This window comes from Streptomyces populi (assembly GCF_002911015.1).
GTDB classification, from domain to species: domain Bacteria; phylum Actinomycetota; class Actinomycetes; order Streptomycetales; family Streptomycetaceae; genus Streptomyces; species Streptomyces populi.
In genome coordinates, this window is the sequence record NZ_KZ626882.1 from 1 (window position 1) to 57,321 (window position 57,321).

At 73.0% G+C, this 57,321-nt stretch carries 47 protein-coding genes and 1 pseudogene (1 of these 48 only partly in view); 21 read left to right on the forward strand and 27 right to left on the reverse strand.

What is annotated here, in order from left to right; genetic code table 11:
* The coding region (locus CW362_RS22065; protein WP_162684177.1) for a hypothetical protein at nt 1-547 on the forward strand (547 nt) is incomplete at its 5' end.
* Nucleotides 548-565: 18 nt separating this feature from the next.
* Here CW362_RS22065 and CW362_RS22070 read toward each other — a convergent pair.
* The 6 genes from CW362_RS22070 to CW362_RS22095 form a co-directional block, all read right to left on the reverse strand.
* Entirely contained in the window at nt 566-2,599 is a 2,034-nt protein-coding gene (locus tag CW362_RS22070; RefSeq protein WP_103551245.1) for a hypothetical protein, read from the reverse strand.
* A gap of 4 nt (nt 2,600-2,603) precedes the next feature.
* Nucleotides 2,604-3,740, reverse strand: a complete 1,137-nt coding sequence (locus tag CW362_RS22075; RefSeq protein WP_162684178.1) for an ATP-binding protein — start codon at nt 3,738-3,740, stop codon at nt 2,604-2,606.
* 8 nt (nt 3,741-3,748) lie between these two features.
* Nucleotides 3,749-4,804: a protein kinase family protein gene (locus CW362_RS22080; RefSeq protein WP_103551247.1), complete on the reverse strand. Its 1,056-nt coding sequence runs from the start codon at nt 4,802-4,804 to the stop codon at nt 3,749-3,751.
* A gap of 52 nt (nt 4,805-4,856) precedes the next feature.
* Nucleotides 4,857-7,340, reverse strand: coding sequence for a hypothetical protein (locus CW362_RS43405; protein WP_103551248.1), 2,484 nt, complete (start codon nt 7,338-7,340; stop codon nt 4,857-4,859).
* Nucleotides 7,337-10,546: a tubulin-like doman-containing protein gene (locus CW362_RS22090; protein ID WP_103551249.1), complete on the reverse strand. Its 3,210-nt coding sequence runs from the start codon at nt 10,544-10,546 to the stop codon at nt 7,337-7,339. Before CW362_RS22090 ends, CW362_RS43405 begins: the two co-directional genes overlap by 4 nt.
* 84 nt (nt 10,547-10,630) lie before the next feature.
* Nucleotides 10,631-12,931, reverse strand: coding sequence for a vWA domain-containing protein (locus CW362_RS22095; RefSeq protein ID WP_162684179.1), 2,301 nt, complete (start codon nt 12,929-12,931; stop codon nt 10,631-10,633).
* 431 nt (nt 12,932-13,362) lie between these two features.
* On the opposite strand from CW362_RS22095, the gene CW362_RS22100 reads away from it, so the two are divergent.
* Entirely contained in the window at nt 13,363-15,414 is a 2,052-nt protein-coding gene (locus tag CW362_RS22100) for a phosphocholine-specific phospholipase C (RefSeq protein WP_103551251.1), read from the forward strand.
* Between the two features lie 52 nt (nt 15,415-15,466).
* A complete protein-coding gene (locus CW362_RS22105) occupies nt 15,467-16,306 on the forward strand; it encodes an LURP-one-related family protein (protein ID WP_103551252.1) in 840 nt (279 codons plus the stop codon).
* A 193-nt stretch (nt 16,307-16,499) separates the two neighbouring features.
* Here the strand turns inward: CW362_RS22105 and CW362_RS22110 are convergent, their stop codons facing one another.
* Both CW362_RS22110 and CW362_RS22115 read right to left on the reverse strand, forming a co-directional pair.
* Nucleotides 16,500-17,459 (reverse strand): DMT family protein, encoded by a 960-nt coding sequence (locus CW362_RS22110; protein WP_103551253.1) that lies wholly within the window; start codon nt 17,457-17,459, stop codon nt 16,500-16,502.
* A complete protein-coding gene (locus CW362_RS22115; protein WP_103551254.1) occupies nt 17,456-18,346 on the reverse strand; it encodes a phosphatase PAP2 family protein in 891 nt (296 codons plus the stop codon). Before CW362_RS22115 ends, CW362_RS22110 begins: the two co-directional genes overlap by 4 nt.
* A gap of 263 nt (nt 18,347-18,609) precedes the next feature.
* Between CW362_RS22115 and CW362_RS22120 the strand changes: the two genes are divergently transcribed.
* Nucleotides 18,610-19,227 carry a TetR/AcrR family transcriptional regulator gene (locus CW362_RS22120; protein ID WP_103551255.1) on the forward strand — a complete coding sequence of 206 codons (618 nt, stop codon included), beginning with the start codon at nt 18,610-18,612 and terminating at the stop codon, nt 19,225-19,227.
* Nucleotides 19,228-19,401: 174 nt separating this feature from the next.
* Here CW362_RS22120 and CW362_RS22125 read toward each other — a convergent pair whose 3' ends face one another.
* On the reverse strand, nt 19,402-20,415 hold the full coding sequence (locus CW362_RS22125) for a DUF2510 domain-containing protein (RefSeq protein ID WP_103551256.1): 1,014 nt from the start codon (nt 20,413-20,415) through the stop codon (nt 19,402-19,404).
* Between the two features lie 673 nt (nt 20,416-21,088).
* Here CW362_RS22125 and CW362_RS22130 point away from each other — a divergent pair.
* A pseudogene (locus tag CW362_RS22130) lies at nt 21,089-23,755 on the forward strand (ATP-binding protein).
* 310 nt (nt 23,756-24,065) lie between these two features.
* On the opposite strand, the gene pcaDC reads toward CW362_RS22130, so the two are convergent.
* From pcaDC to CW362_RS22165, 7 genes are read right to left on the reverse strand one after another with little or no spacing between them, the layout of a single operon-like run.
* Nucleotides 24,066-25,217, reverse strand: coding sequence for a bifunctional 3-oxoadipate enol-lactonase/4-carboxymuconolactone decarboxylase PcaDC (pcaDC, locus tag CW362_RS22135; RefSeq protein WP_103551257.1), 1,152 nt, complete (start codon nt 25,215-25,217; stop codon nt 24,066-24,068).
* On the reverse strand, nt 25,214-26,563 hold the full coding sequence (gene pcaB / locus CW362_RS22140) for a 3-carboxy-cis,cis-muconate cycloisomerase (RefSeq protein ID WP_103551258.1): 1,350 nt from the start codon (nt 26,561-26,563) through the stop codon (nt 25,214-25,216). Before pcaB ends, pcaDC begins: the two co-directional genes overlap by 4 nt.
* A complete protein-coding gene (gene pcaG, locus CW362_RS22145; protein WP_103551259.1) occupies nt 26,560-27,129 on the reverse strand; it encodes a protocatechuate 3,4-dioxygenase subunit alpha in 570 nt (189 codons plus the stop codon). The genes pcaB and pcaG overlap by 4 nt, the downstream gene beginning before the upstream one ends.
* Nucleotides 27,126-27,896 carry a protocatechuate 3,4-dioxygenase subunit beta gene (gene pcaH / locus CW362_RS22150; RefSeq protein WP_103551260.1) on the reverse strand — a complete coding sequence of 257 codons (771 nt, stop codon included), beginning with the start codon at nt 27,894-27,896 and terminating at the stop codon, nt 27,126-27,128. The genes pcaG and pcaH overlap by 4 nt, the downstream gene beginning before the upstream one ends.
* A 9-nt stretch (nt 27,897-27,905) precedes the next feature.
* Nucleotides 27,906-29,108, reverse strand: coding sequence for a thiolase family protein (locus tag CW362_RS22155; RefSeq protein ID WP_103551261.1), 1,203 nt, complete (start codon nt 29,106-29,108; stop codon nt 27,906-27,908).
* Nucleotides 29,105-29,752 carry a 3-oxoacid CoA-transferase subunit B gene (locus CW362_RS22160; RefSeq protein WP_103551262.1) on the reverse strand — a complete coding sequence of 216 codons (648 nt, stop codon included), beginning with the start codon at nt 29,750-29,752 and terminating at the stop codon, nt 29,105-29,107. Before CW362_RS22160 ends, CW362_RS22155 begins: the two co-directional genes overlap by 4 nt.
* On the reverse strand, nt 29,752-30,534 hold the full coding sequence (locus tag CW362_RS22165; RefSeq protein ID WP_103551263.1) for a CoA transferase subunit A: 783 nt from the start codon (nt 30,532-30,534) through the stop codon (nt 29,752-29,754). Before CW362_RS22165 ends, CW362_RS22160 begins: the two co-directional genes overlap by 1 nt.
* Nucleotides 30,535-30,785: 251 nt before the next feature.
* Here CW362_RS22165 and CW362_RS22170 point away from each other — a divergent pair, with 251 nt between their 5' ends.
* Nucleotides 30,786-31,250: a MarR family winged helix-turn-helix transcriptional regulator gene (locus tag CW362_RS22170; RefSeq protein WP_103551264.1), complete on the forward strand. Its 465-nt coding sequence runs from the start codon at nt 30,786-30,788 to the stop codon at nt 31,248-31,250.
* 17 nt (nt 31,251-31,267) lie between these two features.
* Here the strand turns inward: CW362_RS22170 and CW362_RS22175 are convergent, their stop codons facing one another.
* The 3 genes from CW362_RS22175 to CW362_RS22185 all read right to left on the reverse strand — a co-directional run bounded on the left by CW362_RS22175 (nt 31,268) and on the right by CW362_RS22185 (nt 34,011).
* Nucleotides 31,268-32,257: a DUF3048 domain-containing protein gene (locus tag CW362_RS22175; RefSeq protein ID WP_420856875.1), complete on the reverse strand. Its 990-nt coding sequence runs from the start codon at nt 32,255-32,257 to the stop codon at nt 31,268-31,270.
* Nucleotides 32,258-32,462: 205 nt separating this feature from the next.
* A complete protein-coding gene (locus tag CW362_RS22180; RefSeq protein ID WP_103551266.1) occupies nt 32,463-33,533 on the reverse strand; it encodes an ATP-dependent DNA ligase in 1,071 nt (356 codons plus the stop codon).
* Nucleotides 33,534-33,696: 163 nt separating this feature from the next.
* Entirely contained in the window at nt 33,697-34,011 is a 315-nt protein-coding gene (locus CW362_RS22185) for a GNAT family N-acetyltransferase (protein ID WP_103551267.1), read from the reverse strand.
* A 160-nt stretch (nt 34,012-34,171) separates the two neighbouring features.
* Between CW362_RS22185 and CW362_RS22190 the strand changes: the two genes are divergently transcribed.
* The 3 genes from CW362_RS22190 (at nt 34,172) to CW362_RS22200 (ending at nt 37,208) form a co-directional block, all read left to right on the forward strand.
* Nucleotides 34,172-34,744, forward strand: a complete 573-nt coding sequence (locus CW362_RS22190) for a hypothetical protein (protein ID WP_103551268.1) — start codon at nt 34,172-34,174, stop codon at nt 34,742-34,744.
* A 140-nt stretch (nt 34,745-34,884) separates the two neighbouring features.
* Nucleotides 34,885-35,916 (forward strand): non-homologous end-joining DNA ligase, encoded by a 1,032-nt coding sequence (gene ligD / locus CW362_RS22195; RefSeq protein ID WP_103551269.1) that lies wholly within the window; start codon nt 34,885-34,887, stop codon nt 35,914-35,916.
* 254 nt (nt 35,917-36,170) lie between these two features.
* A complete protein-coding gene (locus tag CW362_RS22200) occupies nt 36,171-37,208 on the forward strand; it encodes a LacI family DNA-binding transcriptional regulator (RefSeq protein WP_103551270.1) in 1,038 nt (345 codons plus the stop codon).
* Nucleotides 37,209-37,398: 190 nt separating this feature from the next.
* On the opposite strand, the gene CW362_RS22205 is transcribed toward CW362_RS22200, so the two are convergent.
* On the reverse strand, nt 37,399-38,190 hold the full coding sequence (locus CW362_RS22205) for a VOC family protein (protein ID WP_103551271.1): 792 nt from the start codon (nt 38,188-38,190) through the stop codon (nt 37,399-37,401).
* Nucleotides 38,191-38,459: 269 nt separating this feature from the next.
* Here CW362_RS22205 and CW362_RS22210 point away from each other — a divergent pair, with 269 nt between their 5' ends.
* Entirely contained in the window at nt 38,460-38,705 is a 246-nt protein-coding gene (locus tag CW362_RS22210; RefSeq protein ID WP_206301018.1) for a WhiB family transcriptional regulator, read from the forward strand.
* A 169-nt stretch (nt 38,706-38,874) separates the two neighbouring features.
* Here CW362_RS22210 and CW362_RS22215 read toward each other — a convergent pair whose 3' ends face one another.
* From CW362_RS22215 to CW362_RS22225, 3 genes are all read right to left on the reverse strand, one after another.
* Nucleotides 38,875-39,852 (reverse strand): acyl-ACP desaturase, encoded by a 978-nt coding sequence (locus tag CW362_RS22215; RefSeq protein ID WP_103551272.1) that lies wholly within the window; start codon nt 39,850-39,852, stop codon nt 38,875-38,877.
* A gap of 210 nt (nt 39,853-40,062) precedes the next feature.
* Entirely contained in the window at nt 40,063-40,839 is a 777-nt protein-coding gene (gene ddaH, locus CW362_RS22220) for a dimethylargininase (protein ID WP_103551273.1), read from the reverse strand.
* A 144-nt stretch (nt 40,840-40,983) separates the two neighbouring features.
* A complete protein-coding gene (locus tag CW362_RS22225; protein WP_103551274.1) occupies nt 40,984-42,618 on the reverse strand; it encodes an ABC-F family ATP-binding cassette domain-containing protein in 1,635 nt (544 codons plus the stop codon).
* 302 nt (nt 42,619-42,920) lie between these two features.
* On the opposite strand from CW362_RS22225, the gene CW362_RS22230 reads away from it, so the two are divergent.
* On the forward strand, nt 42,921-43,607 hold the full coding sequence (locus tag CW362_RS22230; RefSeq protein WP_103551275.1) for a GOLPH3/VPS74 family protein: 687 nt from the start codon (nt 42,921-42,923) through the stop codon (nt 43,605-43,607).
* A 216-nt stretch (nt 43,608-43,823) separates the two neighbouring features.
* On the forward strand, nt 43,824-44,660 hold the full coding sequence (locus CW362_RS22235; RefSeq protein ID WP_103551276.1) for an isocitrate lyase/PEP mutase family protein: 837 nt from the start codon (nt 43,824-43,826) through the stop codon (nt 44,658-44,660).
* A 16-nt stretch (nt 44,661-44,676) separates the two neighbouring features.
* Here the strand turns inward: CW362_RS22235 and ssgD are convergent, their stop codons facing one another.
* On the reverse strand, nt 44,677-45,093 hold the full coding sequence (gene ssgD, locus CW362_RS22240) for a spore wall synthesis regulator SsgD (RefSeq protein ID WP_103551277.1): 417 nt from the start codon (nt 45,091-45,093) through the stop codon (nt 44,677-44,679).
* Nucleotides 45,094-45,391: 298 nt separating this feature from the next.
* Between ssgD and CW362_RS22245 the strand changes: the two genes are divergently transcribed.
* Nucleotides 45,392-46,498, forward strand: coding sequence for a WD40/YVTN/BNR-like repeat-containing protein (locus CW362_RS22245; protein WP_162684180.1), 1,107 nt, complete (start codon nt 45,392-45,394; stop codon nt 46,496-46,498).
* A 106-nt stretch (nt 46,499-46,604) separates the two neighbouring features.
* On the opposite strand, the gene CW362_RS22250 is transcribed toward CW362_RS22245, so the two are convergent.
* Nucleotides 46,605-46,901 (reverse strand): YciI family protein, encoded by a 297-nt coding sequence (locus tag CW362_RS22250; protein ID WP_103551279.1) that lies wholly within the window; start codon nt 46,899-46,901, stop codon nt 46,605-46,607.
* A 201-nt stretch (nt 46,902-47,102) separates the two neighbouring features.
* Between CW362_RS22250 and CW362_RS22255 the strand changes: the two genes are divergently transcribed.
* Entirely contained in the window at nt 47,103-47,792 is a 690-nt protein-coding gene (locus CW362_RS22255) for an endonuclease V (RefSeq protein ID WP_103551280.1), read from the forward strand.
* Between the two features lie 87 nt (nt 47,793-47,879).
* Nucleotides 47,880-48,026, forward strand: coding sequence for a morphogenic membrane protein MmpA (mmpA, locus tag CW362_RS22260; RefSeq protein WP_240657971.1), 147 nt, complete (start codon nt 47,880-47,882; stop codon nt 48,024-48,026).
* Between the two features lie 110 nt (nt 48,027-48,136).
* On the opposite strand, the gene CW362_RS22265 is transcribed toward mmpA, so the two are convergent.
* Complete coding sequence (locus CW362_RS22265; RefSeq protein ID WP_103551282.1) at nt 48,137-49,309, reverse strand: saccharopine dehydrogenase family protein; 1,173 nt, start codon at nt 49,307-49,309, stop codon at nt 48,137-48,139.
* A 503-nt stretch (nt 49,310-49,812) separates the two neighbouring features.
* Between CW362_RS22265 and CW362_RS22270 the strand changes: the two genes are divergently transcribed.
* The 4 genes from CW362_RS22270 to CW362_RS22285 all read left to right on the forward strand — a co-directional run bounded on the left by CW362_RS22270 (nt 49,813) and on the right by CW362_RS22285 (nt 55,666).
* Entirely contained in the window at nt 49,813-50,949 is a 1,137-nt protein-coding gene (locus tag CW362_RS22270) for a CaiB/BaiF CoA transferase family protein (RefSeq protein WP_103551283.1), read from the forward strand.
* A gap of 118 nt (nt 50,950-51,067) precedes the next feature.
* The gene (locus CW362_RS22275; protein WP_103551284.1) at nt 51,068-52,210 is read left to right on the forward strand and encodes an acyl-CoA dehydrogenase family protein; all 1,143 of its coding nucleotides are present in this window, start codon (nt 51,068-51,070) and stop codon (nt 52,208-52,210) included.
* 22 nt (nt 52,211-52,232) lie between these two features.
* On the forward strand, nt 52,233-53,447 hold the full coding sequence (locus CW362_RS22280) for an acetyl-CoA C-acetyltransferase (protein WP_103551285.1): 1,215 nt from the start codon (nt 52,233-52,235) through the stop codon (nt 53,445-53,447).
* Between the two features lie 38 nt (nt 53,448-53,485).
* Entirely contained in the window at nt 53,486-55,666 is a 2,181-nt protein-coding gene (locus CW362_RS22285; RefSeq protein WP_103551286.1) for a 3-hydroxyacyl-CoA dehydrogenase NAD-binding domain-containing protein, read from the forward strand.
* Nucleotides 55,667-55,817: 151 nt separating this feature from the next.
* Here CW362_RS22285 and CW362_RS22290 read toward each other — a convergent pair whose 3' ends face one another.
* Entirely contained in the window at nt 55,818-56,516 is a 699-nt protein-coding gene (locus CW362_RS22290) for a MerR family transcriptional regulator (RefSeq protein WP_103551287.1), read from the reverse strand.
* 151 nt (nt 56,517-56,667) lie between these two features.
* Here CW362_RS22290 and CW362_RS22295 point away from each other — a divergent pair, with 151 nt between their 5' ends.
* Both CW362_RS22295 and CW362_RS22300 read left to right on the forward strand, forming a co-directional pair.
* On the forward strand, nt 56,668-57,147 hold the full coding sequence (locus CW362_RS22295) for a macro domain-containing protein (RefSeq protein WP_103551288.1): 480 nt from the start codon (nt 56,668-56,670) through the stop codon (nt 57,145-57,147).
* 115 nt (nt 57,148-57,262) lie between these two features.
* A protein-coding gene (locus CW362_RS22300; RefSeq protein WP_103551289.1) for an adenosine kinase crosses the window boundary here: on the forward strand, nt 57,263-57,321 show its beginning. The gene runs 862 nt beyond the window's last position; the window shows 59 of its 921 coding nt (coding positions 1-59); its start codon is at nt 57,263-57,265; its stop codon lies beyond the right edge, outside the window.

A 57,321-nucleotide genomic window follows, 5' to 3' on the forward strand; every position in this document is an offset into this window, starting at 1 on the left:
TCCCGGGGGACCGATCGTCTTCCCGGCGACCGAGCAGTTTCTGCTGTCCCCCGACGGCTCCGGTGTGGCCGGGGAACAGGCCGTCGACGTCGTCCTGCTGCACGGTGAGATGCGGTCCTACGGCCAGGGCGCCGCGCTCCGCCTGCCCGGCAGCGCGCGGTCGATCCTGCCCGAGGACGTGGACCACGCCGTGCGCCGTCTGTGCGAACGACGCCGGCAGCCACCGCCGCTGCTCGTGCTGGACGCGCTGCCGCAGGAGACCGGGGAGAGCGGTGAACCGCAGTTGCGCGACCTGTTCGCCTTCCAGCTGTACCTGCTCGGCTACGTTCCGACGGTGTTGGTGTGCGGGCCCGTGTCCGCCGGCCCGGACGGCAGCCGACGGGGTGCGCTGAGCCAGGCGGTCGGTTTCGGCCGGACCGCGCATCAGATCGCCGAGCGGCTTCAGCGGTTCGCCCCGAGCCGGGGGCAGGACGGCACGGCCGTGCCCCGGGTCCGGTTGCTGTCGCACGTCCCCGTGGAGGAGATGTTCGGGCTCGGGCTGCTCTGACGGGAGCCGACGGGCCCGTCAGAGCAGCCCGAGCCCCAGCACCAGGAGGAAGAGCAGGGCGGTTCCCGCCGACAGCAGCACGACCACGCCGAAGAGGGCCTTGCCGAGCCGCAGGAGGTCCTCGGCCAGCCCGGCGCGGACGTCGGCTCCGCCCGACGCCTCGTCCGCCGGGCCGTCGGCCCGGGCGGGGCGGGGTGCCCGCGGCCGCCAGATGCGGTTTCCGCCCTTGCCGTGCGTCGACGCCGGCCGGCCGGGCCGCGGAGGGATCCGGCCGGGTGTCCGCCGGGAGGCCGCCGGTTTCCCGCCGAGCGCGTCGAGGAGCGCGCCCTTGCCCAGGGCGATGAAGAACGCGTGGTGGACGGCGAGGTCGCCGTGTCGGTGCTCGGCGTACATCCGCTCCACCACCGACCGGAGCGGTTCCCTGAAGCCGGCGGACGCCTCCTGACGCAGAAAAGCGGCCCAGGCGAGGGCTGCGGGCTGCCGGGACAGTGCTTGCCGGACCAGCAGCTCGTAGAAGAAGGCGAAATGCTTCGTCTCCGTCTGCCGTCCGCGGCCCGTCCGGCCCCGCTGTTTCGGCAGTCCGAGCCGGCAGCCGATGGCGGTCACGGCGGCGGCGTCCGCCTCCTCGTCGGTCCATCCGTCCGTGCGGAGGCGCACCTCGCTCACCAGGCGTCGCCGTTCCTCGTGGCCGTGTGCCGTGAAGACCCGCTGGACCAGAGCGTTCACCGGAGCGAGCCTGGTCTCACGGTCGGCGACCGACAGCGATCCCGCGACCGGTGGGTGGGTGAATCCCCGGGTCAGCGGAGGCGTCGGCGGTGCGGGGAGGAAAAGGGAGTCGCCCGGTCGCCCGGCCTCCGCGCCGCCCGCGGCCGACGACGCGTTCCCGCCGGACGTCCGGTCCGGCACGGGGTGTTCGTGCGGTTCGGCTCCGGTGCCCGTCGGCTCCGGCCCCCGGCCGTCCTGCCGCGCCGTCGCCGTGCCGTCCGGCCCCGGCGGTGGCCCGGCGAACGATGCCGCCGTGCCGATGCCCTGCCCCGGGAACGGCTCGCCGTGCGCCACCGGGTCCAGCTCGTCGTCCAGGGCCCGGTTCGCGTCCCTGGCGATGTCCTTCGCCCCCGGCTCCGTCACGGCGGTTCCGCGGGGCAGCGCTTTGTGCGGAGTCATGTCCGACGCCACGGCCAGTGTGGTCCACAGCGTCTGGACACGCCGGACGGGATCCATCCCGTGCCAGTCCTGCCGGCTCTTCAGGAGGTCGAGCCCTTCCCGGCCGTACTTCTGGTAACGGACGACCAGCGCCTCAGCCATGCCCCGCACCGTCGAGTCGGGCGTACGCTGCCCGCCCAGCCGCAGCCTGCCGTAGTCGGGGCTGCCCTCGTGCGGCCAGTTCCGCAGGACGATGACGCGATAGGAGCGGGACTCCGCGGACTCGAGTGTGGAGAAGAACCAGGGGTCGGGAAGCAGGGGGGTGAGAAGGTCGACCAGCCCGAGCAGCACGGCCCGCGGCCGGTCGCCGACCTGGGCCGTGGTCAGGGACAGCCGCCGGGACGGCTCGGCCAGCAGCGCGGCCGTCATGTCGCACAGGACGCCGGTGTGGTCGGCGGAGCGCACGACGTCCCGGAGCCGTTCGGCGCCCTGGCGCGCCTTGTGCGCCAGGAGGAAGCCGTCCACGCGGTCGAGCCGTTCGTTCAGCCCGACCCGGGTGACCTCGTCGCCCAGCGGCCAGTCGTCGTGGTCGAGGCCGAGGGCGAGTTCGGCGCCGAACTGCCCCGCGGGGGCGATCAGCGCCTGGCTGAACAGGTTGCCGCGCTGGAGGTCGTCGAGCACGACGACCCTCCGCACGACGAGTTCCTGCCCGGACGGCAACCGCTCGTAGGCGATCGAGTCGGCGGGGGAACCCGCCGGGCGCAGAACCGGGCCGGCGTCGTTGAAGAGGGCGACCGCCCGGTCCACGGAGAAGGAGGAGGCGACGGGACCGAAACCCATGTTGTTCGACGGGTTGTCCGGATCGTAGGCACAGACCAACTGGTCGACGTCGTCGTTCGGGACGATCACCTTCTCATACCCCCCTGAGCTGGGAGGCGGGATGCTCCGAGGGCTCCAGCAGACCCCACATCTGGAAGACCGACAGCAGCGGTCCCAGGACGCGCCGGGGCCGGATGCCGCCGGCGAAGGCGGTGGCGGGAGAACCGGCCCCGCCGCTCGACGAGCTCGTGACGGCCGGTGACATGCCGGTGGCCGACACGAAGTGCAGCGTGCAGCGCCGGCACTCGGTGAACGGACGCAGCCACGGGGTGGCCTGATGATGTGCCAGGAAGGCGTACACGTCCTGGCTCTCCTCGAAGACCAGCTTGGGGTCGGGAGCGCTCACCGGACGCGCCTCCTCCCGCAGCCAGTGGTCGATCGGCGGCTCGAAGCGCAGCACGTCGCACTTGTTCAGGACGATGGCGGTCGGCACGTCGCACAGGCCCTCCCGGCGCGGCAGCCGGTCCAGCACGGTGGTGAAGGTCGGGTCGGCGATGCCGGTGTTCTGCGGCCGGATCCCGGCGGCCTCCCGCGCCAGGGTGAGCTGCCGCAGCCGCAGGGCCCGGAGCGCGTCGACGACGAAGATGAGCGCGTCGACCCCCAGCAGGAACTCGGTCACGTTTCCCGGCAGGTGCAGCGATTCCCCGGCGATGTCGAAGAAGGCCACCGGGCGGGTCCGCCCGCCGACGGTGACCAGCAGCGCGTCGGTGAACTCCACGAACTCCGTCGGCGTGGTGGCCGGCAGGACCCGTCCGGCCTCCAGTTCGTTGACCGCGCGGGCCAGGAAGGCGTGGTGCTGCGAGCTGTTCACCGAACGGCAGCGGATGCCCAGCGAGTCCAGACCGCCCCGGCCGATCTCGGCCATCATGGCCGCCAGCAGGTGCGTCTTGCCGGTTCCCGACTGCCCGACGAAGGCCACCGTGAAGGGCTTGCCGTGCAGCAGGTACGGAACGGGCAGGAAGTGCGGCTGGGCGCTGCCGTTCGGGCACTTCAGGAAGGCGCGGTTCAACTGGTCCTCACGGCGGAGGTCGTTGGGCTCGGAGGCCGGATCCCACGCCGTGAGTTCATTGGTGCGGGGATCCGGCAGGAAGAGCCGGCTCCCGTCGAACCTCAGATCCTGGAGGCAACTGGGGCAACGCGTGAAGTCCGCGGTGCGTTCGCCGAGGGTCACCTGATCCACTATCCGCCATCTCCCGCTCTGCGCCCGCCCGTGCCCCAGCGCCCCGGACCGGGCCGCTGCTTCTTCCGCCCCCACCCCGACCCGAACGTCTCGGGCTGCTCCGGTCCGGAGTCCGTCCGCGACACCGTGGCCGGTGCCGGCGTGACGGGTTCCTCGTCCCGGGGGACGGCCGGCCACGCCGAAGGCCCTTTGACGGCCAAGAGCTGCGCGAACCGGCTCCGGCCCTCGAGCAGGGGGTCCGAGGGCCGTCCCAGGTCGTCCCACGGGTCCGTGGCCGCCACCCGGCGCAGCATCGTCCTGGCACTCGGCCGGTCCTGGGCGCGCTCCGCGAAGACGTCCTTGAGCAGGTCGTCCCGCGCGGGTCCGGCCAGCGGCGGGATGCGGCTGCCGGTCGGCTCGCGGGAATGGGCCACGAAGTAGACCAGCTGACCGGCGCTCCAGATGTCGTCGCGGGGGTCGGTGGTACCGGTTCCGGCGCGCTGCTCGGGCGACGCCCAGGGCAGCGAGCCGATGCGCTGCCTGGGACGGCCCGCGCGGTCGGCGGTGCCGAGGTCGGTGAGCTGTACCCGGTTGCCGTCCCAGCGAACCGTCGCCGGGTTGATCGACCGGTGGACGAGCCCCGCCCACTCCAGCAGCCGCAGCGCGCGGAACAGGCTGCTCTCGAACTTCTTCTGCTCCATCGACAGGACCAGCCCCCGGGCGATGTCCGCGGTGGTCTGCGCGGCACGCGGGGGATCGAGCAGCAGGAAGGGCTCGTCGACGTCGATGGCGTACCCGGCCAGCCTCGTGAACTCGGCCGGATAGGCCACCTCCTGGAAGGCCCGGATCAGGGTGAGACCCGCACGGATCTCGGCCTCCAGCGCGTCCACGCTCTCGGCACGGGCGGCCTGCGTCGGCAGCAGCCGCTTCTGAAGGAAGGGCCTGCCGTCCTCCAGACGGACGGCACGGGTACGAAAGCCGGATCCGGGCTGATGGGGTTCGTCCACCTCGTAGTGGAGCACCCTGACCCGTTCGGGCATGCCGGAGGAATCGACGAAGGACAGGGTCTCGTTCATCCCGCCACACTCCGGGGGTCGCTCGGGTCCAAAACGCTCGGCGCCATGCCCGCTAGCCGGTCTCGCCGGGCGCGTGCGCCGCCGGAGGGGCGGCCGGCGTCTGCCGTGACGTCCCGCTCGTGTCGGCCTCCTCGGGCCATACGGTCCGTACGGCGCCGGTCGACAGCGGTACGAGCCGCAGCAGCCCCGCGAACCGGCCCGATGCCGTCCAGACGATGTCGGGGAGCGCCGCGGGGTCGGGCGAACGGTCCACGGTCCAGCCGTCCCCCGGCACGGCGCCCGCGGGACGCGGCCGGTCACCGGGCACCTTTCCGGAACCGGAGACGTCGGCCAGGGCCTTCCAGAACGCGCCCTGCATGGCATGGGGCACGAAGCCGAACCCCTGGGACGAGCCCGGGGCGCGGTCGAGCACGCGCAGCTGATCGGGCGAGCACAGTTGGAGGGCGTCGTCCCTGCCGTCACGTCGCAGGACGTCGACGATCCGGCGGAGGTCCACCCCGACCAGGGTGGCCGGGTCCGGGCGTCCGGCCGACGCCGAGGCGAAAGGGGGCGTCGGCGTGGTGCCGACCTGCGCCAGATGCTGCTGGAAGACGCGCATCAGTTCGTCCGTGCGCGCCGCCACGGGAAGCCCGGCCGCACTGGACGGGTCTCTGAGCACCACCTCCCAGTACGGGGCGAGGACCTCCGCGACCAGGTCGGCCATGTCCCCCGCGAGCGTGGTCTGTAGGGCCAGGCCGGCCTGGCCGACGTACTCCACCGCCTGGGTACGGCCGCCCCGGCCGCCCGCCGGACTGGTACCGCCGGTGCGCGGTGGCCCGTCCTCCCAGGCCGGACGCGCCCGTCTGCCCAGCTGCCCGGCGAATTCCGTCAGGGTGGTGCACACGGCCTGCACCAGATGCGCGAGTGCCCTGGCCTGGTCCGACGCGCCGGCGCGGGCGTCGGCGAGCAGCCAGTGGCGCAGCACGCCCCGGTCGAGCACCTCGCCGAGCCGCTCACCGGCCTCGGCGGCCTCCGCCAGCCCGCTGTCGGTCCGCCACCGGCCCAGCGCCGCCGCCCACAGGGCCCCCGCGGCCAGTGCCGTCGCGAGCAGCGCCAGGACCAGCAGGGGCACGTCGGCCCACGCGGGGACGCCGGCCGAGCGCAGTGCCAGTCCCGCGGCACTGCCCGTCAGCCAGATTCCGGCCAGCGCGCCCGCGGTGACGCGGGGAACCGCGGCGGGCGAACCGGCCGTACGGACGGCTCCGGCCGCCAGCAGCGCCAGGACCAGCAGGGCTCCCCAGATCCCCAGCGGGCCGGCCGCCGCCGCGAGCGCGGCGACGGCCGACCACGCCCCGGCTCGCACGATCCGGACGCCGAGGGACGGCGGAGGAGGATCGACGAGGGTGTCGAGCAGCGTGTCGGGACAGACGCGACGCAGCCGGTCGAGTTGCGCCGCGCTGCCCGCGGGGACCGACCGTTCGGCGAAGTCCCGCAGCCAGGAGACGATCTCGGGCAGGGGGCGGCGCCGCCGCAACCGGGTGGTGACCCGCTCGCGCAGCTCCGCGCCGATCTCCTCCGGACGGGTGCCCTGCACGTGCGGAAGCCGGATGCCCATGTGCGTGAGGTGGTCCCGGCCGTCCGCGTCGAGTCCGGCCCGCCCGTCCGCCCACTCGAAGGTCTGCTCGATGACGTCGCGGTAGTCGGCCAGGGCGTGGCCGGCTTCTCGCACCGACTCTCCCAGGGCGGCCAGGTGGGCCGGCGGCGCCAGCAGTCCCCGCCAGCCCGTCATGCGGGTCAGCCGGTCGTCGGCCTCGGCCAGCCGCTCCACGCACCGCCAGTGCGCCTGCCGCAGCAGGCTGTCCTCCGGGAGGCAGTCCTCCAGCGCGAGGTCGTCGGGAGCGGCGTAGCCGGCCAGGACGTCGAGGACACCGCCGGGGGCGGACCCCGTCCGCAGGTCGTCCGGCAGCGACACGCATTCGTTCACGGCCTGCAACTCGGTGCGGATGAGGTCCTCGTCGGGCACCTCGTGCACCAGGAGCCGCAGCGCGGGGCTGGCCACCGCCGACGGCAGCTCGCCCAGGGTGGACACGGTCTCGTCGAACACCTCGGCGACCTTGAGGAGGTCGATCAGCGGCTCGAGACCGGTGATGTCGTCCGCGGCGATGTCGGCGTCCGTCAGGGACAGCGACCGGCCCTGCCCCGGCCGCCAGCCGATGCCGCGGACGTCGCCCACCCACAGGGTCGCCGCCATGGGGGGCCGCAGCTGCGACGGCAGGTCGAGCACCCGGCCGTCGGGGCCGGGCAGCTGCCCCACCGCTAGGCACAGCAGGGTGGACACCAGGGCGTTCGAGCACAGCCGCTCGTAGGCGGCGTGGTGCTGCAGGAGCGATCCGACGGTGTCGATGACGAGGACGCGGGAGACGTCCGCCGACCGTACGTGCGCGTCGCGCATCGCCTCGCGGAAGCGTTCGTCCAACGAGTCCGGATCCATCACGTCGTCCAGCTCGTGGCGCAGATCGATGCAGACGACGAGCCGGTCGTCGGCGGGGCCGTTCATGGCCGCTCTCCCCGGGGGTCTTTGGTCAGGTCGGTGCCGGCCGTGAACCGCAGGTCGGCCACCGGCGGCGCGTACGGTGCCGGAACGGCGCGCAGCGACTGGTCGAGTTTGCGCAAGGTCCAGTTCGACATCCTGTGGGCCCGTGGGAAGGGCATGTCCAGGGCACCGGGCAGGGTCTCGTTCCAGAACACGGCCAGGTCCTCGTACCCGGCCGGCCGCTGCCCCTCGGCCCGGCCGGAGAGCCGCTCCAGGAGCTCCTGCTGCTGGGGGAGCACCTTGTCCACCAGCGTCCGGAACAGTCCGTGCGGGGCCACGGGCGAGTTCTCCAGGCCGAACGGCACCGTCCCCATGAGCTGCTCGCAGAAGGCGTTCCGGATGCCGCCGCCGTCCTCGGCGAGGGTCCACGCCTCGTACGCCCGGAGCAGGTTGCCCCAGCTGGACAGGGCGCCGCCGGGCGGATCCAGCGGGCAGACCATGGCCGCCGAGTCCCGGTCCTGGAGCCCGATGCGGATCCGGCGCGGACTGGTGACGTCCCCGAAGACCTGGATCTGGTCGTTCCACATGGCGCACAGCAGGCGGTGCAGGATGTGCCGCCGGTCCGCTTCCGTGCCCATCAGGAAGTCGTAGGCGTACCCGAGCCGCTGACGCCACCGCAGGTGGTCGCCGGGCTGCTCCGCGGCCAGCGCCTCGGACCACAGGGTGAGTGTCTCGCGTACCTCGGGCACCTCCGTGAGGCTCATCGCGCTGCGGAAGAGCACGACGGTGATGGACTCCGTGGAGACCGGCCGGAACTCGATCTCGCGTTCGCTGTCGCGTGGCAGGCGCATCTCACGTTCCAGGAACTTGCGGACCGCGGCGTCCGTGGACGTCGCCGGGTAGACGATGAGGACCTTCAGCCGGCCGCTGCCCTCGGGGGAGAACCCCACCGGCAGCAGTGAGGCCAGTTTGTGGCGGCACTGCTCCACCGCCTCGTCGCCGACCCGCCCGCCGCCCCCCGCCGCGGCCTCCGCCAGCAGGGTGCCCAGCCGGGGCAGCAGCGGTCGTTCCTCGTGGTCCCCCGGCTCCACGAAGAGCCGCTTGACGCGGTGCTGGAGGATGTCCTTGACCACCTGCACGGCGCGCCGGGCGTCGGTGCGGACCTCGGCGAAGGCGTTCCTCCACTGCTCCGGGCCGACCAGCCGGCCGAGCAGGTCCCGTTCGTCGTCGGTCTCCCGCAGCCCTTCCGCCAGCAGCAGGCGGTGCACCACGGCGTCGTAGAAGGAAGCGAGATCGACCTGCGGCGGCAGCAGGTACGAGACGCCCGTGCGGGGCCGGTACAGGTGCCGGGTGCGCTGCCGGAAGGAGGCGTGCTCCTCGTCGGCCTGGTCACGGAAGCCCTCGACGAGGGCGACGAGTTCGGACTTCACCCCGGCCAGGGCGCGGTCCCAGCGACTCGCCTGGTCGGCCCAGTGCCGGTGCCAGGTCCGCCGCGACTCCCACTGGTACCAGTCGTCCTGCTGCTGGAGGAGGGCCACGACCTCCGGATCGGTCCACTTGGCCTTCATCAGGCCCGGCATCCGGTCGCGGACACCCCCCGGGGACGGCGGACCGGCCGTGAGACCGGGCGGGCGTTCCGGCTCCCGGCGCCGGTTCTCCAGCATGCCCACGAAACCCGTGCGTTCGAGCCGGTCCCGGGCCCCCGGGTCGCCGAACACCACGCGGTGCACTTCCGTGACGTCGCAGCGGCCCAGCAACTGGCGTACGCCGCGGACCGGGTCGAAGCCCGCGGCCAGTTCGGCCACCTGCTGACGGAGATGGCGGTCGAGGTCGCCGAGAGCGTCCTCCATCGCCGCGCGGCGCGTGGCCAGCGCGTCCTGGATCGCGCGCGCTCCGGTGGCGGGACGCGGTTCGTTGAAGGGGAGGGAGGCCCGGTTCCACACCGGCTCGATGTTGGAGGCGGAGAAGAGCTCGCGGACGATCTCGCGGCGGACGCCGTCCGACGGCCGGGGGGCGGCCTCCTGCCGGCGCAGCGCGGCGGCCAGCAGCCGTGCCGCCACCAGTTCCGCCAGTTCGTCGACCGGGACGGTCATGGAGGCCACCAGGCTGGTGGACACCCCACGGTGGCCGATGCCGGTGGGCGCGGTGGCGGCCCGTTCCACGTTCGTGTTGATGAACGAGTCGGCGAACGACTGGTACAGGTGGTCGCTGTCGTGGGTGCGCCCGTCGTCGTCGCCCAGTTCGGTGCCCAGCAGCGACATGACCAGGGACACCACGCTGCGGTGCAGATCCTCGCGCTCGATGCCCGAGGTGCGGCTGAAGAGGAACGCGGTCTGCGCGGTGGACGGCCGCAGATGCACGGAGAGTCCGCCGGGGTACTCCAGCCGCTGCCGGTCCTGGACGCCCACGTCGTCCAGACTGTCGTCGGCGTCGGGCGCGTTCTGCTCGTCGACCAGCCGGAACAGATCGACGAGGGCCCGGCCCGCGTTGAGGCGCGCGGCCCGGCCGCCGCCCCGGCCGTCGTCGAAGGCGGAGGGCATCAGCACCAGGGGGTAGATCTTCACCCGGTGGTGGGCTTCCTCGAAGGCCTGGCCGATGAGGTGGAGGTAGTCGTAGAAGAGTCCCGACCCGGTGCCGCCCGCCACCGAGAACGCCACGAACACGTCGCAGGTGTCGGACAGACTGCCCCCGAGCGACGTCAGGTCTCCCCCGGACTTGCTGATGAGCGAGATCGCCTCGCGTATCGGGCCCATCGCCGCGCCGAGGCCGCTGCGGAACGTCTCGAACAGCGCGGCCCGTCCCACGGTCGGGAGCTGGCCGGCGCCCCGGATCAGCGGGGCGATCCGCGGCTCCCCGGGCCGTGGCGGCAGCCAGCCGCACAACGGTCCCGGCAGGTTGGTACGCAGACTGCGGGCCACCTCGGGATAGGAGTCGAACCGGGGCAGCAGCCCGAAGGTGGCGCGAGAGGTCCGGCTGTACGCCGCCTTCAGCGATCCCTCCGCCCTGGTGTGCGGCAGCCGGTTCAGCTCGGCCTCGTTGAGGTCCGCGTACACGAACTGCAGACAGTCCGGCAACTGGTACGGCAGCAGCTGGCGTCCCCGCAGCACCGGATGGAGGGCGGTGCCGTCCGGCCCGCACAGCGCCTCCCTCAGCCGGTTCTCCAGCTCCGCGCCGATCAGGCACCCGGTGCCCCCGAGGCCGACGAAGAGCATCGGCTGATAGATCTTCACTGGGATTCACCTCGTGAGGAGAGGGGGGCCGCGGGGGTCTTGCCGGTCCGGGGACCGGTGGTGGGCGGGGAGGCACGGACGGCGTCAGAAGTCGTCGTCATAGGGCCGCCGCGCGGTGAGGGTCGGCCGGGAAGCCTTCGGAGCGCCGTCCCGGGCCTGCCGCAGCCGGTCCGCGGAACCGGAACGCCGGTCCTGGACGCGGCCCGCCGTCCGGGCCGCGCCACGCGAACGGGCCGCGGGACGATGGTCGGCGAAGCCGAGGAGCAGCCCGTCGGCGACGGGCGACCGTCCGCCGCGCGGGAGCGGGACCCGCGTTCCGTCCGCGAGCCGGATCGCGAGCCCGCCGTCCGCGGAGCGGCGTACCCGGGACCGTCCCGCGGAGCTGTCCAGCAGCAGCCGGTGCGAGCCCCCTGCCACCGGCCGCAGCGTGAAGCCGAACTCGGCGCCCGCGCGCGCGGGCGCCCGCAAGCGGCTCAACTCGGCGTCGTCCCGGTAGAGGATCAGCTGGATGTCCGAGGTGTCGCGTGCTCTGCGCCGGTCCTGCCGACGCAGGGCCAGCACCGTCAGCAGAGCCAGGACCAGCGCGGATCCCGCCCCCACGGACGTCGCGTTGCGTTCCAGGAACGTGGCGGGCGGCACCACTTCGACGGTCACGAAACTCTGCGCGACCAGCCGGCCGGACGCCTGGTCGCGCAGCTCCAGCCGCCCCGGCACGGCACCCGGCCGCGCGTTCTCGCCGAAGGCCAGACCCAGGGGGACCCGAGTGACCGCTCCGGGCCGGACGGTCAGCGCCTGGGGACGGACCGTCAGGTCCTTGTCGGCGGTGCCGTCCACCCAGGCCAGCCGAAGACGGTGCGCGGCCGAGTCGGAGTTGCGCAGCTCGAGGCGTCCGGTGGCGGTGCCGCCCGGGTTGACCTCGTGGTCGTCGAGGACGATCGCGGCCGTGAGCCGGGGGGCGGCGGCCACCGCCTCGGTCACGTAGGGGCGCTGGTCGCCGGCGATGCCCTCGCCGGCCATCACGCCGACGAAGGTGAGCGCGCCGGTGGCGGTCTTCGGCACGGTGATCCGTGCCGAGAACTCGCCGTCGTGGGCCCGGTTGTCGGGTCCCCGGCCGTCGTCCGCGAGGGCGACGGTGCGGGTCGCGAAGCCCCGGCCCGTCAGCCGCACCGCCACGTGGATGCCGGCCAGCTGGTCCTCCTCGGTGAGGACGACGCCTTTCCTGGTCTGGAGCGTGACCCGTGCGGTCACCCGTTGCCCGGGCTGTGGTGTCGGCGGGTCGACGAGGATGTACGAGCGCAGGAGTCCCTGCCAGATCGCGGTGGCGGTGATCCGCTGGGCGGCCGCCCCGTCCAGCACCTGTACGTGCACGCGCCAGGTGCCCGGGTAGGGGTTGCGGATGCGCAGGGCCTCCACCGGGCCGGACTGGCCGACCCGTTCGAACGACGAGCCGTACGCGCTGCCGTGCGGCGGCACCTTCCGTCCGCGCGGGTCGTAGTACGTGACGGCGACCGCGTCCGCGTCCGGTTTGACGACCTCGAGGGAGCCGTCGGTGGCGACGGACGGGATCGTCACCTTCAGGTCGGCGCCGGACGTGACGTTCTCGACCGTCCGGCTCGGTGTCGTACGGGCACAGCGAGCGCCCGCGAACGCGGCGAGCAGCACACTCGCGACGTCCGAGGAGTCCGAGGTGACCCGTGCCGTGGGACGGGCGGACGGAATGTCGGCGCACCGGCTCCGGTAGCCGCCCGCGGCCAGTTCGGCCAGTTGGGATCTGTCGACGCCCGATCCGAAGCCGAGGGGCCAGATCTGCACCTTCTGCGCACGGGCCTGGGCGACCTTGTCGGCGAGCGCCCTGCGTCCGTTGACGTTGCGCGAGGAGGCGTTGCCGCCGTACGCCGGGCTGGCGCTGACGTCGAGTCGTCCGTCGGTGAGCAGGAAGACGACCTTGGGAGTGCCGTCGGCGCCTCCGGCCAGAACGGACAGGGCCTGTGCCAGAGCGGCCGGGAAGTCCGTGCCGTTCCCCTCGCGTTCGCTGCGGCGGTGCAGTTTCGCCGTGCACGAACTCAGCTGCTCGCGGCCCACCGTGTCCAGCCGGGTCAGGGGACAGACCGTGTCCACCGGTGTCTGGCCCCGGCCGGTCACGCTGCCGAAGCCCAGCACGGCCGCCCGGGAGTCGTCGGACACCTCTCCCAGTGCCAGGAGCGAGGCCGCGGCACGCTCCGCCGCGACGTCGGAGTCGGACAGACTCCCCGACTCGTCGACCAGTACCACGAAGTCCACCGGTGCCGGTGCGAGGCCCGCCGGATCACCGGCGGCCGAGGACGGCGACTGCAACAACGCCAGAACGACGGCGCACACGGTGGCGACGGCGTGCAACCGGAGCACGGTCCGGAAGAGCTTCGGGCGCGGTGAGGCCCGTAACGCCGGATCCGGTGTTCTCGGCGGACCGCCGGAGGCGCCCGTCCGCATCGGTCCACCCCCCTGGCACCCCGCGACATCCCGTAGGCGGTAGTTGTAGCACCGCCCCGAGTCCTCCCATACGTCACTGATCGAAGGAGGCGAAGTGTGACGTCTTCCCGTCGAAAATGACCTGTCCGGATCGGTGGAATCGCTGTACGAGATCCGTATCGGCGGGTGGGGATCCCGGGCCCGTGACCCCCGAAGCCCCCTTCCGGCCCGTTCCCCTCGCGTACCGCCGACTTTCACGCGAGCGACAGGGGACCCTTTCCTGATGTTCGGTGCGCTTGGAAAACTCCCTCGCGCATGTTCCGTCAACCTCCGGCCGAAGGGCCCGTCAGGACAAGGGGTCACCGCTCATGTCTCAAGTGAATCGGCGCAGGTTCTTCCAACTCGCGGGTGGGACAGCGGCGTTCACCGCGCTGTCCGGCAGCGTCCAGCGCGCGGCGGCGCTGCCCGCGCACCGCCGTTCGGGCACGATCGAGGACGTCGAGCACATCGTCGTCCTGATGCAGGAGAACCGTTCGTTCGACCACTACTTCGGCTCGATGAGAGGCGTCCGGGGTTTCGGCGACCCGCGTCCGGCCACCACGACGGGCACCAGGCCGGTCTGGTACCAGTCGGACGGCACCAAGGACGTGCTCCCCTTCCACCCGGAGGCGGACGACCTCGGTCTCGCGTTCCTCGAGGACCTCCCGCACGGCTGGAACGACGGGCACGCCGCGTTCGACAAGGGCAGGTACGGCAAGTGGGTGCCCGCCAAGTCGGCCACGACGATGGCCTATCTGACGCGTGAGGACATCCCGTTCCACTACGCGCTGGCCGACGCCTTCACCGTCTGCGACGCGTACCACTGCTCGTTCATCGGCTCCACGGACCCCAACCGCTACTACATGTGGACGGGGTACACGGGCAACGACGGCAAGGGCGGCGGCCCGGTCCTCGGCAACGACGAGGCCGGGTACGGCTGGACGACGTACCCGGAGCGGCTGGAGGCGGCCGGCGTCTCCTGGAAGGTGTACCAGGACGTCGGTGACGGGCTGGACGCGAACGGCTCCTGGGGCTGGATCCCCGACGCCTACCGGGGCAACTACGGCGACAACTCGCTGCTGTACTTCAACCAGTACCGCGACGCCCGGCCGGGCGATCCGCTGTACGACAAGGCCCGTACCGGCACCGACGCGCGCAGGGGCGAGGGCTTCTTCGACCGGCTCCGGGCCGACGTGCGGGGCGGCACGCTGCCGCAGATCTCCTGGATCGCCGCCCCCGAGGCGTTCTCCGAACACCCCAACTGGCCCGCCAACTACGGCGCCTGGTACATCTCGCAGGTGCTGGACGCGCTCACGTCCGACCCCGAGGTGTGGAGCAGGACGGCGCTGTTCATCACGTACGACGAGAACGACGGCTTCTTCGACCACCTGGTGCCGCCCTTCCCGCCGCAGTCCGCGGCGCAGGGCAGGTCCACGGTCGACGTCGGCCCGGACCTGTTCGCGGGCGACGCGAGTCATGCCGCGGGACCGTACGGGCTGGGCCAGCGGGTGCCGATGCTCGTCGTCTCGCCCTGGAGCAAGGGCGGTTACGTCTGCTCCGAGACGCTCGACCACACCTCGATCCTCCGGTTCATGGAAGCCCGGTTCGGGGTGCGCGAGCCCAACATCTCGCCCTGGCGGCGCGCCGTCTGCGGTGATCTCACGGCCGCCTTCGACTTCGCCCGCAAGGACGCCGGGCCGGTCGCGCTGCCCGCCACCGACGGCTACCGGCCGCCGGACGGCGACCGCCACCCCGACTACGTGCCGACCCCGCCCGCGAACCCGGCCCTGCCCCGGCAGGAGCGCGGCTCGCGCCCGACCCGCCCGCTCAAGTACGCCCCGCACGTGGACGGTTCGGCGGACACCGCGGCCGGGACGTTCACGCTGACCTTCGGCTCCGGCCCCGAGGCCGGCGCGGCCTTCCTCGTCACCTCCGGCAACCGCACGGACGGCCCCTGGACGTACACCACCGAAGCGGGTGCAACCGTCTCGGACACCTGGAACTCGGCCTTTTCGGGCGGCTCGTACGACCTGACGGTGCACGGCCCGAACGGCTTCCTGCGCACCTTCAGGGGTGGGGGCCCCGTCGCGGGACCCGAGGTCACCGCCCGTCACACCGGCTGCGACCTGGAGCTCACCCTCGTCAACAAGGGTGCCGCCGCGGCGACGCTCACGCTCACGAACGGCTACGGCGGACGATCCCGGGTCTTCCGGGTCAAGGCGGGCGCGACCGTGAAACACACGGTGGACCTGCGGGCGAGCGCCCGCTGGTACGACCTGAGCGTCGTCTGCGACGGCCGGGCGGGCTTCTTGCGGCGATTCGCCGGACATGTCGAGAACGGCCGGCCCGGCGTCAGCGACCCTGCTCTCGTCACCGTCTGACGGGTCCCCGATCGGCCGTTGATTTCCGGCCACGTCACGGTAGGGTGCCCCGGTGACCACACATTCGAACACTCCTGCGGGCTGGTATCCGGACCCGAACGGAAAGCCTCAGACCCAGCGTTACTGGGACGGCTCGCAGTGGACCGACCAGGAGGCTCCGGCCGCACAGCAGGTGCCGCACCAGGGCGCGCCGCCGCAGCAGGCGTTCCCCCAGCAGGCCGGCGCGCCCGACCCGCGCGTCCAGCAGCAGGTGCAGCAGCAGGCGGGAGTGGCCCCGAGCGGTGTCGGCGGCGGCACGCTGTTCACCGAGCCGGTCCTGGTGGTGAACCAGAAGGCCAAGCTGATCGAGCTGACCAACGAGTACAAGGTCATGGACCAGCAGGGCAACCCGGTCGGCTCGGTCGTCGAGGTCGGACAGGGCGTGTTCAGGAAGATCCTGCGCTTCGTCTCCAGCCTGGACCAGTTCCTGACGCACCGGCTGGAGATCCGTGACGCGCACGGTGCGCCGCAGCTGCTGCTCACGCGCCCCGCGAAGATATTCAAGTCGCGGGTGGTCGTGACGCGTCCGGACGGTTCGCCCGTCGGCGAGATCGTGCAGCAGAACATGATCGGCAAGATCAACTTCGCGATCAACGTCGACGGCCAGAAGGTCGGTGCGATCAAGGCGGAGAACTGGCGCGCCTGGAACTTCGCGATCGTCGACCAGGCGGACAACGAGGTGGCCCGGATCACGAAGACCTGGGAAGGCCTCGCCAAGACGCTGTTCACGACCGCGGACAACTACGTCCTTCAGATCCACTTCCAGCTCCCCGAGCCGCTGTTGAGCCTCGTCGTCGCGACGGCGCTGACCGTCGACACGGCGCTCAAGCAGGACTCCCGCGGGCTGGGCTGACCGGCCACGGTCGTGAGGAAGGGCGGTCGCGGATCTCTCCGCGGCCGCCCTTCCCGTCGTTCGTCCTCGCCCGTCCCGTGCGCGGCCCCGCCCGCCGACGGAGGCGGACCGCCCGCTCCGGTGCCGAAGCGGACCGTCCGCTCCGGCGGTGGCGTGAACCGTCCGCTCCGGAGGTGACGGGCGGTCGCGTCTCCTACAGCGAGGTCAGATGGCCCGAGCCGGACTGACGGGGCACCATCGAGGGTTCGTACGCCGCCGGTCCGGACTCCAGCGCCAGCACCGCGGCGACCGGGTGGTCGTCGTCCGCCGGGCCGTCCGGGGGAGCGGCCGGCCCGGGTGCCGAACGGGACAGCGTCGTCACGCCCCACGCGGCGGTCGACGCTCCCGCGAGCGCGAGCAGCAGGCCCGCCGCGCCGCCCTGGAGGTGCTCGTCGAGCAGGGACAGCCCGATCGCCGCCGCGGCCAGCGGGTTGGCGAGCGTCACGACGGCCAGCGGGGCGCCGAGTCCGCCCTGATAGGCGGTCTGCGACAGCAGCAGTCCGCCCGCGGAGAAGACCGCCACGAGCAGGGCCACCACGACGACCTGCGCGCTGAGCGGCGAGTCCGAGCGGTCCGTCGCGGCCACCGTCACGGTCTGGGTGAGGGCCGAGGCCACGCCCGAGGCGAACCCGGAGGCCGTCGCGTGCCGCAGTCCCGGCCGGGCCCCGCGCGCCAGTACGCCGATGACCGCGGCGGTCGTTCCCGCGACGGCGAGCGCCTGCGGCAGGCTCAGCGCCTCGTCCGGCGCGGACCCGGACGCCGTGACGAGCAGCGCGGCCAGACCGGTCAGGGTGAGCGCCGTGCCGCGCCACTCGGCCGCGCCGACCCGCCGTCCGGCGACCCGTGCGCCCAGCGGGACGGCGGCCACGAGCGTGAGCGCCCCGAGCGGCTGGACCAGGGTGAGCGTTCCGTACCTGAGGGCCGCCACGTGCAGCAGCGCGGCCGAGGCGTTCAGCGTCACCGACCACCACCAGGCCCCCTGGGCCAGCAGGCGCAGCGTGCCGGTGTCCGGGCCGGCCGACCGGGCGGCGAGCCGTTCCTGCGCGACGGCCGCGGAGGCGTAGGCGACGGAGGAGAAGAGGGACAGGACGACGGCGACGAGCGTCGGGTTCACCGTCCCGCTCCCACGAGTCCGGGCAGATCCCGTCCGGACGTCCCGGCGGACTCGCGGCCCCGGCGCCGTCCCGGGACCTTCTCCGTCCGGTGCGGCGGATGGACCACGGCGAGGGCGACGCAGAGCAGCCCGGTCGCGACGATCGCGTCGAGCCAGTAGTGGTTCGCGGTGCCGACGATCACCAGCAGGGTGAGCAGGGGATGCAGCAGCCACAGCGCGCGCAGGCGGGACCGGGTGGCGGCGATCAGGCCGATCGCGACCATCAGGGCCCAGCCGAAGTGCAGTGACGGCATCGCCGCGAACTGGTTCGCCAGGGCGTCGGCCGCCGGGTGCGCGCCGTACACCGTGGGCCCGTACACCCGCCCGGTGTCGACGAGCCCGGTCTCGGCGAGCAGTCGCGGCGGTGCGAGCGGGAACGCGAAGTGCCCGGCCAGGGCGGCGGCGGTGACCAGGACGAGGACCCCCCGGGCCCACACGTAGTGCGTGGGGCGCCGCAGGTACAGCCAGCCCAGGAAGGCGGCGGTGGCCGGGAAGTGGACGGCCGCGTAATAGGTGTTCGCGAGGTGTACGAGCGTGTCGCTGTGCAGCAGCGCGGCCTGCACGGCGCCCTCGTCCGGCAGGTGCAGGGATCGCTCCCAGCCCCGGACGAGGTGGGCGTCGGCGAAGGCGTCGTCGGTACTGCCGGCGGCCGCCAGGCGTCCGGCCTTGTAGACGACGAAGAGTCCGGCGACGAGCAGCAGCTCCCGCAGCAGCGGCGGGCGCGCGACGGTGCCGTCCGGGTGTGGGTGCGGCCGTGAGCGCGCGGCCGCGGGTACGGCCGCGTCGGGCGGCTCCGGTTCTGACGCGGTCCCGGATGCGGGACCCGCGGGCTCGGTTCGGGAATCCATCCCCGGCCCCCTTGCTGACGGTCTGGTGTCGTGAGGTACGTGGTGAGCCCGGGACAGGATCCGCCCGGCTCCCCGCGGGGGAGGAGCGGGTCCTGTCCGAGACTCATCGATACGGCAGTGTACCGATACGGTCGTGTACCGATACGTAGGTGTACCGATACGCTTGTGTATCGATACGGTTGCGTACCGGTACCCTCGCGTATCGATTACACTGAGCGCAAGACCGCACCGGCGCCGGCCGGAATCGAGCGAGGAGAAGCGCCATGACGTCGCAGGCCGCGGACGGACCGGAGACGGTCGTCGCCTCGCGCCGCTCCAAGATCACGCCCGAGCGTGAGCAGGAGTTCTACGACGCCGTGCTCGAACAGATCCGGGAATGCGGCTACGAGGCGCTCACCATGGAGGGCGTCGCCGCCAGCACGCGGTGCAGCAAGTCCACGCTCTACCGGCAGTGGAAGACGAAGCCCCAGTTCGTGGCCGCCGCGCTGCGCAACAACCGCTGTCCGCGGTTCACGGGGATCGACACCGGCTCGCTCGCCGGGGACCTGCGCGCGGCGGCCAGGGCCGCGGGTGAATGGTCGGCCCGGGACAGCACGCAGTTGCTACAGGGCCTCGGCAACGCCGTGATGCAGGACAAGGAGCTCCAGCAGGCGCTCCGCGACGCGCTCGTCGAACCCGAGGTCGCCGAGCTGCGGCAGATGATCGGCCGTGGTGTCGAGCGCGGCGAGGTCGACGCCGGTCATCCCGCGCTGGAGTTCATCCCGGCCCAGATGCTCGGTGTCCTGAGGGTGCGCCCCCTGTTGGACGGCCAGTACGCGGACGCGGCGTACCTCACACGGTTCGTGGAGGCCGTCGTGCTGCCGACGCTCGGCCTCACCTGAGTCTCAGGCCGCCGTCCGTGGGATGACCGGACGCCGGCCTGTACCGCGCCGCACCGTGGGGACGGGGGCGGCGCGCACCCCCCGGCCGGGTGGGGTTCTCCTTGAGCGGAGGGGAGTTCCACCCGGCCGGTCCATTTCCGGCCCGGGGCCGGGCGGGGGCGCGAGACGGGCGTTCTAGACGTTCTGCCCGTTGCCGCCCGCTCCGGGCGCCGCCTTGATGCCCTTGGTGATGGTGTCGATGACCGACTGCCGGGGGGCCTCGGAGCTGATGTCGACGCCGAACCGGACGACGACCAGCGAGGCGGGGTCCGCGGGGGAGGGGAAGACGAGCGATTCGACGTAACCGTCGTCGCCCTTGCTCGTCACGACCTTCCAGCGCACCAGGTAGCCCTTCTCGCCGGCCACCGTGACCGCCTTCGAGGCGAGCTCCGTGTGCGAGGTGATCGAGCCGTAGCCCTTGCCGTACGACTCGGTGGCGTTCTTGGAGATGTCCTCCTTGGCCGCCGCCTCCGCCGTCGTGGACTTCAGCTTCTGCGCCTTCGCGGGGGCCGAGTAGGCGCCGCCGCGCTGGCAGTCCTGCGAGGTGTCGCCGGGGCACTTGTAGGTGTCCTTCGTGGACACGGAGGCCGTGCCCGCGCCGTTCCGGCCGGTCCAGCCGTCCGGCACCGGGATGCTGATGCCGTTGTAGACGTCCGTGGCGTAGCCCGGGTCGGTCTCCGGTTGCTCCGACCCGCCGGGGGCCGGGGTCTGCCCGCCGGAACCGCCGGAACCGTCCGAGCCGCCCGGACCGCCGGGCGCTCCGTTCGGGCCGCCCTCCTGGCCGCCGGGTCCCCCCGGACCGCCCCGGCCGTCCGGCCCGGCGGAGTCCTGGGAGGCCGCGCTGCCGCCGCGGCCGTCATCGCTGGTCAGCGCGTAGACACCGCCGCCGATGCCCGCGAGGACGGCGACCGCCGCCGCGACCGCTATGCCCGTGCGCAGCCCGCGCCGCGGGCTGCTCGGGGCGTACGCCGGATAGGGGCCGGCCCCCGACGGGTATGCCGGGTGTGCCGGGGGACCCCATGCGGCCGCCGACCCGACGGGGCGGACCTGGTCCGTCCATGCCTTACCGTCCCACCAGCGCTCGGTGGTGGGAGCGTCACTTGTCTGCCCGGGGTCGGGGTACCAGCCGGGGGGAGTCACCTGCGTCATGGGCCCACCGTATGAGTCCCGGGTGAAAGGCTGATGAGAGGGTTCCCCCGGAGCGCGCCGGGAGGTGCTCGCACCCCTCCTCGAATCTGACGCGTGCATGTCGGTGGGTGGGGGTCGTCCAGGGCCGGGCCGTGATCGGGACCGCCTCCCGTCCGGTGCCTCCGTCCGGCCGGACGGCCGAGGGGCCCACCGGACGGATGAAGAACGCCAGTGCCAAGAGTGCGTACGCCTCGCGCGCCGCCCGGACCGGTCCGCGCCCCTCGCGGGTGAGGAGGGGCGGACGGGGGGCGGCCGTCGCGGACGGCGGGCCCGAAGGGCTCGACGGGACGTCCGTGACGTCCTCGGGCGGGGCTCCGTGGGAGCGCGGGAAAGGAGGGCGTGCAGGTCACGGTCGTGCGCGGGGGCGCCCGTGCCGGTTCTTCCCGGGAGGGCGCGCGGGTCGGCCGACCCGCGGTCCGGCGCGGCGGGCGAAGGAGGAAAATTACCTTCATTTTCCCGGTAGTTGACTGTCCGTCACTTCCCTTCGGCGCCACCGGGTGTTCGGCGGTACCGCCGTCGCGGGACCGCCTTCACCCGTCCCGGCAACTGGTGCCGGGTCCCGCCACCGTCGCGGCTTCCAGGAGGCTAGGCTCGTTGCAGTTACGTCGTTCGGGCGACCTGGGGAGGTAACGGGATGACGGAGGTACGGCCCGGAGCGGTCGCCTCGGCTTCCCTGTGGGAGCGCGACGAGGAGGTCGCCGCTCTCGAAGAGGCGATCACCGCGCTGCGCGCGGACTCCGCGACTTCGGGCACCCTGCTGGTGCTCAGCGGAGAGGCGGGGCTCGGCAAGACCGCCCTCCTGGCCGAGGCGCGCAGGATCGCGGAGAGCAACGGCTGTGCCGTGTGGTCGGCGCGCGGCGGCGAGACCGTCACGTCCGTCCCCTTCAACGTCGTACGGCAGTTGCTCCAGCCGGCCCTCCTCTCGCTGCTCCCGGAGGAGGCGCGCGAATACCTGGGCGACTGGTACGACATCGCCGGGCCCGCCCTCGGCATCGCCGAACCGGTTGACCGGCAGCCCGATCCGCAGGGTGTCTGCGACGGTCTGGTCGCCGCGGTGCGTCGGCTCGCGAAGCGGGAGTGGCCTCTCGTGCTGCTCATCGACGACGCGCACTGGGCCGACCAGGAGACCCTGCGCTGACTCGCCGCGTTCGCCGAGCGCCTGGACGACCTGTCCGTCCTCGTCGTGATGGCCCGCAGGCCCGGCGGGGTCGGCGGCGAGAGCGCCCGGCTGCTCGACGCGGTGGCCGCCGCGGGCCGTCCGGTCGCCACCCTGACCGCGCTGACCCCGGCCGCCACCGAGGGGCTCACCCGCGCCACGCTCGGCGAACACGCCGACGCGCCGTTCTGCCGCGAGGTGTGGGCGGTCACCGGCGGCAACCCGTACGAGACCGTCGAACTGCTCGCCAAGGTCCAGGACAGCGAACTGGACCCGGTCGAGGGCTCGGCCGCCGAACTGCGCGACCTGAACCGCTCCGCCCGCGGCCGCGGACTCGTCGCCCGCCTCGAAGGCCTCGGCATCGACGCCACCCGGTTCGCCTGGGCGGCCGCCATCCTCGGCACCGGCATCTCCCTCGACCTCGCCGCCCAACTCGCCGGAATGCCGGACGACGAGGCCTCCCGCTGCGCCGAACTGCTGGGCGCCGCCCGCATCCTGACCGCCGTCGGACCCACGAACGGCCGACACCAGGACGGCGAGCTGGAGTTCGTGCACCCCCTGATCGCCACGGCGGTCTACCGCTCCATCCCGGATGCCCTGCGCACGGCGATGCACGGTCAGGCGGCCTGGGCGGTCACCGAGTCCGGCCGCGGCGCGGCCGCGGCCTCCCGCCATCTCCTCGAAGTACATCCGGACGACGACCCCGAACTCGTCGAGCAGATGCGCGAGGCCGCCCGCGAGCACCTCGCCGTCGGCGCCCCGGACGCGGCCCGGCGCTGCCTGGAACGCGCCCTGAAGGAGCCACCCCTTCCCGAGGTGCACGCGCGGGTCCTCTACGAACTGGGTTGCGCCACGCTCCTGACCGCACCGGCCACGACCATCGGCCACCTGCGGGCCGCGCTCGAGAGGCCCGGACTCGAGGACACCGAGCGGGTCGACGCCGTCTTCCGGCTCTCCCAGGCGCTGCTGCACAACAACCAGCTGGACGAGGCCGTCCGCACGGTCGACGCCGAGGCCGAGCGGCTGGAGCCCGGACCCGCCCGGATGCGGCTCCAGGCCGTGCACTACATGTGGGAGGGCATCCACGCGGGCGAGGAGCGCGCCGGACACTCCACCGGTCTCGCCGAACTCGTCACGACCTGCACGGGGCGCGACAACTCCGAGCGCGCGCTCCTCATACTGCGCGGCTTCGACGCGATGACCCGCGGCGAGAACGCCGAGGAGGTCGTCGAACTCTGCGACCGCGCCCTGGTCAACGGCCGCCTCGCACCCGGGCTCGCCTGGACCGACACCGAGTGGGGCGTCGAACTCCTGCTGATGCTGGGCAGCGCGTACGCCTACACGGACCGGCTGGACCGGGCCGAGAGCCTGTTCAGCGAGGCACTGCACGCCTATGTGAAGGCGGGCTGGAGCGGCGGTCACCTCTCCCTGGCCAACGCCTACCTCGGACTCGCCCACCGCAGGCGGGGCCGCCTCGCCGACGCCGAGCACTACCAGCGCGAATCGCTGCGGCTCGCGGAGCGGGTCGGCCGCGGGCTGCCCCTGTACTGGTCGGCGACCTGCGGGCTCATCGACACCCTGCTGGCCCGCGGGCACGTCCAGGAGGCGGCGGAGATCGCCGAGCGCTACGGCTTCGCGCCTCCCTACCCCGCCACGATCGTCCTTCCCGACACCCGCTCGGTGCGCGGCCGCCTGCTGCTCGCCACCGGCCGCGCCAAGGAGGGCGTCAACGAACTGGAGGCGGCGGAGAAGGCCGCGGCGGCCCGCGGCCACCACAACACGGTGCTCGCGCCCTGGGCCGTCGACCTCGCGCGGGCGCTCGCCAACGAGGACCCGGCACGCGCCGCCTCCCTGGCCGTCGACGCCCGCCGACAGGCCGAGCGGTTCGGCACCGACACGGCCATCGGCGAGGCCCTGCGGTGCGCCGCCGCCCTCGAGACCGGACAGCGCGCGGTCCGGCTGGCGGCCCAGGCGGTCACCTATCTGGAAGCCTCTCCCTGCCAGTACGAACACGCGGCGGCCCGCGTCGAGTACGGCATCGCGTCCCGCTCGGTGACGGAACTGAACAAGGGCCTCACCCTGGCGCGCACCTGCGGCGCGGACGGTCTGGCGACGAAGGCGGAGGCGGCGCTGGCGGGCCTGTAGCGAGAGGCAGGCGGCCCGCCTCCGCGGTGATCCGCCGGCCGGCGCCGGTCCACACCTGCGGGCGTCCGGTCCCGGGCCGCACCCTGGGCGGACCGGGCCGGGCCACGGCTGTCGGCGTGCGCGTGGCCGGGGCGGCTCCGGGGGAGCGGCCGGGCCCCACCCGCGGGCGGATCCGGGACGGACCGGCCTCGGGTGCGCCCGGGGCGGTCGGCGCCGTCACGGCCGGGCCGCCCGAGGCGTCGGAACGCGCCCCGTGCCGCCCTCGTCCGACGGCGGACCGCCCACGGGTGGGGAGCCCCTTCGCCGAGGGTCAGTCCGGTGCGCGGGACGGGGAGCCGTCGCCGTCCGCGGTCTCCTCCGCCAGTACCCGCTGCGCCACCGCGAACGCCGAATTGGCGGCCGGTACACCGCAGTAGACCGCGGTCTGCAGCAGCACCGCGCCGATCTCCTCCGGAGTGAGCCCGCCCCGCCGGGCCGCCCGGACGTGCATCGCCAGCTCGTCGTGGTGACCGTGCGCCACCAGCGCGGTCAGCGTGATCATGCTGCGCTCGCGACGGGTCAGGGTCGTGTCGGTCCAGATCTCGCCCCAGGCGTAGCGCGAGATGAAGTCCTGGAACCGGGCCGTGAACGGGCTCTGGCGCGCCTGCGCACGGTCCACGTGCGCGTCACCGAGAACCTGACGGCGTACCTCCATGCCGCGCCGGGCGTCCCCCGAGAGGTGCGCCCGCAGGGCCGTCAGCACGGCCTCCGGGCACTGCGCGGGCGCCAGGTGCGAGGCGTCCGGGATCTCCACGAGCGTCGCGCCCCGCACCGCGTCCGCGATCTCCCGCAGATGCGCGGGCGGTGTCGCGGGGTCCTCGCGCCCGGCGATCAGCAGCGTCGGGACGGTGATCGACGCCAGCCGGTCCCGGATGTCGAACGAGGCCAGGGCGTCGCAACAGGCGGCGTACGCCCCGGGGTCGGCGTCGCGGTGGTCCTCGACCAGCTCCGGCACGGTGAAACCGGCGGTGAACCAGCGGGCGTCGGCGGTCGCGACGACGGGTCCGAGGCCCTCGCGGCGCACCAGTTCGGCCCGTTCCTCCCACGGCTTCGCCCCGTTGAAGTGGGCCGAGGAGCAGATGACGGCGAGGGAGGAGAGCCGCTCGGGGTGGTGGACCGCCAGGTGCAGGCCCACCGCTCCGCCCAGCGACACACCCGCGTAGGCGAAACGCCCGATGCCGAGGGAGTCGGCCAGCTCCAGCACGAGCGCGGCCAGGTCGGCGACCGTCGCCCCGGGGCCGATCGCCCCGGCCGGTGAGCCGCCGTGTCCGGGGAGGTTCCAGCGCACCACCCGGTGGCTCGCGGACAGTTCGGGGGCGATCTTGTCCCACAGGGCGTACGACGTCCCGAGCGAGGGGCCGAGGAGCAGCGGGGGAGCGGTGGGGGATCCCTCGGCACGGTGGGTGAGCAGGTTCGCGGTCAACGTCGCTCCAGAGCACGGTCGGTGAGGACTCCGGCGGAGCCCGTGTAGCGGGTCGGGTCGGTGAGGTCCGCGAGGTCGACGCCCGGGAGGTCCTGGAGAGCGGGTTCCTCGCCGAGCACCTCCGCGAGGGGGCGGCGCTCACCGGCGGCCCGTTCGGCGGCCCGCGTCAGCAGCTCCTTGGCGCGGGTCCGGCCGAGGACCGGGGCGAGTTCGGCGGCCAGCCGTTCGGAGACGATCAACCCATGGGTGTGGCCCAGGTGTTCGCGCATCGCGTCGGCGTCGACCCGCAGCCCCTCGGTCAGTTCGGCCGTGTCGCGGGCCGCCCCGCCGACCAGCCGCAGCAGATCGCGCAGGGGTTCCCACTCGGCGTGCCAGGCCCCGGCCGGCCGTTCGTCCTCGGCCGCCACGGCGCCGTACAGCGTCGCCGCGAGCAGGGGGGCGCGCCGGGCGGCGGAGGCCACGAGGGTGGCCTTGACCGGGTTCGCCTTGTGCGGCATCGCGGACGACCCACCGCCGGAGCCCTCCGCCAGTTCGGCGATCTCCGTGCGCGAGAGGGTGAGCACGTCGACGGCGGTCTTGCCGAGCGCACCGGCGGTGAACGCCAGTGCCCCGGCCAGGTCGGCGACCGGGGTGCGCAGGGTGTGCCAGGGCAACACGGGCTCGGCGAGGCCCAGTTCGCCGGCGTACGCGGCGACCAGCGCCCGGGTGTCGTCCGCGCCGAAGGCGGTGAAGGCGGCCAAGGTGCCCGCCGCCCCGCCGAGTTGGGCGGGCAGGGAGGCCCGGACGGCGCGCAGCCGGTCCCGGGCGTCGAGCACCAGCGACCGCCATCCCGCCGCCTTCAGTCCGAAGGTCGTCGGCACGGCGTGCTGGGTGAGGGTACGGCCGGGCAGGACGGTGTCCCGGTGCTCCGCCGCGAGCCGGGCGAGGCGGGCGCCCGTCCGCTCCAGGTCGGCCAGGACGAGGTCCAGGGTGCGGGCCGCGACGAGCATGGCGGCCGAGTCCAGGATGTCCTGGCTGGTGGCGCCCCGGTGGACGTACGGGCCGAACTCGGCGGGGACGGCCGCCGTCAGGTCCGTGACCAGGGGGATCACCGGGTTCCCGCCGCCGCGGGCGCGGAGCGCGATCGAGGCGAGGTCGAAGTCCGCGGTCTCGGCGGCGCGGGTCACCGCCGCCGCGGCCTCGGCCGGTGCCAGCCCCAGGGACGCCTGGGCCCGGGTCAGCGCGGCCTCCGCGTCGAGCAGGGCCCGCAGATACGCGCTGTCGCTCGTCGCGGCCGACGCCGGGGAGCCCGCCCGGCCGGGGGCGAGCAGACCGGTGTCGGCCGCGAGGGGGTCGGCAGGTGTCACGGGAACTCCAGGAAGACCGTCTCGCCTTCGCCCTGGAGGCGGATGTCGAAACGGTACGTCCGCGGGGCGCCCGCGGACGCGATCAGCGTGGCGCGCCGCTCGTCGGGCAGCGCGTCGAGCAGCGGGTCCGTGCCGTCGGCCAGATAGGCGCGGGTGAACAGATGGTGCGTCAGCCCGCGGGCGAACACGCACACGGCGATGTACGGCACCCCGGCGTTCCCCGGCGGCAGGGTGCGCAGCGCGTACCGTCCGTCGGCGTCGGTGGCGACCCGGCCGAAGCCGGTGAAGTCGACCCCGTTGCGGCCGAGGAAGCCGCCCGTGGACGGGTCGCGGCGCAGGGAGCCCGGAGCGCCGCTCAGGGAGCCGTCGGGCGCGGCCTGCCAGAAGTCGAGCAGGGCGTCGGGGACCGGCGCGCCCGCCCCGTCGAGCACGTGGCCGTGCAGGGTGATGGTGTCGGGGTGGCCCGGGGGCGCGATCTCGCCGCCGCCGGGGAAGGGCAGCGCGTGGCCGTAGAAGGGACCGATGGTGTGGGCGGGGGTGGGGAGCGGTCGTTCGGTGGTGCTCATCGGCCTTCCTCGATCCAGGTGGCGGAGGGACCGTCGAGGACGATGTCCCACGCGTAGCCCAGGGAGAACTCGGGCCGTGACAGGTCGTGGTCGTAGGCGGCGACCAGCCGGGCGCGGGCCGCCTCGTCGGTCACCGACCGCAGGATCGGGTCGTGGGGGAAGAGCGGGTCGCCGGGGAAGTACATCTGGGTCACCAGCCGCTGGGTGAACGCGGTGCCGAAGACCGAGAAGTGGATGTGCGCGGGCCGCCAGGCGTTGGTGTGATTGCCCCAGGGGTACGGTCCCGGCTTCACCGTGGTGAACGCGTACCGTCCCTGATCGTCCGTCAGGGTCCGTCCCACGCCGGTGAAGTTGGGGTCGAGCGGGGCGGGGTGCTGCTCGCGCAGATGGGCGTACCGTCCCGCGGCGTTGGCCTGCCAGATCTCGATGAGCTGGCCGCGCACCGGGCGGCCGGCACGGTCGAGCAGCCGGCCCGAGACGGTGATCCGCTCGCCGATCGGCTCGCCCCGGTGTTGCAGGGTGAGGTCGTTGTCGATCTCGGTGATGTCGGTGACCCCGAAGACCGGGCCCGACAGCTCGACCGTCTCCGGGTCGCCACCGCTCACGGCGACCAGCGGCAGCTTCGGGTGGCGCAGCCGTGAACTGCGGTACGGGGGGTAGTCGCGCGCGGGGTGGTGCCGTACGGGCGCGCCGCCGGCCACCGCCTTGTCGTACGCGTCCTGGTGGTCCTTGATCTCGGCGTCGATCTCCGCCTGGGTGAGAGCCATGTCGGGTTCCTAGCGTTCGAGGACGAGGGCGAGGCCCTGGCCCACGCCGATGCAGAGGGTGGCGACACCGATTCCGCCGCCCCTGCGGGCGAGTTGGTGGGCGACGGTTCCGGCGAGCCGGGCTCCCGAGGCGCCGAGGGGGTGGCCGAGGGCGATGGCGCCGCCCTGCGGGTTGAGGACCGCGGGGTCGAGGTCGGGCCATTCGGCGAGGCAGCCGAGGACCTGGGCGGCGAAGGCCTCGTTCAGCTCCAGGACCGACAGGTCGTCGAATCCCTTGCCCGCCTTGGCCAGGGCGCGGTTGACGGCCTCGACGGGGGCGAGTCCGAAGTACTGCGGATCGATCGCGGAGACGCCGGTCGCGGACACCCGGGCCAGCGGTTCGCGTCCGGTGGCCCGTAGCCCCTCGGCGTCGGACAGCAGCAGGGCCGCCGCGCCGTCGTTCAGGGGTGAGGCGTTGCCCGCGGTCACCGTGCCCCCTTCCGCCCGGAAGGACGGCTCGAGCCGGGCCATGGCGTCGAGGGAGGCGTCGGCGCGGACGCATTCGTCGGCGCCGAACTCGACCGGTGGGCCCTTGCGCGCGGGCAGGGACAGCGGGGCGATCTCGGCGTCGAAGAGGCCCTCGGACCGGGCCCGGGCCGCCTTCTGGTGGCTGGCCAGGGCGAACTCGTCCTGCCGTTCGCGGGTGATCCCGTGCTTGTCGGCGACGAGTTCGGCCGACTCGCCGAGCGGGACGGTCCACTGCGGGTCCATCCGCGGGTTGACCATGCGCCAGCCGAGCGTCGTGGAGTACAGCTCGGTGTGTCCGGCGGGGAACGCTCGCTCGCTCTTGGGCAGGACGTACGGCGCGCGGGTCATCGACTCGACGCCGCCGGCCAGCGCGATCGAGGCGTCGCCGAGCGCGATCGCGCGGGCCGCCTGGATCACGGCTTCGAGCCCGGAGGCGCACAGGCGGTTGACGGTCACGCCCGGCACGGAGGTGGGCAGCCCGGCCAGGAGAGCGGCCATCCGGCCCACGTTCCGGTTCTCCTCGCCCGCGCCGTTGGCGTTGCCGAAGTACACGTCGTCGATCCGGGCGGGGTCCAGGTCCGGGGTCCGGGCGAGGAGTTCGCGGACGGCGTGGGCCGCCAGGTCGTCCGGGCGGACGGCGGCCAGCGAGCCGCCGTACCTGCCGACGGGCGTCCGGACGGCGTCGACGACGTAGACGTCCTTCATGATCCGATCCCCTCCGGGACGACGATGTCGGCGGCGGTCCTCGCCGCGATCTCCGCGGCGGTGACGCCCGGCGCGGTCTCCACCAGCACGAGCCCGGCGTCGGTGACGTCGAGGACGCCCAGGTCGGTGATGATCCGGTCCACACAGGCCTTCCCGGTGAGCGGCAGCTCGCACGCGCGCAGGATCTTGGGCGAGCCGTCCTTGGCGGTGTGCGTCATGACGACGATGACCGTCCGGGCCCCGTGGACGAGGTCCATCGCGCCGCCGATACCGGTGATCATCTTGCCGGGGACGGCCCAGTTGGCGAGGTCGCCGCCGGCCGACACCTGCATCGCGCCCAGCACCGCGACGTCGATGTGCCCGCCGCGGATCATCCCGAACGACAGCGCGGAGTCGAAGTACGAGGCGCCCGGCAGGACCGTGACGGTCTCCTTGCCCGCGTTGATCAGGTCGGGGTCGACCTGGTCCTCGGCCGGGTAGGGACCGGTGCCCAGGATGCCGTTCTCCGACTCCAGGATCACCTCGACCCCCGGGGGGAGGTGGTTGGGGATCAGCGTCGGCAGGCCGATGCCGAGGTTCACGTACTGGCCGTCCGTCAGTTCCCGCGCGGCGCGGGCGGCCATCTCTTCCCTGCTCCAGGCCATCAGTGGTTCACCGTTCCGTCCGCCGCGGACGCCGAGACCGTCCGCTTCTCGATCATCTTGGCGTCCGCCTGTTCGCGGGTCAGGGCCACGACGCGCTGCACGAAGATGCCCGGCAGGTGCACCGCGTCCGGATCGATGCCGCCCGGCTCCACGAGCTCCTCGACCTCGGCGATCGTCACCCGGCCGGCCATCGCGGCGAGCGGGTTGAAGTTCCGGGAGGACTTGTTGAAGACGAGGTTGCCGTGCCGGTCGCCCTTCGCGGCCCGTACCAGCGCGAAGTCGGTGCGGATGCCGTGCTCCAGCACGTACGGGACGCCGTCGAACTCGCGCACCTCCTTCGGCGGGGAGGCCAGGGTGACGCCGCCGCGGCCGTCGTACCGCCACGGCAGCCCGCCCTCGGCGACCTGCGTGCCGACCCCCGCGGGCGTGTAGAAGGCGGGGATCCCGGCACCGCCCGCGCGCAGCCGCTCGGCCAGCGTGCCCTGCGGGATCATCTCGACCTCCAGCTCCCCGGCCAGGTACTGCCGGGCGAACTCCTTGTTGCCGCCGATGTACGAGCCGGTGACGCGGGCGACGCGTCCGGCGGCGAGCAGGGTCGCGAGCCCGGAGTCCATGGCCCCACAGTTGTTGGAGACGATCCCGAGCCCCCGGACGCCACGCTCGTGGAGGGCCTCGATCAGCACGTTCGGCACGCCGCTGAGGCCGAATCCGCCGACCGCCAGTGTCGCGCCGTCCGGCACATCGGCCACCGCCCCAAGTGCCGTGGCGACCACCTTGTCCATCCGTGAAGCCCCATCTCTCCCGAGTGTCCGGCACCTCGGAAATCAATCAGTGCACTGATTGATTTCCGAGGTGCCGGACACGCTGCCAGCCGGAGTTCGGTCCGTCAAGGCTCCAGATGGGCGAGCTGATGCGGTTGTCCAGCTAGGTCGGAGGGGGTGAGACGGCCGACGGGGCGTGAAGGTATTGTTCAGTGCACCAACGAATTCGGACCCATCGGCGCGCACGCGCGTACCGGACCCGAGGAGCGCACATGGCCGCGGTGGACCTCTCCACCCACCCCGGGCACCTGGCCCGGAGACTCCAGCAGGCGCACCACCTGCTGTGGAACACGATGGTCTCCGAGGAGATCACCTCGCCCCAGTTCGCGGTCCTGAACGCGCTCGTCGCCGAGCCCGGCCTCGACCAGCGCACGGTGGGGGAACGGGTGGGGCTCGACCGGTCCACGATCGCCGAGGTCATCAGCCGCCTCGGGCGCCGCGCGCTCCTCGACAAGGTGCGCGATCCGCAGGACGGGCGGCGCTTCCTGCTCCGCCTCACGGACGACGGGCTGCGCGTCCACCGCAAGCTGACCGTGCGCACCGCGCGCATGAACCAGGTCTTCCTGGCTCCCCTGTCCGCCGAGGAACAGGACCTCTTCCTCGACCTCGTCCAGCGGGTCTCGGACGCCGCCGAGGGACTCCGCAACCCCCCGGAACCCCTCCGCGCGCAGCGCTGAGGGGTTCCGGGGGGCGCTCACCGCTCGGCGAGGACCACCCACACCTGGCCCGGCGCGAAGTTCATCGGCGCGCCGTCCGGGGTGGTGAACCGGGTGCCGTCGGCCGCCCCGGGGCGGGTCCAGTTCGCGTCGTAGGCGCGGCCGTCGCGCAGCACCCGGGCCGTCCCCGAGCCCACCGACTCCGTGAACGGCGTGTTGTTGCCGAGGAAGTCGTGGTACTTCGACGCGCGCACCTTCACGTACTGGATGACCACCGTCGCCGGCGCCACCGTCCTGCCGTCGGTCGTCACCGTGGGGGTGCCGTCCATGGCCACCAGCCAGCGCCCGCGGTCGGCGGACCAGGTGAAGGTGAAGCGGGCCGACGGGAAGCGGACCGTGCGGGAGGCCTCGGGGGTGCCTCCCTCGGGCGCCGCACCGAAGCGGAAGCCCGTGGTCAGCGCGGCGTCACCGGGTGCGGAGTCCATCAGCCGCCGCGGCCGCAGGTACAGGTTGTGCGGCGCGGCCTTGCCCGTGCCCCGGTACCAGGCGTCGGGCACCTTCCCCGCCGGCTCGGGATCCAGCGGGGCGTCGTCGATCAGTGGGAGCAGTTTGCGCTGGGCCCCGGAGAACGCGAGCGTCGGCTCGTGGAACTGTCCCAGCAGTTCGAGGTCCGACTCGCGGGCACTGCGCACCGGTCCGACCGCGTCGGGCAGGGTGCTCGCGAAGACCGCCATCAGCCGGCTCAGCCCGCCCTCGACCTGCTCCGCGTAGACCACGTCCGCCGCGTCGAGGCCCGTCTGGGGGCGGGCGTCGGGCGCGTTGTCGATCTTCACCGCGAGCACCGGACCGGTGGTCGCCGCGCCACTCTCGCTCTCGCTCGGGCTCGGGCTTTGGCTCTGCCCCGGAGACCGGCCGTCGTCGGCCGCTCCGCCCCCCGAGGTGCAGCCCGACAGCAGGGAGCCCGTCACCGTGACGGCCAGCAGCGCCGCCGTCCACGCGCCCCGCCGTATCCGCACCATCTCTCGCATGCCCACCGTGCCACCTGTCCCGTGCCATCGATTGTGCGTTCAACAGTTCATCGATGGCCATACCCGATCGTTTCTGATTGTGTGCGGAGGGTGGGCTGACCGGATCGGCGGGTCGTTCCGCGCGGGGTCGGACGGAGGTGCGGAGGGGGCGGTTCCGTGCCTGAACCGAACGGGGCGCGGAGGGAGCGGTTCCGTGCCCGGTGCGTCAGCCCGGCGGTCCCAGGATCTCCGCGAGGTCGTAGCCGACCGGCTCCTCCAGTTGTCCGTACGTGCAGCTCTCGGCGGTGCGGTCGGGGCGCCATCGGCGGAAGCGGGCCGTGTGGCGGAACCGGACGCCGTTCTCCATGTGGTCGTACGCCACCTCGGCCACCCGCTCGGGCCGGACCGGGACCCAGGACGGGTCCTTCTTCGCCGACCACCTGCTCGGCGCTCCCGGCAACCGGGCCGACTCGTGCGCCGACTCCCGCGTCCAGGCCGCCCATGGATGCCCGGCCGCGTCCTCCAGCCGCAAGGGCTCCAGCTCCTCCACCAGTTCCGCCCGCCGCTTCATCGTGAACGCGGCGCTCACGCCCACGTGCTGGAGCGCGCCCGTGGTGTCGTACAGACCGAGCAGCAGCGACCCGACGACCGGTCCGCTCTTGTGGAAGCGGTAACCGGCGACGACCACGTCCGCCGTCCGCTCGTGCTTGATCTTGTACATGGCCCGCTCGTCCGGCAGGTACGGCAGCGTGAGGGGCTTCGCCACGACCCCGTCGAGCCCCGCCCCCTCGTACCGCTCGAACCACTGCTGCGCCGTCTCGCGGTCCGTGGTCGCGGGCGCCACGTGCGCCGGTGCCGTCACCCCCGACAGCGTCTTCACCAGCAGCGCACGCCGGTCGCCCAGCGGTACGTCGAGCAGGGACGTGTCGGCCAGCGCCAGCATGTCGAAGGCCACGAAGGAGGCGGGGTTCCTCTCGGCCAGCATCCGCACCCGTGAGTCCGCGGGATGGATCCGTTCGGTGAGCGCGTCGAAGTCGAGCCGCCCCCGCCGGGCGATCAGGATCTCCCCGTCCATCACGCAACGCTCCGGCAGCCGTTCCCGCAACGCCTCGACGAGTTCCGGGAAGTACCTGGTCAGCGGCTTTCCGGTGCGACTGCCGAGTTCCGTCTCGGCGCCGTCGCGGAACACGATGGCCCGGAAACCGTCCCACTTCGCCTCGTAGTGCATGTCCGGCGGGATCTTCGCCACGGCCTTGGCGAGCATCGGTTTCACGGGCGGCATCACCGGCAGATCCATACTTCGACTCTAAGAGCCGCCCATGGCGTCCGCGCGCCGCGCGGTTCGCCCGGCGGCCGCCTCGGTCCCGCCTTTCAGGCGCGCGCCGAAGCCCGGTCCGCGCAGCCCCCGGCCGGGGCTTCGGCGCGCCCGACGCCCCGGCACCGGTGACCGGCGCCGGACGTCACAGAGCGAGCTTGAACCCGTCGTGACTGCGCGCGAAGCCCAGCCCGCAGGAGAAGCGGTGCGCGTCCTCGCGCCGCTTGTTGCCGGTCAGCTGGACGAGCGCGCAGCCACGTGTGCGGGCCCGTTCGATCGTGCGCTCCATCAAGGCGCGTCCGAGCCCACCGCCCCGACGGTCCGCGCGGACCCGCACCGCCTCGATCAGGGCCCGCTCGGCCCCGCCCTTGCCCGGTCCCGGGATGTACGTCACTTGCAGGCGGCCGACCACCCCGCCGCCGTCACCCCGGTCGTCGACGTCTTCGACCAGGACCAGGATCTCGTTGCGCGGGTCCGTGTCGACGGACGACCGCCTCGTCCCCGGGGGCGCGGAGACGGCGGACTTCGCCCCCCCGGGTCACAGGACGGCCATACGATCACCGGGGCGCCCCCCGACGACGGATGATGCCCATTCAGCATCCGCAGTCCTCGGGGGGACCATGCGCACCCGTACCGCCACCGCCGTCTTTTTCCTGCTCGCCTTCGCCACCGCTTGCTCCGGGAGCGGCGACGCCGCGAAGCCCGGTGCGCCGGAGGCCGCCGGGAAGGGTGCCGCGGCGAAGCCGGGCCCGAGCCCGAAGGCGCCCCTCGTGCTCGGCGCGCCGTTCACCGTCACGGCCGACGGAGCGACGATGGCGACGACCGTCCTCCGGTACGAGCAGGGGAAGTTCCACTCCCGGCGGTCCGCCGACGAGGAGTTCGGCACGACCGGGTACACGTGGGCCGTCGTCGAGATCGAGGGATGCCTGAAGAGCGGCTTCGCCGTGGTCACCCGCAACACGTGGGCGCTCGAGTACGCGGACGGAACGCGGATCGGGCCGAGCCGCGTGACGTACGGCGACTTCCCGAAGCCGGAGTATCCCCGCATGGCGACGGTGAACGCGGGCGAGTGCGTGCGGGGGAAGACCGTCTTCGCGGTACCGGCGAACCAGCGGCCCGAGCGGGTGCTGCACACCTCGGAGAAGTCCGAGAAGGCGGAGACGCCGGCGGAGTGGGCGGTGCCGAGGGCGTAGCCGACGCCTCCACGCGCCACGCCGGTCGATTCGGGCACCGGCCCTGCCGAACCCGCGCGGATCCACCTGCCGATTCCGCCTGGCGGTACGGGCCCCCGCCCGGTGTGCGGGGGCCGTGTGCCGCGCCTACCGTGGCTCGCATGGGCGATGCGGTGGAACTCGAAGCGGCGGGCAGGAGCGTCCGTCTGTCCAGCCCGGACAAGGTCTTCTTCCCGGAGCGCGGCTTCACGAAGCTGGACCTCGCCCGGTACTACCTCGCCGTCGGCGACGGCATCCTGCGCGCCCTGCGCGACCGCCCCACCACACTGGAGCGCTACCCGGACGGGGTGACCGGCGAGTCCTTCTTCCAGAAGCGGGCGCCCAAGAACATGCCCGACTGGATCCCGACCGCCGGCATCACCTTCCCCAGCGGCCGCGGCGCCGACGAGATGTGCCCCACCGAGCCGGCCGCCGTGCTGTGGGCCGCGCAGTTCGGCACGCTCACCTTCCACCCGTGGCCGGTCCGCCGTGACGACGTCGACAGCCCCGACGAACTGCGCATCGACCTCGACCCGCAGCCCGGCACGGACTACGCCGACGCGGTGCGCGCCGCCCGCGAACTGCGCGAGGTCCTGCACGACTACGGTGGTCTGCGGGGCTGGCCCAAGACCTCCGGAGGCCGCGGGCTGCACGTCTTCGTGCCGATCCGGCCGCACTGGACCTTCACCCAGGTGCGCCGGGCCGCCATCGCGGTCGGCCGCGAGCTCGAACGCCGCATGCCCGACCGGGTCACCGTCGCGTGGTGGAAGGAGGAAAGAGGCGAAAAGATCTTCGTGGACTACAACCAGAACGCCCGGGACCGCACCATGGCCTCGGCCTATTCCGTACGGCCCCGCCCGCACGCCCCGGTCTCCGCACCCCTGCGCTGGGACGAGGTGGAGGACGCCAGACCCCGGGACTTCGACCTGGCGACCATGCCGGGACGCTTCGCCGAACTCGGGGACGTGCACGCCGACATGGACGACCACGCCTTCTCCCTGGAGGCCCTGCTGGAACTCGCCGACCGCGACGAGCACGACCACGGCCTCGGCGACCTCCCGTACCCGCCCGACTATCCGAAGATGCCGGGCGAGCCCAAACGGGTGCAGCCGAGCAGGGCGAGGCACGAGGAGGCCCGGCCGCCGGGCGACTGACCGGCTCGGCCTCGGACGGATGCGCGTCCGGGAGGATCACCCGCGGTCGGTCGGGAAGATCACCCGCGGTCGGTCGGTCGGGCGGGCGGTCGGGCGCCAGGTGGCCCGGCCCCGGCGGGGCGGGCAGGTGATCTCTCCGCCAAAGTGCCCTCGAACGTGACCGGTTCGTGTCGATCCCGTTGATCGAGGAGCGTTCTCGCCGGGCGAGCGGTCATGGTTATCCTGATCCGCATCCGCCGAGGAGGTGCCCTGAGGTGACCGGGACAGTGTCGCGCCCCACGCTGGAGGCCGTGGCCGCGCGGGCCGGGGTCTCCCGGGCCACTGTGTCGCGCGTCGTGAACGGTGGGGACGGAGTCCGCGAGCCGCTCGTCGAGCGGGTGCGCCGGGCCGTCGAAGAACTCGGGTACGTCCCGAACCAGGCCGCCCGCAGTCTCGTGACCCGGCGCCACGACGCCGTCGCCGTCGTGATCGCCGAGCCGGAGACCAGGGTCTTCGCCGACCCCTTCTTCGCCCTCCAGCTCCGTGGCATCAGCAAGGAACTGACCGCCCACGACTCCCAGTTGGTGCTGCTGCTCACGGAGGGCCGCGACGACCACGCCCGCGTCGCCCGCTATCTCGCCGGCGGCCACGTCGACGGCGCTCTCGTCTTCTCGCTGCACCTCGACGACCCGCTGCCCGGACTGATCCACGGCGCGGGCGTGCCGACCGTGTTCGGCGGACGGCCCGGCTGGGGCGAGGGCGTCCGCGAGGCGGTCTACGTCGACTGCGACAACCGCGGCGGAGCCCGCCAGGCCGTCCGCCACCTCCTCGGTCTCGGGCGGACCCGCATCGCCCACATCACCGGCGCCCTCGACCAGACGTCCGCGGTCGACCGGCTCGACGGCTACCGGGACGTCATGGCCGATGCCGACCCGGCGCTCGTCGCCCAGGGCGACTTCACCCCCGCGGGCGGCGAACGCGCGATGCGGGAACTGCTGGAGCGCCGCCCCGACGTCGACGCGGTGTTCGTGGCGAACGACCTGTCGGCCCTCGGCGTGCTGCGCGTACTGCGTGAGCACGGACGGCGGGTGCCCGAGGACGTGGCCGTGATCGGCTTCGACGACATGCTGCCGATCGCCGAGCAGACGGATCCGCCCCTGACGACGGTACGTCAGGACATAGAGGACATGGGCCGGTTGATGGCCCGGCTGCTGATCCGCGGACTGGAGGGCGGGGCCGGCGCGGAGGGTCCGGTGCCCGAGTCCTCCGGAGTGGTCCTGCCGACGACGGTGGTGCGACGGGCCTCCGCGTAGGGCCGGCCGTCCCCGGTGCCGGGCCGGGCGGAGCGGACGGCCCTCGGCGCGGGACGGGCGGGCTCCGGTGCGGGGCCGCGATCGGCCCCGGCACGGACGAAAGGCCTCGGTGCGGGGCCGGGTGGAGCCGAGGGCGGCCGCGGCCGGCGGGCCCCCGCCGTGCGGTGGGGGCGGCCCGCCGGCCGGGACGTCAGTCCTGCCGCGGCGCGCTCTTGATCACCGCGAAGCGCGCCCCGTAGGGATCGGCGAGCCTGGCCGTGCGGCCGGCGCCCTCCAGGTCCGTGGCGGGCATGCGGACCGTACCCCCGAGCTCCTGGGTCCTGGCCACCACGGCGTCCGTGTCGGGGACCTCGATGTACGGCAGCCAGTACGCGCCGGTCCTCGCCTCGACCGGGTCGTCGGCGAGCGGCACCAGACCGCCGAACACGTCCTCCTCCTCGGTCCCCGCCGGGTTGACGCAGGTGTAGATCCCGCCCGGGAACGGAACCGCCGAGGTGTTCCAGCCGAAGACCGAGTTGTAGAACGCGGCGGCCGCCGCGATGTCCGGGGTGACGAGCTCGACCCAGCACAGGGAACCCGGGTCGCCGACCATGCCCAGCCCCGTGGTCCGGCCGGGCTGCCGGACGCCGAAGGCCACCCCCGCCCGGTCGGCGAGCATGGCCACGCGCCCCTCGCCCGGCACGTCCACGGGCGGCACGAGCACCGTGCCCTTGGCCTGCTCGACCGCCTTGGAGGTGGCTTCGGCGTCCGCGGTCCGGAAGTAGACGTTCCAGGACGGCGGGCCCTGCTCGGCGGTGATCGGCATGCCGCCGGCCACGGTCCTGCCGTCCACCTGGAAGAAGCCGTAGCCACCGGCGTCGGGCCCGGCCGGCAGGAACCGCCAGCCGAAGAGGCCGCCGTAGAAGGCGATGGCGCCCTCGATGTCGGACGTGCCGACATCCAGCCAGTTCGGGGCGCCGTCGACGAAGCGGGTGGTGAGCATGACCGCCCTCCTTCGAGAGGTCTCGTTGCCTTTGCCGACCACTCTTCCACCGCTCACCGGCAATCGCCGCGGACGCGCGCGAAACGCCCGGAGCGGGAGCATTCGTCACCCCGAGTGTCCGCGCGATTCCCGTCGCGGCCGTGTTCTCCCGCGCGCCGCCGTGCCCGGGCCCTCCCGCGAGGCCATCATCGAGGCCGCCGGGAGTCTCGGGACGTGGCGTTGATCCCGTGTTGAGCGAACGTTTTTCCCCGCGGGGCACGCTCTTGGCCATGTACTCGCAAACCATCACTCCGTCCGACCTCGCCTGGCAGGAACAGGCGTTGTGCGCGCAGACGGGGGCGGACTTCTTCTTTCCCGAGCCGGGCAGCTCGGTGCGCGACGCGAAGCGCATCTGCGGGATGTGCGCGATGCGGCCCGCGTGTCTCGACTACGCGCTGAGCAACGACGAACGCTTCGGCGTGTGGGGCGGGCTCTCCGAGAAGGAGCGCCTCGGTCTGCGGCGCGCCCTGGAGTGACGCGGCCCCCGGCCCGCCGCCGGGCGGCGGGCCGCGCCCCGACATGAGCGAGCCCCCGGTCCGCTCCGCCTCACCCGAGGCGGAGCGGACCGGGGGCGAAGAGCGCACCGCGGGATCACGCGGGTCACCCGCGGGGACGAGCGGGCCGTGGCCACGCCCGCGAGCGGGGCTACGCCTTGCCGCGGGCCGCCATCCGGGCCTTGCGGGCGGCGAGCTTCTCGTCGAACTTCGAGGCTTCGGCGTCGAGGCCGCCCATGAAGAAGCCGAGCTCCTCCTGGGCCTTGAGGCCCTCGGGGCCGAGGCCGCCGATCTCCAGGACCTTGAGGTGGCGCAGCACCGGCTGGAGCACGTCGTCGTGGTGGATGCGCAGGTTGTAGACCTCGCCGATGGCCATCTGCGCGGCCATGCGCTCGAAGCCGGGCATGCCGTGACCGGGCATCCGGAAGTTGACGACGACGTCACGGCACGCCTGCATGGTCAGGTCGGGGGCGAGCTCGAACGCGGCCTTCAGGAGGTTGCGGTAGAAGACCATGTGCAGGTTCTCGTCGGTCGCGATGCGCGCCAGCATGCGGTCGCAGACCGGGTCGCCCGACTGGTGTCCGGTGTTGCGGTGCGAGATGCGGGTCGCCAGCTCCTGGAAGGCGACGTACGCGACCGAGTGCAGCATCGAGTGGCGGTTGTCCGACTCGAAGCCCTCGCTCATGTGCTGCATGCGGAAGGCCTCGAGCTTGTCCGGGTCCACCGCGCGCGAGGCGAGCAGGTAGTCGCGCATCACGATGCCGTGCCGGCCCTCCTCCGCCGTCCAGCGGTGCACCCAGGTGCCCCAGGCGCCGTCACGGCCGAAGAGGGACGCGATCTCGTGGTGGTAGCTCGGGAGGTTGTCCTCGGTGAGCAGGTTGACGACGAGCGCGATCCGGCCGATCTCGGTGACCTTGGACTGCTCCTTGTCCCAGGCCTCCCCGTCCTCGAACTGCCCCGGGAAGTTGCGGGCGTCGCTGAAGGGCACGTACTCGTGCGGCATCCAGTCCTTGGCCACCTTCAGGTGGCGGTTCAGCTCCGTCTCGACGACTTCCTCCAGCGCGTACAGCAGGCGAGCGTCGGTCCAGGCGGCTGCCGGGCTGCCGAGGTCGGGAGAAGTGATCGTCACGGGTGCTCCAGGGGGACGGGACAACGAGCGAAGAACTAACCTACGGAATCGTAGGCTACGTCTCCGTAGGTTACGACTCCGTAGGTTAAGGAGCCCGTAAAGATCGCTGATCAGCGGCGTTGCGGGCAGGAGTCCACGCTTCCCCGGGGCACGCCGGAGAGACCCGCGGCGTGGTGGGCCCTGGGCCGTGCGGATGACTCGTTCACTCGTTCAGACGTACAGCTCCCGAAGTCTCACCGAGAGACATGTCACACAGCCCTCGAGCTTCTCGAACTCGCCGATGTCCACCACGATCGGTTCGTGGCCGAGGTCGGCGAGCAGCTCCGCGGTCTTCGGGGCGGACGAGGCCATCAGTAGCCTGCCGCCGCCCAGGAGCACCACGTGCGCCCCGGACTCCTCCGGCACCGCCAGGAAGCGCGGGAAGAGCGAAGGGGTGTCCACGAGCGGCTCGTGTCCGATCACCGTGCCGTCGGGCAGCGCGGTGACCGCCGACTTCAGGTGCAGCACCTTGCTGACGGGGACCGCGACGACCCGCGCCCCGAGCGGTTCGAAGACCGCGCGCAGCTGCTGGACCCCGGCCGCGTTCGTACGGCCGCCGCGGCCCACGTAGATCGTGTCGCCCACCTTCAGGACGTCGCCCCCGTCGAGGGTGCCCGGATCCCAGATCCAGTTCACCGAGCAGCCGAGGCGTGCCACGGCCTCCTCCACCCCCGGGGTCTCGGCGCGGCGGGACTCGGCGCCCGGACGGGTGATGAGGGCGACGTTGCGGAAGACGACGACGGCGTCCTCGACGAACACCGAGTCCGGGCAGTCCTCGGCCGGGTCCACCTCCACGGTCTCCCAGCCGTGCGCGCGCAGCGCCTCGGTGTAGGCCTCCCACTGCTCGGCCGCGAGGCCGGCGTCCACCGCACGGCGTTCCACGTGCGTCACCAGCCCCTCGGCGAGGCGGGGGCCGGGCCTGCGGACGAGCGCTTTCTGACTGGGCACGGGCGGGTCTCCGAATCGGCCGGGGGTGTCGGCGCAACATCATGCAGCGCCCTTCACGCGCGCAAAAGCCCCGCGCGCAAAAGCCCCCGGCCCGTACGCCGGGCACCGCCCACCCCCGACGCTAGGCGGCCCCCGCGTCCCGCACTATGAGGAATACCCGACAGTTTCCGGAGCGATTTCTTTCAGTTCTCCTCCTTCCAGCAGCAGCCACCGCGTGATGCCGATCGACTCCAGGAACGGCATGTCGTGGCTGGCGACGATCAGCGTCCCTTCGTACGACTCCAGGGCCGTGGTGAGCTGGCGGACGCTCGCCATGTCGAGGTTGTTCGTCGGCTCGTCGAGCATCAGCAGCTGCGGGGCGGGCTCGGCCAGCATCAGGGCCGCGAGCGCCGCGCGGAAGCGCTCGCCGCCGGAGAGCGTCTCCGCCGGCTGGTCGGCCTTCGCGCCCTTGAACAGGAAGCGGGCGAGACGGGCCCGGATCCGGTTGTCGGTGGCGGCCGGCGCGTACCGGGCCACGTTCTCGGCGACGCTCAGCGAGCCGTCCAGGACGTCGAGCCGCTGCGGCAGGAAGCGCAGGGGCACATGGGCCCGCGCCTCGCCGGACACGGCGTCCAGCTCCCCGGCGATCGTGCGCAGGAGCGTCGTCTTGCCCGCTCCGTTGCGCCCGACGAGCGCGACGCGTTCGGGTCCGCGGAGATCGAACACGCCGTTCACCCGCGAGCCGTGCCGCAGCTCCAGCCGGTCGAGGGTGAGGACGGTGCGCCCCGGCGGTACGGCCGTGTACGGCAGGTCGATCCGGATCAGATCGTCGTCGCGCACGGCCTCCACCGCCTCGTCGAGACGCTCCTTCGCCTCGCTGAGCCGGCCCTCGTGCATGATCCGGTGCTTGCCCGCGGACTCCTGCGCCGTCCGCTTGCGCGCCCCCATGACGATCTTCGGTTCGCGCTTCTGCTCGTACATCTTCTGCCCGTACCGCTTGCGCCGGGCCAACTTGACCTGGGCGTCGATCAGTTCGCGTTTCTGCTTCTTCAGGTCGGACTCGGCGACGCGCACCATGCGCTCCGCCGCCTCCTGTTCGGTGGCGAGCGCCTCCTCGTACGCGGAGAAGTTCCCGCCGTACCAGGTGACCTCGCCGGAGTGCAGATCGGCGATCTGGTCGGCCAGGTCGAGGAGTTCGCGGTCGTGACTGACCACGACCATGACCCCGGACCAGGCCTGTACGGCCGCGTACAGCCGCCGCCGCGCGTACAGGTCGAGGTTGTTGGTGGGTTCGTCGAGCAGCAGCACGTCGGGCCGGCGCAGCAGGAGCGCGGCCAGCCGCAGCAGCACCGACTCGCCACCGGACACCTCGCCGATCGTGCGGTCCAGGTCGATGTGGCCGAGACCGAGTTCGCCGAGGGTCGCGCGGGCCCGCTCCTCGACGTCCCAGTCGTCGCCGACGACGTCGAAGTGCTCCTCGGCCACGTCACCCGACTCGATCGCGTGCAGGGCGGCGCGGACCGCGCGGATGCCGAGCGCCTCGTCGACCCGCAGCGCGGTGTCGAGCGTGACGTTCTGCGGCAGGTGACCGACCTCGCCCGCGACCCGGACGGTGCCGTCGGCCGGGGTGAGTTCTCCGGCGATCAGCTTCAACAGGGTCGACTTGCCCGACCCGTTGGCGCCGACGAGTCCGGTGATGCCGGGTCCGAAGGAGACCTGGAGACCGTCGAGGACGTCGGTGCCGTCCGGCCAGGCGAAGGACAGGGACGCGCAGGTGATGGAGGTGGGGGACGTTGACATGAGGGCCTCACGAATGCTGGATGCGGTCGGGGGTACGCGTACGGGACACCGCGAGGCGACGACGATCCAGTTCGGAGGAGAGCGAGAAGAAGGCTCCGCACCCAAGGACGGCTCGAACGCCGAGGTCGCACGCTGCGCACACACGGGTCCGACAGGACCAGCCGGGTGTGACGCGGTGTCTCAGACCTCAGACGAGCAACGTCCTTCTCCAATCGACGGCAACAGAACCGCTATACACCGTAGGGGCGGTCCTGAGGGCTGTCAAAGGATTAACGCGCCCCCCGACGAACCGAGGAGACCTCGTGCCGAACGGCTCGCTCTCGTTGCCCGCCCGGCTCCACCTCCTGGCGTGGGACACCACGAGACGGAGGATCACCGGGTCCACCCACCTGCACCACCTGGTGCGCGCCGGCGCCCTCACCGAGCTGGCCCAGCGCGGGCTGCTCGTCGACGACGACGGCATCGTCACCCCCGTCGACCCCGACTCCCGGACGGGGGACGTCGTGCTGGACGGACTGCTGGAACTCGTGTCGGAGTCGCGGCCCCGGGGGTGGAGGTCGTGGGTCACCTGCCGGGCCCGGGTCACCCTGGACGCGGTACGCGCCCAGCTCGCGGCCGAGGGATACCTGCGGGCGGAGAAGAAGCGGGTCCTCGGCCTCTTCCCGTCCGTCGAGTACGAGCTGGACCGGGTGCCCGCGGTCGAGGCCCTGCGCGCGTCCGCGCGCGAGGTCCTGGAGGGGCCGGTGCCCGTCGCCGACGTCTGCGACCGTGACGCGGCCCTCGTCGCCCTGGCCGCCGCGGCCGAACTCCGTACCTTCGCGTCCCCCGGGGAACGCAGGCTCCACAAGGACCGCATCGACGAACTCGCCGAACGCGGCGGCGCGGCGGCGCCCGCGCTGAGGAAGGTCGTCCAGGACGTCCGCACGGCGGTGGCCGTGGCGGCCGCGACGGCCACCGCCACGACCACGGCGACGACCACGGCGAACTGAGCGGGACGACCACGGCGAACTGAGCGGGACGGCCGCGGTGAACTGAACGGGACGGCCGCGGCGGACCGGACGGGCACGGCCGCAGGCGCGCCCCTGGGAGCGCGGATCCCCGGGCGCGCGCCTGCGGGCACGCGGCTCCGGGGCGGCGGCGCGCCTTCACGTACGTGTCGGATTCCCGCCAGCTCCCGTCGCGCCGGCCGTGCTTGGGTTGTCCCCATGACCGACATCGAGCGACTTCGCGCATCCGCCCTCGCCTTCCACGCCCTGCACATGCCGGGCCGGCCCCTCGTCCTGGTGAACGCCTGGGACGCGGTGACCGCCCGCGTCGTCGAGGAGGCCGGCGCCGCGGCGGTGGCGACGACCAGCGCGGGACTCGCCTGGGCCCTGGGCGCGGCGGACGGGGACCGGCTGGACAGGGACGACGCGCTCGCGGCCGTCGCGCGGATCACCGCGGTGGTCCGGGTGCCCGTCAGCGCGGACATCGAGAACGGGTACGCGCCCGACGCCGAGGGCGTGGGGGACACCGTCCGCGCGGTGCTCGCGGCGGGCGCGGTGGGCGTGAACCTCGAGGACGCCCTCTACGAGGAGGGCGCCGGGCCGCTGCGTCCGCTGAAGGAGCAGGCGGAGCGCGTCGCGGCGGCGCGCGCGGCCGCCGACGCGGCTCAGGTGCCGCTGTTCGTCAACGCCCGCATCGACACCTTCCTGCGCGGCGCGGGCGGGGTGGAGGAGACCCTGGAGCGGGCCGCCGCCTTCCTGGCCGCGGGAGCCGACGGCGTCTTCGTGCCCGGAACGGTCGATCCGGCGACCGTGAAGGCGCTCGTCGAGGGCATCGACGGACCCCTGAACATCCTGGTGGGCCCCGGAGCGCCCTCCGTCGAGGAACTGGCCGAGCTCGGCGTGGCCCGGATCAGCGCGGGTTCGAGCGTCGCGTCCGCCGCGCACGCCCTGGTCCGGCGTGCCGCGCGGGAGCTGCTGGACACGGGGACCTACGAGACCCTGACCGGCGGGTTCGACTACGCGGGTCTCAACGCCCTGATGGCGCGCGCCGATTGACGGCACCCGCGCCGATTCAGCAGGTGCCCCGCATGAGTTCCGCCAGATCGTGGTCCAGGTCCACCTGGAGGTGCTCCAGACCGACCGGCACCAACTCGGTGGTCTGCCGGAGGAAGTTCCGCACCTCGCCCGAGCGGACGTGGACCACGGCGGTGCCCTCGGGGGCGTGGAACTCCAGCACGGTGCGGTCGAATCCGTACGGCCGCACCCGCACGTCGCCGTGCCCCACCGCGTCCTCGAGCCCCGACACGAGCAGTTCGCGGGCGAAGGTCCAGCAGACCTCGACGCCCTCGAGCGTGGCGGGGGCGGGAAACGTCATGCGGACGGCGAACGGGTCGGTCCGGTCGTAGTGCAGCGTGGCCGGGATGCTCGGCATCCGCGGCGCGGCGGCGACGAGGCGGGCCTCTACGGGCTGCTCGATGGCGGTGGACAACGCCTTGCTCCCTTGTGACGGCTGAACGGACTCCGGACGGATGAAACCGGTCAATTGAAGAGACGGAAGAATGACCCGGCGCGTGCACCTCTGGACCGAGTGACCTCTGTCACCGAGGTCATGCGCCGGAAGATCCACTTTCTCCGATCCTGGTGATCCCTCCCCGTTCCGCGCTCACCCGGCACCGAGGAGGACACCCGGGTGGCCCCGAGGGTTGCAGTCGACCGACATGTGGACACCAACGGGGGAACGGAGGCCGTCTGGACGCCGTCGGGGGAGTGCACTAGCTTCGCCCGCCATGAGGAGCTCGGGAAAGACGAGACGCACGGTCCGGACGGTCGGCGTGGGACCCGCGGCGGCCGCGCTCGCCGCGGCGCTCGTGGTGGCCGCGCCGGCGGTGGCGGAGCCCGCACCGGCACACGGCGAGACGCCGACCCCGCGCTGGGCACTCAAGGACAGTGGCACGGACGCCCGTTTCCGTGGACTGTCGGCCGTCAGCAGGGACACCGCGTGGGTGGCGGGTTCGAAGGGCACCGTGCTGCGCACCACCGACGGCGGCGCGCTCTGGCGGAACGTCTCGCCGCCCGGCGCCGGAGACCTGGAGTTCCGTGACATCGAGGCGTTCGACGCGCGGCGTGCCGTGGTCCTGGCCATCGGCGAGGGGGAGGCGTCCCGGGTCTACCGGACCGAGGACGGCGGCATCACCTGGACCGAGTCCTTCCGCAACACCGACGCCAAGGCCTTCTACGACTGCCTCACCTTCCTCGACCGGCGGCACGGTCTGGCGGTGAGCGACCCGGTGGACGGCAGGTTCCGCATCCTGTCGACCAGTGACGGCGGCCGTTCCTGGAAGGTGCTGCCCGGCGACGGGATGCCCGCCGCCGAGGACGGCGAGGCGGGCTTCGCCGCGAGCGGCCAGTGCCTGGTCGGTTCGGGGCCCCGCGACGTGTGGCTGGCCACGGGAGGCGGCGCGACCGCGCGCGTGCTGCACTCCGCGGACCGCGGACTGACCTGGACCGCCACCGGCACGCCGGTCCCCGCGGGCGATCCGGCGCGCGGTGTCTTCGCCCTCGCCTTCCGCGACCGTACGCACGGACTCGCGGTGGGCGGCGACTACCGTGCCGACCAGGCCTCACCGCGGGCCGCGGCGGTCTCCCCCGACGGCGGCCGCACCTGGACCACCGCCGACCGGCCCCCGCCCGCCTACCGCTCCGGCGTCACCTGGCTTCCGCGCAGCCGCACCGCCGCCCTCGCGGTCGGCCCCACCGGCACCGACCTGACCACCGACGGCGGCCGCACCTGGCGCACCCTCGACACCGGCTCGTACGACACCGTGGACTGCACCCCGGACCTGGGTTGCTGGGCCTCCGGCGAGAAGGGCCGGATCGCCCGGCTGGAGCGCTGAACCGGCCCGGTCGCGCGGGACGCGGGGCGGCGGGCCGCCCCGCGTCGGCCGCCGGGCCCCGGCCGCGGGTCCTGCGGCAGGTCGGGGCCCGGGGCGGCGACGGGCCTCAGCCGAGGGTCTCGCGATAGCGCTCCAGGCCCGGGGCCGTCTTCGTCGCCACGAACTCGGTGACGCGGTACGCGCACACGCCCGCGGTGACGAACGGGTCGCCCGCGGCGATCTCCTCGATCCGCGCCCGGTCGTCCGCGACGGCCAGGATCACGCCTCCGTCGCGGGGATTCTTGCGCCCCGAGGCGAGGAAGGTCCCGGCCGCGTACTGCTCGTCGAGCCAGGCGACATGGGCCTCCAGGACGGCGTCGACGGCTTCGAGCGGCGCGGTGTAGGACAGCTCCAGTACGAACATGATCGCGAGCCTACCCCCGGCCGCCCCGCCGCCCCGGTCCCGCGACGGCGGTCCCGCAAGTCCCCCGCGCCGGAACCCGGTCGAGCCGCCGGAACCCCTCACCCCGCCTCCGGCCCCGGCCCGCGTGTCCGGCGGGAGCCCCGCGGGCGGACCGCCCCGCGTCGGTCCGGGGGAGTGGCGGCCCGTAGGCTCGTTCCCACCATGACGACCGTGAGGATTCCCGCGGGCTGGCCCGCCACCGAGGAACAGGCCCGCGCCGTGCAGGACGAGTTGCGCGAACGGGTGGTGCTCGACGAGCCGGGCCCGCCGCCCGGCACCGGCAGGGTGACCGGTGTCGACGTCGCGTACGACGACGAGCGCGACGTCGTCGTCGCGGCGGCCGTCGTCCTCGACGCGGCGACCCGCGAGGTCGTGGCGGAGGCCACCGCCGTCGGCCGGGTCTCCTTCCCGTACGTCCCCGGGCTGCTCGCCTTCCGCGAGATCCCGACCGTCATGGCCGCGCTCGACGCCCTGCCCTGCCCGCCCGGCCTGGTCGTCTGCGACGGGTACGGGCTCGCCCACCCACGCCGTTTCGGCCTCGCCAGCCACCTCGGCGTCCTCACCGGGCTCCCCACGATCGGGGTCGCCAAGAACCCGTTCACCTTCTCCTACGAGGAGCCCGGCGTCCGGCGCGGCAGCGCATCGCCGCTGCTCGCGGGCACCGACGAGGTGGGCCGCGCGCTGCGCACCCAGGACGGGATCAAGCCCGTGTTCGTTTCCGTCGGCCACCGCGTGGACCTCGGCAACGCCTGTGCCCACACCCTCGCGCTCACCCCGGAGTACCGTCTGCCGGAGACCACCCGCCGGGCGGACTCCCTGTGCCGCCTGGCCCTGCGGCAGGCGACCTCCTGACGCCGTTCGTCCGACCGCCCACGTGAGTACGGCTCCTGAGTACCCGTACGGATGTACGGTCCTGCCGGGACCGGCAGGCTGGTCCGCATGACGACGCACCAGGCACCGAACCCCTCCACCGGACCCGCGCGGCCGGGCGCCCGCGCGGTGACGACCGCGCTGGTCCTCGCCGTCCCGGCCGGCCTCGCCTGGATCGGCGGAATGATCTACACGGTCATCGCCTGGACGACCTGAGGAACACCGACCGCGCGGCTCGGCCCGAGCCGCGCGGTCGCGTCGGTGCCGGGGAGGCGGGCACCTGACCGCAGGGGCCCGCGCCCCGCTCCATGACCCGGACGGCAGGACTACCGCACCGCCGCCACCCGGAAGGTGATCCCCGCCGCGCCGAGCCGCTCGAGGAGCGCGTCGCCCATCGCCACCACGGGCGTGACCTGTCCGGACGTCTTCGGCAGCTCGTCGAGGGCCAGGGACAGGGCGGACTCCGCGAGCATCTTCGCGGTCTCGCCGTAGCCGGGGTCGCCGCCCGAGACCTCGGTGTACACGCGCCGGCCGCCGCCCTCGCCGACGAAGCGCACCGAGAACCAGCTCTTCGCGCGGCGTTCGGCGCTCGGCCCCTCGCCCGGCTTGATCCGGTCGGACAGCCAGCGGCGCGCGGGCGGCAGCTGGGCGGCGGCGAAGAGCACGCTCACCCCGGCGACCCCGCCGAGGGCGACGGGCAGCCGCTCGACGGCCGCGTAGTGGCGGTAGCGGAAGTCCGGCCCATACCGCGCCAGGGCCCGCGCCGAGCGCTGCACCACCTGGGCGTCGATCGTGGGCAGCGGCAGGGCCCACGCCCCGACCTCCTTGGCGAACCGCGGCGCGCCGAGGGGGGCTTCCACCCGCCGCCCCATCAGGCGCGGCTCGTGGTACCTGCGCTCCCGCGCCGCGGCGAGCATGTGCCGGCCGCGGGCGAACTGGTTGAGGGCGGAGGCGAAGGTGCCGCCCGAGAACATCGCCCGGGAGCGCACGAATCCCTCCACCCGCAGCGGCACGTCCTCCGGGAGCTGCTTGACGGTGAACCAGGCGCCCAGGTCGTGCGGGACGGAGTCGAAGCCGCAGGCGTGGACGAGCCGCGCCCCCGTCTCCCGCGCGCGTGCGTCGTGCCGGACGTACATCAGGTCCACGAACTCGGGCTCACCGGTCAGGTCCAGATAGTCGGTCCCGGCGTCCGCGCAGGCGGCCACCAGATCCTCCCCGTAGGTGATGTACGGCCCCACGGTCGAGGCCACCACCCGCGCCTGCCCTGCGAGCTCGCGCACGGAGTCCGGGTCCGTCACATCGGCCCGCAGCACGCCGGGCGCGCCGCCGAGCCGTTCCCGCAGCCGCTCCAGTCTCTCGACGCTGCGCCCGGCGATCGCCCACCGCAGTCCCTCGGGAGCGTGAGCGGCCAAATACTCCGCGGTGAGCTCCCCGACGAATCCCGTGGCTCCGAAGAGCACGATGTCGTACGCGCGGTCCGGCTCGATAAGCCTGCTCATGACACCCTCCACCACTGTGGGCTGCGCTCGAACGTGCGGTCCCGCGCCACGTCGTGCGCGAAGCGCCGTTGTCGGTGGCTGAGGCTAGCGTGAGGTGGGAACAGTCGGACGACGAGGTCGCACGAACAGGCCGGAGGCAGCCGTGACCGTGTCGGAAAACGCGCTGAAAAAGTGGCAGAAGGTGCGTGGATCCACGCACGGCCGGCCCGGTGCCCCGCGGGAGTCCCCCCGGGAGTCCCCCCTGGGCGGGGGGAGCCGTCGCGGCATAGCCCCCCGAGGCTGATCGCGGGGCCGGGCCCGTGCCGGGCCCGCGCCGGACGCGGGGCCGGGCCGACGGTGATCCGGGCCGATCGCGGTCGCGGTCCCGGGGCGACGCCACTTGCGGAACCGTCCCCGATCCCGGAATTTAACTAAGCGCTTGCTCGTCAGGGGCTTGCCCGGAGTGGAACACGTTCTTAACATCACTGATGTCACATCAGTGGTGTCACAGTGCTGGGGGCTTGATGACAGCGGCAGGAACGCCGGGGCACGGTCCCCTCGCCGGGGTGCGCGTGGTCGAGCTGGCGGGCATCGGGCCCGGCCCGTTCGCCGCCATGCTGCTCGCCGACCTCGGAGCGGACGTGGTCCGGGTGGACCGGCCCGGCGGCGCCGGGATCGGGGTCGACCCGGCCCACGACATCGTCAACCGCAACAAGCGGTCCGTGATCGTCGACCTCAAGGCCGAGGACGGCGCGTCCCGCGTCCTCGACCTGGCCGAACGGGCCGACATCCTGATCGAGGGCTACCGGCCCGGCGTGGCCGAGCGCCTCGGCGTGGGCCCCGAGGACTGCCGAGCCCGCAACCCGCGGCTCGTCTACGGCAGGATGACCGGGTGGGGCCAGGAAGGCCCGCTCGCCCACCGCGCCGGTCACGACGTCGCCTACATCGCGATCACCGGAGCCCTCGGGATGATCGGCGAGCCGGGCAGGCCGCCGGCGGTCCCCGCGAACCTCCTCGGCGACTACGCGGGCGGCTCGCTCTACCTCGTCGTCGGCGTCCTCGCCGCCCTGAACCACGCGCGCGCGACCGGCGCCGGACAGGTCGTGGACGCGGCCATCGTCGACGGCACCGCGCACCTCTCGACGATGATCCACGGCATGATCGCCGCGGGCGGCTGGCAGGACCGGCGCGCCGCCAACCTCCTCGACGGCGGCTGCCCGTACTACGGGACCTACGAGACCGCCGACGGGCTGTACATGGCCGTGGGCCCCCTGGAACAGCGGTTCTACGACGAGTTCACCGAACTGCTCGGCATCCCCGGACTCGGCCCCGCCCACAAGGACCCGGCGCGCTGGGAGGAACTGCGCGGGGCGGTCGCCGACCGCTTCAGGACCCGTACGAGGGACGAGTGGACCGCCGTCTTCGAGGGCACCGACGCCTGCGTGGCGCCGGTCCTGTCCCTGCGCGAGGCGCCCGGGCACCCGCACCTCGCCGCCCGGGGCACCTTCGTCGACCACGGCGGCGTCACCCAGCCCGCCCCCGCGCCGCGCTTCTCCGCCACCCCCACCGCGGTCCGCGGCGGCCCCGCCCTGCCGGGCGCCGACACCGCGGACGTGGCCCGCGACTGGGACGTGCCCCGGCTGACGAAGGGCGACGGCTGATGGAACCCCACCGGCCGTTCGTCCCCGGCGCGGACCCGGCACCCGCCCGTACCCGCAGAAGCCCCCGCACCGCCCTCCACGAGGGCCTCCGTACCCCCTCCAGGAAGGCGTTCCCCGCATGAAGCGGCAGATCTTCACCGCCGAGCACGACGCGTTCCGCGAGACCGTGCGCACGTTCCTCGCCAAGGAGGTGCTGCCCCACTACGAGCAGTGGGAGAAGGACGGCATCGTCTCCCGGGACGCCTGGCGCGCGGCCGGCAGGCAGGGCCTCCTCGGCCTCGCCGTGCCCGAGGAGTACGGAGGCGGCGGGAACGCCGACTTCCGCTACAGCGCGGTGCTCGCCGAGGAGTTCACGCGCGCGGGAGCGGCGGGCCTGGCCCTCGGGCTGCACAACGACATCATCGGCCCGTATCTGACGGACCTCGCCACCGAGGAGCAGAAGCGGCGCTGGCTGCCCGGTTTCTGCGACGGCTCGATCATCACGGCGATCGCGATGACCGAACCCGGCGCCGGTTCCGACCTCCAGGGCATCAAGACGCACGCCGAGGACAAGGGCGACCACTTCCTGCTCAACGGCTCCAAGACCTTCATCTCCAACGGCATCCTCGCCGACCTGGTGATCGTGGTCGCCAGAACCACCCCCGAGGGCGGCGCGCACGGGCTGTCGCTGCTCGTCGTGGAGCGGGGAACGGAGGGCTTCGAGCGCGGCCGCAACCTCGACAAGATCGGCCAGAAGTCGCAGGACACCGCCGAGTTGTTCTTCAACGACGTCCGCGTCCCCAAGGAGAACCTGCTCGGCCGGCTCAACGGCGCCTTCGTCCACCTGATGACCAACCTCGCGCAGGAGCGCATGGGCATCGCCGTCGCCGCCATCGCCGGGGCCGAACACCTGCTGGAGATCACCACGCAGTACGTGAAGGAGCGCGAGGCGTTCGGACGGCCGCTCGCCAAGCTCCAGCACATCCGCTTCGAGATAGCGGAGATGGCCACCGAGTGCGCGGTCACCCGCACCTTCCTCGACCGCTGCATCGTCGACCACTCGGACGGCCAACTCGACGCGGTGCACGCCTCGATGGCGAAGTGGTGGGCGACCGAGCTGCAGAAGCGGGTCGCCGACCGTTGCCTCCAACTGCACGGCGGCTACGGCTACATGACGGAGTACCGGGTCGCACGGGCCTTCACCGACGGCCGCATCCAGACCATCTACGGCGGGACGACCGAGATCATGAAAGAGATCATCGGCCGCTCCCTGCTCGGCTGAACCCTCATCGAAAGGCTTACCAGTGAGCACCGAAGCGTACGTGTACGACGCGATCCGCACCCCGCGCGGTCGCGGCAAGCAGAACGGCTCCCTGCACGGGACCAAGCCCATCGACCTGGTGGTCGGGCTCATCCACGAGGTGCAGCGGCGCTTCCCGGGCCTCGACCCGGCCGCCGTCGACGACATCGTGCTCGGTGTCGTCGGCCCGGTCGGTGACCAGGGCTCCGACATCGCCCGGATCGCGGCCATCGCCGCCGGACTGCCCGACACGGTGGCCGGCGTCCAGGAGAACCGCTTCTGCGCCTCGGGCCTCGAAGCGGTCAACATGGCCGCGATGAAGGTCCGTTCGGGCTGGGAGGACCTCGTCCTCGCGGGCGGCGTCGAGTCGATGTCCCGTGTGCCCATGGCCTCGGACGGCGGCGCCTGGTTCGCCGACCCGATGACCAACCTGGCCACCAACTTCGTGCCGCAGGGCATCGGCGCCGACCTGATCGCCACCATCGAGGGCTTCTCCCGCCGCGACGTCGACGAGTACGCGGCCCTCTCCCAGGAGCGCGCGGCCAACGCCGTCAAGGACGGCCGCTTCGACCGTTCCGTGGTCCCGGTCAAGGACCGCAGCGGTCTGACGGTCCTCGACCACGACGAGTTCCTGCGCCCCGGCACCACCGCGGACTCGCTGGCGAAGCTGAAGCCGTCCTTCGCGGACATCGGCGAGCTCGGCGGCTTCGACGCGGTCGCGCTCCAGAAGTACCACTGGGTCGAGAAGATCGACCACGTCCACCACGCGGGCAACTCCTCCGGCATCGTGGACGGCGCCTCGCTGGTCGCCATCGGCTCCAAGGAGGTCGGCGAGCGCTACGGCCTGACCCCGCGCGCCCGGATCGTCTCCGCCGCCGTGTCCGGCTCCGAGCCGACCATCATGCTCACCGGTCCCGCCCCCGCGGCCCGCAAGGCGCTCGCCAAGGCCGGCCTGACCATCGACGACATCGACCTCGTCGAGATCAACGAGGCCTTCGCGGCCGTCGTCCTGCGCTTCGTGAAGGACATGGGCCTGTCGCTGGACAAGGTCAACGTCAACGGCGGCGCGATCGCGCTGGGCCACCCCCTCGGCGCCACCGGCGCGATGATCCTCGGCACCCTCGTCGACGAGCTGGAGCGCCAGGACAAGCGGTACGGCCTCGCCACCCTGTGCGTGGGTGGCGGCATGGGCATCGCCACGATCGTCGAGCGTGTCTGACCTTCCCAACGGATCAAGGATCTACGGAGCATTCCCTGATGAGCACTGAGCCCACCACCATCCGCTGGGAACAGGACGAGACCGGCGTCGTCACCCTCGTCCTCGACGACCCCAACCAGTCCGCCAACACCATGAACGCGGCGTTCCGCGCCTCCCTCGCCGCGGTCACCGACCGGCTCGAGGCCGAGAAGGACTCGATCCGGGGCGTCATCTTCACCTCCGCCAAGAAGACCTTCTTCGCGGGCGGCGACCTGCGCGACCTCATCCGGGTCACCCCCGAGACCGCCCAGGACCTCTTCGACGGCGGCCTCGCCATCAAGCGGAACCTGCGCCGCATCGAGACCCTGGGCAAGCCGGTCGTCGCCGCGATCAACGGCGCGGCCCTGGGCGGCGGCTTCGAGCTCGCCCTCGCCTGCCACCACCGGGTCGCCCTCGACACCTCCGGCACCAAGATCGGCTGCCCCGAGGTCACCCTCGGCCTGCTCCCCGGCGGCGGCGGAGTCGTCCGCACCGTGCGTCTGCTCGGCATCGCCGACGCGCTGCTGAAGGTCCTCCTCCAGGGCACGCAGTACAACGCGACGCGCGCCCGGGACAACGGCCTGGTCCACGAGGTGGCCGCCACCCCCGAGGAACTGCTCGCCAAGGCCCGCGCGTTCATCGACGCCAACCCCGAGTCGCAGCAGCCCTGGGACAAGCCCGGCTACCGCATTCCCGGCGGCACCCCGTCGAACCCGAAGTTCGCCGCCAACCTGCCCGCCTTCCCGGCCAACCTGCGCAAGCAGACCAACGGCGCCCCCTACCCGGCCCCGCGCAACATCCTCGCGGCCGCCGTCGAGGGCTCCCAGGTCGACTTCGAGACGGCCCAGGTCATCGAGGCCCGCTACTTCGTCGAGCTGGCCGCCGGCCAGACCTCGAAGAACATGATCCAGGCGTTCTTCTTCGACCTCCAGGCCGTCAACTCCGGCGCCAACCGGCCCCAGGGCATCGAGCCGCGCCCGGTCCGCAAGGTCGCCGTCCTCGGCGCGGGCATGATGGGCGCGGGCATTGCTTATTCGTGCGCCCTCGCGGGCATCGAGGTCGTCCTCAAGGACGTCTCGGCCGCCGCGGCGGACAAGGGCAAGGCGTACTCCGAGAAGCTCTGCGCCAAGGCGGTCGCCCGGGGCCGTACGACCCAGGAGAAGGCGGACGCGCTCCTCGCCCGGATCACGCCCACCGCCGACCCGAACGACCTCGCGGGCTGCGACGCCGTCATCGAGGCGGTCTTCGAGGACACCTCGCTCAAGCACAAGGTGTTCCAGGAGATCCAGAACATCGTCGAGCCCGACGCGCTGCTCTGCTCCAACACCTCCACCCTGCCCATCACCGCCCTCGCCGAGGGCGTCGAGCGGCAGGAGGACTTCATCGGGCTGCACTTCTTCTCGCCCGTGGACAAGATGCCGCTCGTGGAGATCATCAAGGGCGAGCGCACCGGTGACGAGGCCCTGGCCCGTGCCTTCGACCTGGTCCGCCAGATCAGGAAGACCCCGATCGTCGTCAACGACTCGCGCGGTTTCTTCACCTCCCGGGTCATCGGCCACTTCATCAACGAGGGCGTGGCGATGGTCGGCGAGGGCATCGAGCCCGCCTCCGTCGAGCAGGCCGCCGCCCAGGCCGGCTACCCGGCGAAGGTCCTCTCCCTCATGGACGAGCTGACCCTCACCCTGCCGCGCAAGATCCGCAAGGAGTCGAAGCAGGCCGTGGAGGAGGCGGGCGGCACCTGGGAGACGCACCCGGCCGAGGCCGTCATCGACCGCATGGTCGACGAGTTCGAGCGCCCCGGACGCAGCGGGGGAGCGGGCTTCTACGAGTACGGCGAGGACGGCGGGCGCGGTCTCCTGTGGCCCGGGCTGCGCGAGCACTTCACCAAGCCGGGGCACGAGATCCCGTTCGAGGACATGCAGGAGCGCATGCTCTTCTCCGAGGCGCTGGACACCGTCCGGCTCCTGGAGGAAGGCGTCCTGACCTCGGTGGCCGACGCCAACATCGGCTCCATCCTCGGCATCGGCTTCCCGGGCTGGACCGGCGGTGTCCTTCAGTACGTCAACGGCTACGACGGCGGCCTCGCCGGCTTCGTCGCCCGCGCCCGGGAGCTCGCCGAGCGCTACGGCGACCGGTTCCTGCCGCCGGCGCTGCTCGTGGAGAAGGCGGAGAAGGGCGAGCGGTTCACCGACGCGTCCTGACCCGAGCCGTCCGCGCCGGGGCGCACCCGTGCCCCGGCGCATCCGTGCGGCGCGTGTCCGTGCCCCGGCGCGTCCGGGCTCCTGTGCACCGGGGCCTTGCGCACCCGTGCCCGTCCGCGCCGGGGCGCCCCTTCAAGGGGGCGTCCCGGCGTCAGGACTCCTTGAGCCACTCCCGCAGCTCGTCCTTCAGCGAGCGCTGGAACGCGGTCAGCAGCGCCTGCACCACCAGCGGCTGCATGTGCGCCGACAGCGACTTCACGGCCGCCACGGAATCCTGCTCGCCCACGGCGTCGCGGAACAGGCCGGACAGCTCGCGGGCCGCCGCGCGCGCGTGCTCCAGCAGGACGGTCCGCGCGGCGAGGAGCGACTCGTCCGCGATCGGCACGTCCAGGAGCTCCAGGCCGAGCTTCAGCAGCCCGGGGTCCAGCCGGACGGGGTCCCCCGTCCCCTCGATGACGCTCATCGCGGCGAGCCGCTCCAGGTCCGCGTCCCCGAGGGACCGCCCGGCCCGGCGTTCCAGCTCCTCCCGGGTCACCTCCTCCGTCGCGTCGGGAGCCCAGGAGGCCACCACGGCACGGTGGATGGCGAGATCGCGCGCGCTCAGGTCGGGCGGCAGCTGCGTCAGATGCCGCTCGATCGCGGCCAGCGTCATGCCCTGGTGCTGCAACTCCTCGATGAGTGCGAGCCGGGCCAGGTGCTCCTGGCTGTAGTGGCCCACCCGACGGGGGCCGATCACGGGCGGCGGCAGCAGCCCCCTGGCACTGTAGAAGCGGACGGTACGGACCGTGATCCCCGCCCGCGCGGCCAGTTCGTCGACCGTGAGTGCCGGCTCCCCGGTGTCCGTCGTCATGGCAGGTCCTCGCCTCTCGCGTCGTGCGGCGCCCGCCCTGGTGACCACTGACGGCGCGGTGCAACAGTATTGCTGTCCCACCAGTGTTGTGAAAGTTCTCGTCCGCCGCCGGGGCGGCGCCGTTGTCAGTGGCGGCCCCTACGGTGGTGGCATGCCGGAGATCAAGTACGTCCGCGGCGATGCCACCGTTCCCTCGGTCAAGGGGGTCAAGGTGATCGCCCATGTGTGCAACGACATCGGAGGCTGGGGCAAGGGCTTCGTGCTGGCGCTCTCCCGTCGCTGGCCGGAACCCGAGGCCGCGTACCGCGCCTGGCACCGCGGCCGCGCGGGCAACGACTTCGCTCTGGGCGCGGCCCAGTTCGTCCAGGTCGAGCCGTACGTGTGGGTGGCGAACCTGGTGGGCCAGCGGGGGATACGCACCGGCAGCAAGGGCGTGCCCGTCCGCTACGAGGCCATCGACGCGGCCCTCGGACCGCTGGCCGACAAGGCCGTCGAACTCGGCGCCTCCGTGCACATGCCGCGCATCGGCTGCGGTCTGGCCGGTGGCACCTGGTCACGCGTGGAGCCCCTGGTCACCGAGCGGCTCGTGCGCCGAGGCCTGTCGGTGACCGTGTACGACCACGGAGGCTGACCGGCGCGAAGGTTCCAGGACGGCGACCGACATGATTTGCGCAAGTTTCTGCAACTCCTTGCGGTGATCGTCAGGGGACTGGTTGACTCGCTGCTCGCGTCCGAGAGGGAGAGTCATGAGCCGCGACATCGACGTCCTCGTCCTGGGCGGTGCGGGTGTGGACACCATCGTCCA

Excerpts from the sequence above, each read along its gene's own strand:
- CW362_RS22250 (WP_103551279.1), bottom strand. The coding sequence starts at position 46,901 with ATGTTCGTACTGGAGCTGTCCTACACCGCGCCGCTCGAAGCCGTCGAC.
- CW362_RS22235 (WP_103551276.1), top strand. The coding sequence starts at position 43,824 with ATGACCGACATCGAGCGACTTCGCGCATCCGCCCTCGCCTTCCACGCC.
- CW362_RS22270 (WP_103551283.1), top strand. The coding sequence starts at position 49,813 with ATGACAGCGGCAGGAACGCCGGGGCACGGTCCCCTCGCCGGGGTGCGC.
- CW362_RS22175 (WP_420856875.1), bottom strand. The coding sequence starts at position 32,257 with ATGCGAGAGATGGTGCGGATACGGCGGGGCGCGTGGACGGCGGCGCTG.
- mmpA (WP_240657971.1), top strand. The coding sequence starts at position 47,880 with ATGACGACGCACCAGGCACCGAACCCCTCCACCGGACCCGCGCGGCCG.
- CW362_RS22180 (WP_103551266.1), bottom strand. The coding sequence starts at position 33,533 with ATGGATCTGCCGGTGATGCCGCCCGTGAAACCGATGCTCGCCAAGGCC.
- CW362_RS22285 (WP_103551286.1), top strand. The coding sequence starts at position 53,486 with ATGAGCACTGAGCCCACCACCATCCGCTGGGAACAGGACGAGACCGGC.
- CW362_RS22255 (WP_103551280.1), top strand. The coding sequence starts at position 47,103 with ATGACGACCGTGAGGATTCCCGCGGGCTGGCCCGCCACCGAGGAACAG.
- CW362_RS22210 (WP_206301018.1), top strand. The coding sequence starts at position 38,460 with ATGTACTCGCAAACCATCACTCCGTCCGACCTCGCCTGGCAGGAACAG.
- CW362_RS22205 (WP_103551271.1), bottom strand. The coding sequence starts at position 38,190 with ATGCTCACCACCCGCTTCGTCGACGGCGCCCCGAACTGGCTGGATGTC.
- CW362_RS22100 (WP_103551251.1), top strand. The coding sequence starts at position 13,363 with ATGTCTCAAGTGAATCGGCGCAGGTTCTTCCAACTCGCGGGTGGGACA.
- CW362_RS22295 (WP_103551288.1), top strand. The coding sequence starts at position 56,668 with ATGCCGGAGATCAAGTACGTCCGCGGCGATGCCACCGTTCCCTCGGTC.
- CW362_RS22080 (WP_103551247.1), bottom strand. The coding sequence starts at position 4,804 with ATGAACGAGACCCTGTCCTTCGTCGATTCCTCCGGCATGCCCGAACGG.
- CW362_RS22160 (WP_103551262.1), bottom strand. The coding sequence starts at position 29,752 with ATGGCCTGGAGCAGGGAAGAGATGGCCGCCCGCGCCGCGCGGGAACTG.
- CW362_RS22120 (WP_103551255.1), top strand. The coding sequence starts at position 18,610 with ATGACGTCGCAGGCCGCGGACGGACCGGAGACGGTCGTCGCCTCGCGC.
- CW362_RS22275 (WP_103551284.1), top strand. The coding sequence starts at position 51,068 with ATGAAGCGGCAGATCTTCACCGCCGAGCACGACGCGTTCCGCGAGACC.
- CW362_RS43405 (WP_103551248.1), bottom strand. The coding sequence starts at position 7,340 with ATGAACGGCCCCGCCGACGACCGGCTCGTCGTCTGCATCGATCTGCGC.
- CW362_RS22290 (WP_103551287.1), bottom strand. The coding sequence starts at position 56,516 with ATGACGACGGACACCGGGGAGCCGGCACTCACGGTCGACGAACTGGCC.
- CW362_RS22115 (WP_103551254.1), bottom strand. The coding sequence starts at position 18,346 with ATGGATTCCCGAACCGAGCCCGCGGGTCCCGCATCCGGGACCGCGTCA.
- CW362_RS22265 (WP_103551282.1), bottom strand. The coding sequence starts at position 49,309 with ATGAGCAGGCTTATCGAGCCGGACCGCGCGTACGACATCGTGCTCTTC.
- CW362_RS22245 (WP_162684180.1), top strand. The coding sequence starts at position 45,392 with ATGAGGAGCTCGGGAAAGACGAGACGCACGGTCCGGACGGTCGGCGTG.
- CW362_RS22155 (WP_103551261.1), bottom strand. The coding sequence starts at position 29,108 with ATGAAGGACGTCTACGTCGTCGACGCCGTCCGGACGCCCGTCGGCAGG.
- CW362_RS22165 (WP_103551263.1), bottom strand. The coding sequence starts at position 30,534 with ATGGACAAGGTGGTCGCCACGGCACTTGGGGCGGTGGCCGATGTGCCG.
- pcaG (WP_103551259.1), bottom strand. The coding sequence starts at position 27,129 with ATGAGCACCACCGAACGACCGCTCCCCACCCCCGCCCACACCATCGGT.
- pcaH (WP_103551260.1), bottom strand. The coding sequence starts at position 27,896 with ATGGCTCTCACCCAGGCGGAGATCGACGCCGAGATCAAGGACCACCAG.
- CW362_RS22125 (WP_103551256.1), bottom strand. The coding sequence starts at position 20,415 with ATGACGCAGGTGACTCCCCCCGGCTGGTACCCCGACCCCGGGCAGACA.
- ligD (WP_103551269.1), top strand. The coding sequence starts at position 34,885 with ATGGGCGATGCGGTGGAACTCGAAGCGGCGGGCAGGAGCGTCCGTCTG.
- CW362_RS22190 (WP_103551268.1), top strand. The coding sequence starts at position 34,172 with ATGCGCACCCGTACCGCCACCGCCGTCTTTTTCCTGCTCGCCTTCGCC.
- CW362_RS22225 (WP_103551274.1), bottom strand. The coding sequence starts at position 42,618 with ATGTCAACGTCCCCCACCTCCATCACCTGCGCGTCCCTGTCCTTCGCC.
- CW362_RS22170 (WP_103551264.1), top strand. The coding sequence starts at position 30,786 with ATGGCCGCGGTGGACCTCTCCACCCACCCCGGGCACCTGGCCCGGAGA.